This is a genomic window from Chryseomicrobium imtechense (assembly GCF_041475995.1).
Taxonomy (GTDB): domain Bacteria; phylum Bacillota; class Bacilli; order Bacillales_A; family Planococcaceae; genus Chryseomicrobium; species Chryseomicrobium aureum.
Genome location: NZ_JBGOBM010000008.1, coordinates 1 through 57671 on the forward strand (window position 1 = coordinate 1; position 57671 = coordinate 57671).

Annotated in this window: 55 protein-coding genes and 1 pseudogene (1 of these 56 running past the window's edge); 5 read left to right on the top strand and 51 right to left on the bottom strand. The window is 43.4% G+C overall.

What is annotated here, in order from left to right; genetic code table 11:
• The 13 genes and pseudogenes from AB5N96_RS08930 to AB5N96_RS08990 all read right to left on the bottom strand — a co-directional run.
• Positions 1-899 (bottom strand): SH3 domain-containing protein (locus AB5N96_RS08930; RefSeq protein WP_499705308.1); only part of this gene is annotated, 899 nt, incomplete at its 3' end.
• A 131-nt stretch (positions 900-1030) separates the two neighbouring features.
• Positions 1031-2038, bottom strand: a complete 1008-nt coding sequence (locus AB5N96_RS08935; protein WP_499705309.1) for an LCP family protein — start codon at positions 2036-2038, stop codon at positions 1031-1033.
• Between the two features lie 16 nt (positions 2039-2054).
• Entirely contained in the window at positions 2055-3263 is a 1209-nt protein-coding gene (locus AB5N96_RS08940; RefSeq protein ID WP_499705310.1) for a glycosyltransferase family 4 protein, read from the bottom strand.
• Position 3264: 1 nt separating this feature from the next.
• Positions 3265-4128 carry a UTP--glucose-1-phosphate uridylyltransferase GalU gene (gene galU, locus AB5N96_RS08945; protein ID WP_499705311.1) on the bottom strand — a complete coding sequence of 288 codons (864 nt, stop codon included), beginning with the start codon at positions 4126-4128 and terminating at the stop codon, positions 3265-3267.
• Positions 4125-5207, bottom strand: a complete 1083-nt coding sequence (locus tag AB5N96_RS08950; protein WP_499705313.1) for a glycosyltransferase — start codon at positions 5205-5207, stop codon at positions 4125-4127. Before AB5N96_RS08950 ends, galU begins: the two co-directional genes overlap by 4 nt.
• Positions 5204-6316, bottom strand: a complete 1113-nt coding sequence (locus AB5N96_RS08955) for a glycosyltransferase (protein ID WP_499705314.1) — start codon at positions 6314-6316, stop codon at positions 5204-5206. Before AB5N96_RS08955 ends, AB5N96_RS08950 begins: the two co-directional genes overlap by 4 nt.
• An 82-nt stretch (positions 6317-6398) precedes the next feature.
• Positions 6399-7469, bottom strand: coding sequence for a non-hydrolyzing UDP-N-acetylglucosamine 2-epimerase (gene wecB, locus AB5N96_RS08960; RefSeq protein WP_499705316.1), 1071 nt, complete (start codon positions 7467-7469; stop codon positions 6399-6401).
• 15 nt (positions 7470-7484) lie between these two features.
• The gene (locus AB5N96_RS08965) at positions 7485-8225 is read right to left on the bottom strand and encodes an acyltransferase (protein ID WP_499705317.1); all 741 of its coding nucleotides are present in this window, start codon (positions 8223-8225) and stop codon (positions 7485-7487) included.
• Positions 8226-8239: 14 nt separating this feature from the next.
• Positions 8240-9556, bottom strand: a complete 1317-nt coding sequence (locus AB5N96_RS08970; RefSeq protein WP_499705318.1) for a nucleotide sugar dehydrogenase — start codon at positions 9554-9556, stop codon at positions 8240-8242.
• A gap of 14 nt (positions 9557-9570) precedes the next feature.
• Positions 9571-10581: a Gfo/Idh/MocA family protein gene (locus AB5N96_RS08975; protein ID WP_499705378.1), complete on the bottom strand. Its 1011-nt coding sequence runs from the start codon at positions 10579-10581 to the stop codon at positions 9571-9573.
• Positions 10582-11010: 429 nt separating this feature from the next.
• A pseudogene (locus AB5N96_RS08980) lies at positions 11011-11676 on the bottom strand (glycosyltransferase family 4 protein); the annotation flags it as partial.
• 138 nt (positions 11677-11814) lie between these two features.
• Complete coding sequence (locus AB5N96_RS08985; protein ID WP_499705319.1) at positions 11815-13206, bottom strand: S1C family serine protease; 1392 nt, start codon at positions 13204-13206, stop codon at positions 11815-11817.
• Positions 13207-13328: 122 nt separating this feature from the next.
• Positions 13329-14513, bottom strand: a complete 1185-nt coding sequence (locus tag AB5N96_RS08990) for an NlpC/P60 family protein (protein WP_499705320.1) — start codon at positions 14511-14513, stop codon at positions 13329-13331.
• 292 nt (positions 14514-14805) lie between these two features.
• On the opposite strand from AB5N96_RS08990, the gene AB5N96_RS08995 reads away from it, so the two are divergent.
• The gene (locus AB5N96_RS08995) at positions 14806-15363 is read left to right on the top strand and encodes a helix-turn-helix domain-containing protein (RefSeq protein WP_204589750.1); all 558 of its coding nucleotides are present in this window, start codon (positions 14806-14808) and stop codon (positions 15361-15363) included.
• 502 nt (positions 15364-15865) lie between these two features.
• Here the strand turns inward: AB5N96_RS08995 and AB5N96_RS09000 are convergent.
• The 16 genes from AB5N96_RS09000 to AB5N96_RS09075 all read right to left on the bottom strand — a co-directional run bounded on the left by AB5N96_RS09000 (position 15866) and on the right by AB5N96_RS09075 (position 32635).
• Positions 15866-16618, bottom strand: coding sequence for a 3D domain-containing protein (locus tag AB5N96_RS09000; protein ID WP_499705321.1), 753 nt, complete (start codon positions 16616-16618; stop codon positions 15866-15868).
• Between the two features lie 322 nt (positions 16619-16940).
• The gene (locus AB5N96_RS09005; RefSeq protein WP_499705322.1) at positions 16941-18062 is read right to left on the bottom strand and encodes an NADH-dependent flavin oxidoreductase; all 1122 of its coding nucleotides are present in this window, start codon (positions 18060-18062) and stop codon (positions 16941-16943) included.
• A gap of 309 nt (positions 18063-18371) precedes the next feature.
• The gene (gene argD / locus AB5N96_RS09010) at positions 18372-19493 is read right to left on the bottom strand and encodes an acetylornithine transaminase (RefSeq protein ID WP_499705323.1); all 1122 of its coding nucleotides are present in this window, start codon (positions 19491-19493) and stop codon (positions 18372-18374) included.
• On the bottom strand, positions 19486-20295 hold the full coding sequence (gene argB / locus AB5N96_RS09015) for an acetylglutamate kinase (protein ID WP_499705324.1): 810 nt from the start codon (positions 20293-20295) through the stop codon (positions 19486-19488). Before argB ends, argD begins: the two co-directional genes overlap by 8 nt.
• Entirely contained in the window at positions 20258-21487 is a 1230-nt protein-coding gene (gene argJ / locus AB5N96_RS09020; RefSeq protein ID WP_499705325.1) for a bifunctional glutamate N-acetyltransferase/amino-acid acetyltransferase ArgJ, read from the bottom strand. The genes argB and argJ overlap by 38 nt, the downstream gene beginning before the upstream one ends.
• 18 nt (positions 21488-21505) lie before the next feature.
• Positions 21506-22540, bottom strand: coding sequence for an N-acetyl-gamma-glutamyl-phosphate reductase (gene argC / locus AB5N96_RS09025; RefSeq protein WP_499705326.1), 1035 nt, complete (start codon positions 22538-22540; stop codon positions 21506-21508).
• Between the two features lie 638 nt (positions 22541-23178).
• A complete protein-coding gene (locus AB5N96_RS09030) occupies positions 23179-24132 on the bottom strand; it encodes an anti-sigma factor domain-containing protein (protein WP_499705327.1) in 954 nt (317 codons plus the stop codon).
• Positions 24129-24842: an RNA polymerase sigma-I factor gene (sigI, locus tag AB5N96_RS09035; protein ID WP_499705328.1), complete on the bottom strand. Its 714-nt coding sequence runs from the start codon at positions 24840-24842 to the stop codon at positions 24129-24131. Before sigI ends, AB5N96_RS09030 begins: the two co-directional genes overlap by 4 nt.
• Positions 24843-25354: 512 nt before the next feature.
• Positions 25355-26344 carry a hypothetical protein gene (locus tag AB5N96_RS09040; RefSeq protein ID WP_499705329.1) on the bottom strand — a complete coding sequence of 330 codons (990 nt, stop codon included), beginning with the start codon at positions 26342-26344 and terminating at the stop codon, positions 25355-25357.
• Between the two features lie 224 nt (positions 26345-26568).
• On the bottom strand, positions 26569-27489 hold the full coding sequence (locus AB5N96_RS09045; RefSeq protein WP_499705330.1) for a DMT family transporter: 921 nt from the start codon (positions 27487-27489) through the stop codon (positions 26569-26571).
• Positions 27490-27505: 16 nt separating this feature from the next.
• The gene (gene panF / locus AB5N96_RS09050; RefSeq protein WP_499705331.1) at positions 27506-28948 is read right to left on the bottom strand and encodes a sodium/pantothenate symporter; all 1443 of its coding nucleotides are present in this window, start codon (positions 28946-28948) and stop codon (positions 27506-27508) included.
• Positions 28945-29205, bottom strand: coding sequence for a YhdT family protein (locus AB5N96_RS09055; protein ID WP_204589762.1), 261 nt, complete (start codon positions 29203-29205; stop codon positions 28945-28947). The genes panF and AB5N96_RS09055 overlap by 4 nt, the downstream gene beginning before the upstream one ends.
• Before the next feature lie 191 nt (positions 29206-29396).
• A complete protein-coding gene (locus AB5N96_RS09060) occupies positions 29397-30737 on the bottom strand; it encodes an efflux RND transporter periplasmic adaptor subunit (RefSeq protein WP_499705332.1) in 1341 nt (446 codons plus the stop codon).
• The gene (locus AB5N96_RS09065; protein WP_499705333.1) at positions 30737-31414 is read right to left on the bottom strand and encodes a hypothetical protein; all 678 of its coding nucleotides are present in this window, start codon (positions 31412-31414) and stop codon (positions 30737-30739) included. The genes AB5N96_RS09060 and AB5N96_RS09065 overlap by 1 nt, the downstream gene beginning before the upstream one ends.
• Positions 31415-31718: 304 nt before the next feature.
• Complete coding sequence (locus AB5N96_RS09070) at positions 31719-32162, bottom strand: transcriptional regulator (RefSeq protein WP_499705334.1); 444 nt, start codon at positions 32160-32162, stop codon at positions 31719-31721.
• A 179-nt stretch (positions 32163-32341) separates the two neighbouring features.
• Positions 32342-32635, bottom strand: a complete 294-nt coding sequence (locus tag AB5N96_RS09075) for a hypothetical protein (RefSeq protein WP_499705335.1) — start codon at positions 32633-32635, stop codon at positions 32342-32344.
• Positions 32636-32786: 151 nt separating this feature from the next.
• Here AB5N96_RS09075 and AB5N96_RS09080 point away from each other — a divergent pair, with 151 nt between their 5' ends.
• From AB5N96_RS09080 to AB5N96_RS09090, 3 genes are all read left to right on the top strand, one after another.
• On the top strand, positions 32787-33194 hold the full coding sequence (locus tag AB5N96_RS09080; RefSeq protein WP_204589767.1) for a helix-turn-helix domain-containing protein: 408 nt from the start codon (positions 32787-32789) through the stop codon (positions 33192-33194).
• A gap of 97 nt (positions 33195-33291) precedes the next feature.
• Positions 33292-34860 carry a hypothetical protein gene (locus AB5N96_RS09085; protein WP_499705336.1) on the top strand — a complete coding sequence of 523 codons (1569 nt, stop codon included), beginning with the start codon at positions 33292-33294 and terminating at the stop codon, positions 34858-34860.
• Positions 34857-37523, top strand: coding sequence for a DEAD/DEAH box helicase (locus tag AB5N96_RS09090; RefSeq protein ID WP_499705337.1), 2667 nt, complete (start codon positions 34857-34859; stop codon positions 37521-37523). The genes AB5N96_RS09085 and AB5N96_RS09090 overlap by 4 nt, the downstream gene beginning before the upstream one ends.
• An 83-nt stretch (positions 37524-37606) precedes the next feature.
• Here AB5N96_RS09090 and AB5N96_RS09095 read toward each other — a convergent pair whose 3' ends face one another.
• Positions 37607-37999 carry a single-stranded DNA-binding protein gene (locus AB5N96_RS09095; RefSeq protein ID WP_204589769.1) on the bottom strand — a complete coding sequence of 131 codons (393 nt, stop codon included), beginning with the start codon at positions 37997-37999 and terminating at the stop codon, positions 37607-37609.
• Between the two features lie 228 nt (positions 38000-38227).
• On the opposite strand from AB5N96_RS09095, the gene AB5N96_RS09100 reads away from it, so the two are divergent.
• Positions 38228-38662 (top strand): YwpF family protein, encoded by a 435-nt coding sequence (locus AB5N96_RS09100; RefSeq protein ID WP_204589770.1) that lies wholly within the window; start codon positions 38228-38230, stop codon positions 38660-38662.
• A 470-nt stretch (positions 38663-39132) separates the two neighbouring features.
• On the opposite strand, the gene fabZ is transcribed toward AB5N96_RS09100, so the two are convergent.
• From fabZ to AB5N96_RS09205, 21 genes are all read right to left on the bottom strand, one after another.
• Positions 39133-39579: a 3-hydroxyacyl-ACP dehydratase FabZ gene (fabZ, locus tag AB5N96_RS09105; RefSeq protein WP_204589771.1), complete on the bottom strand. Its 447-nt coding sequence runs from the start codon at positions 39577-39579 to the stop codon at positions 39133-39135.
• A 13-nt stretch (positions 39580-39592) separates the two neighbouring features.
• Positions 39593-39889, bottom strand: coding sequence for a DNA-directed RNA polymerase subunit beta (locus tag AB5N96_RS09110; RefSeq protein ID WP_499705338.1), 297 nt, complete (start codon positions 39887-39889; stop codon positions 39593-39595).
• Positions 39890-39913: 24 nt separating this feature from the next.
• A complete protein-coding gene (locus AB5N96_RS09115; protein WP_204589773.1) occupies positions 39914-40906 on the bottom strand; it encodes a rod shape-determining protein in 993 nt (330 codons plus the stop codon).
• Positions 40907-41081: 175 nt separating this feature from the next.
• Positions 41082-42377 (bottom strand): UDP-N-acetylglucosamine 1-carboxyvinyltransferase, encoded by a 1296-nt coding sequence (murA, locus tag AB5N96_RS09120; protein WP_499705340.1) that lies wholly within the window; start codon positions 42375-42377, stop codon positions 41082-41084.
• 290 nt (positions 42378-42667) lie between these two features.
• Positions 42668-42904 carry a DUF1146 family protein gene (locus AB5N96_RS09125; RefSeq protein WP_204589775.1) on the bottom strand — a complete coding sequence of 79 codons (237 nt, stop codon included), beginning with the start codon at positions 42902-42904 and terminating at the stop codon, positions 42668-42670.
• 241 nt (positions 42905-43145) lie between these two features.
• Positions 43146-44120 carry a nuclease-related domain-containing protein gene (locus AB5N96_RS09130; protein ID WP_499705341.1) on the bottom strand — a complete coding sequence of 325 codons (975 nt, stop codon included), beginning with the start codon at positions 44118-44120 and terminating at the stop codon, positions 43146-43148.
• 606 nt (positions 44121-44726) lie between these two features.
• Complete coding sequence (locus tag AB5N96_RS09135) at positions 44727-45131, bottom strand: F0F1 ATP synthase subunit epsilon (protein ID WP_204589777.1); 405 nt, start codon at positions 45129-45131, stop codon at positions 44727-44729.
• 24 nt (positions 45132-45155) lie between these two features.
• Entirely contained in the window at positions 45156-46571 is a 1416-nt protein-coding gene (gene atpD, locus AB5N96_RS09140; protein WP_204589778.1) for a F0F1 ATP synthase subunit beta, read from the bottom strand.
• A 22-nt stretch (positions 46572-46593) separates the two neighbouring features.
• Positions 46594-47451, bottom strand: coding sequence for an ATP synthase F1 subunit gamma (gene atpG / locus AB5N96_RS09145; protein ID WP_204589779.1), 858 nt, complete (start codon positions 47449-47451; stop codon positions 46594-46596).
• A gap of 35 nt (positions 47452-47486) precedes the next feature.
• Positions 47487-48995, bottom strand: a complete 1509-nt coding sequence (gene atpA / locus AB5N96_RS09150; RefSeq protein WP_204589780.1) for a F0F1 ATP synthase subunit alpha — start codon at positions 48993-48995, stop codon at positions 47487-47489.
• A 28-nt stretch (positions 48996-49023) separates the two neighbouring features.
• Positions 49024-49560 (bottom strand): F0F1 ATP synthase subunit delta, encoded by a 537-nt coding sequence (locus tag AB5N96_RS09155; RefSeq protein ID WP_204589781.1) that lies wholly within the window; start codon positions 49558-49560, stop codon positions 49024-49026.
• Entirely contained in the window at positions 49557-50078 is a 522-nt protein-coding gene (gene atpF / locus AB5N96_RS09160; RefSeq protein ID WP_204589782.1) for a F0F1 ATP synthase subunit B, read from the bottom strand. The genes AB5N96_RS09155 and atpF overlap by 4 nt, the downstream gene beginning before the upstream one ends.
• 135 nt (positions 50079-50213) lie before the next feature.
• A complete protein-coding gene (atpE, locus tag AB5N96_RS09165) occupies positions 50214-50438 on the bottom strand; it encodes a F0F1 ATP synthase subunit C (RefSeq protein WP_204589783.1) in 225 nt (74 codons plus the stop codon).
• 64 nt (positions 50439-50502) lie between these two features.
• The gene (gene atpB, locus AB5N96_RS09170) at positions 50503-51213 is read right to left on the bottom strand and encodes a F0F1 ATP synthase subunit A (protein WP_204589784.1); all 711 of its coding nucleotides are present in this window, start codon (positions 51211-51213) and stop codon (positions 50503-50505) included.
• Positions 51214-51220: 7 nt separating this feature from the next.
• Positions 51221-51613 (bottom strand): ATP synthase subunit I, encoded by a 393-nt coding sequence (locus AB5N96_RS09175; protein WP_204589785.1) that lies wholly within the window; start codon positions 51611-51613, stop codon positions 51221-51223.
• A gap of 491 nt (positions 51614-52104) precedes the next feature.
• Positions 52105-52734, bottom strand: a complete 630-nt coding sequence (upp, locus tag AB5N96_RS09180; RefSeq protein WP_100353390.1) for a uracil phosphoribosyltransferase — start codon at positions 52732-52734, stop codon at positions 52105-52107.
• A 59-nt stretch (positions 52735-52793) separates the two neighbouring features.
• Entirely contained in the window at positions 52794-54995 is a 2202-nt protein-coding gene (locus AB5N96_RS09185) for a bifunctional diguanylate cyclase/phosphodiesterase (RefSeq protein ID WP_499705342.1), read from the bottom strand.
• Positions 54996-55102: 107 nt separating this feature from the next.
• Positions 55103-56338, bottom strand: coding sequence for a serine hydroxymethyltransferase (glyA, locus tag AB5N96_RS09190; protein ID WP_499705343.1), 1236 nt, complete (start codon positions 56336-56338; stop codon positions 55103-55105).
• A 13-nt stretch (positions 56339-56351) separates the two neighbouring features.
• Positions 56352-56900, bottom strand: coding sequence for a TIGR01440 family protein (locus AB5N96_RS09195; protein ID WP_499705344.1), 549 nt, complete (start codon positions 56898-56900; stop codon positions 56352-56354).
• A gap of 28 nt (positions 56901-56928) precedes the next feature.
• Positions 56929-57372 (bottom strand): ribose 5-phosphate isomerase B, encoded by a 444-nt coding sequence (gene rpiB / locus AB5N96_RS09200; protein WP_204589790.1) that lies wholly within the window; start codon positions 57370-57372, stop codon positions 56929-56931.
• 46 nt (positions 57373-57418) lie between these two features.
• Positions 57419-57671: the 3' portion of a low molecular weight protein arginine phosphatase gene (locus AB5N96_RS09205; RefSeq protein WP_499705345.1), read on the bottom strand. The gene runs 194 nt beyond the window's last position; 253 of the gene's 447 nt are visible here — the last part of the coding sequence; the start codon falls outside the window, past its right edge; its stop codon occupies positions 57419-57421.

The window sequence follows — 57671 nt, forward strand, 5'->3', positions numbered from 1 at the left end:
ACCCAACCGAATTTTCCAGGGGAATACTCAATCCTGTGCCAAACTTGGCTCGCGGCGTTTGTAAATGTCTGCACGATCGAATAGGTCGTTCCAACAGATACGTTTCCTACTACTCGGTAACTGCTTGTCGCGCCTGAATGAATAGTTCCCGTTTGCTCTGCCTTTTTTAGTAAGGATGGTTTTTCGAATACTTTGTTCTCTACCCAACCGAATTTTCCAGGGGAATACTCAATCCTGTGCCAAACTTGGCTCGCGGCGTTTGTAAATGTCTGCACGATTGAATAGGTCGTTCCAACAGATACGTTTCCTACTACTCGGTAACTGCTTGTCGCGCCTGAATGAATAGTTCCCGTTTGCTCTGCCTTTTTTAGTAAGGATGGTTTTTCGAATACTTTGTTCTCTACCCAACCGAATTTTCCTGTAGAATATTCCACTCTAAACCATGTTTCATTAGAGGAATTAATGAAGGTGCTATGTATAGTGTAAGATTTACCACTCTGAATCGTACCTACTACTGAATAATTTGTCGTTGCACCTGAGTGCACATTTCCGCTTGCTTCCGCTCGTTTCGAGTCTAATAGCTGTGACAGAACTAACATATCAGATCGAACCCATCCACTGGATGAGCCGAACTTTATTGAAAGCCAGACTTCTTTTGAAGCATTTTCAAACACATTTACTATAGTTACAGTTGAACTAGCAGGAATTTTAGTTACTACTGCATAATTTACAGTAGCACCACGGCGCAAATTCACTGTAGAATTGATAGTCTTTTGGTTCGAATTTATGTACTGTGAATAGTCTATCGTGTTTGCCTGGACCGGTAAACTATTCTGGGGAATCCCCATCACCGTGGCCAAAAATAACAATGTGAAACATAAAATAAGTACTTTTCTCATAAGCCCTCCTTCTATATACCTCTATTCTAATAGACAAATTCCTTTCGAAACAATCCGACAAATGTAATAAAGATTAAAATATTATGAAAAAAATTAAAAAAAGACACCTAAATTGCTTAGGTATCTCCAAGTTATTCACTTGATGTGTTAATGTCATTTGAGTTCGAAGCATATGGAGAAATGTTAAGTTCTCTCTTCAAAGTTTGCTGCACTTGATTTACGGATTCATCCGTTAATCCATAATAATAGATTCCTGCTTGGGTATTATCATACCCCTCTAATGCAATTTGGTTGATTTCGACTGTACCTAATTCTCTATACACTTTCATGAACTGTAAATATTGGTTAGAAGGAATGTTTGTCCGAACAGCACCTTTTATATCTTGCAGGATATTATCAAACTTAGGAATACTTGAAATTTTAGTAGCCTCATTCAGAATTTCTTTAATAACTTCTTGTTGTCTTTCGTTTCTTCCTAAATCTCCGCGAGGATCAGATTTACGCATCCGCACATAGGCGAGCGCCTCGTTACCATTGACAGACATTTCCCCTTCCTCAAAAGTAAAGCCTTTTAAACTTCCACTTAATTGAGTTTTAAAAGTAAAAGGAACGTCTATCTCAATTCCCCCAAGACTGTCTACTATATCTTGGAAGCCTTGAAAATTAGTAGTTACATAATAATCTATAGGAATTTCAAATAGTTCTTCCACAGTTTCAATAGTATAACGTATTCCCCCATTGGCATACGCGTGGTTAATTTTATCATAGTAATCTAGTTCTGGAATGTATACATACGAATCTCGTGGAATACTAACCATAGTGATAGTTTCTTTTTCAGGATTGACAGTTGCAACTAAGACCACGTCAGATCGACCATACTTTCCGCCATCTTCATCGTCAATCCCAGCAATTAAAATTGAAAATGGTTCATTATCGGTTTGAATTTTATTTAACTTATCATCTAGAGTCTCTTCAGTATCCCGCTCTAACGGTTGGTAGATTTCCGACGTGACATTTTTAGTTTGATAAACAAGGTAAGAAGCATAGCTGGTAGCACCAGCAAATAACATGACTACGACTAATAATAAAACTCGTTTCCAAGGCCGTTTCTTTTTTCTATTTAATCGAGTAGGCTGCATGATATCCTCCCCTCCCTTACTTGTTTTTCAAATTAGTAAGTAAACTGTCAACAATCGTCTTCCAGCTAAATTCTCTTTCGACTAAATTTCTTCCATTTCGCGAAAGCTGCTCAAATTCTTCTTCGTTCATTTCAATGGCACGAGTCATTTGTTCTGCTATTGACTGCTCATTTTCCGGTTCTGCAACTAGACCACAATGATTACGCGTCAAAATTTCTGCGCTTTCACCTTTCCCACAATATAATACAGGAGTTCCTGTAGCTAAGGCAGGAAAAATCTTAGAGGGGCGCGCTCCTTCAAAAAGTGCCAAATTTCGCAATGGGACGATACTTACATGCGATTCGTGGAACAAAGCAGGCATTTCACTGAGAGGCAAGTGGCCTAAAAATGTGACATCTTGTACGTCAAGTCGATTCACTTCTTCTTTCAACTTCTGTTCTTCAGGTCCAGCACCCGCAATCACAAATCGTGCTTCAGGATGCATTTTCTTGACTAGAGCAAAAGCTCGGATTACCACATCAATACCTTGTGCATATCCTAAGTTACCTGCATACACGAAGGTAAATGGCTTTGTCTTATTCTTTGATTGATAAGAAAAGAAATCTGTGTTCACACCATTTGGTAATACAAATACTTTCTCGGCTGGTTGTGAATGCTGAATGACATACTCTTGAATTCCATCGGTTGCTGCCGCAACTTTCCATGAACTGTTATATAAAAACGACTCAAGTTTTTCAGTTAATTTGATTGCAAACTTATTTTTGATTAAGCCCAATTTCACGGCTGACTCTGGCCAAACATCTGCAACATTGAAGATAAACTTGGCACCAGTTAACTTAGCTGCTAACCAGCCCGTGATCCCCAAGAAAATTGGCGGGGAATTCACAATAATGTAATCTACTTTACCCGCTTTTAGTAGTCCGTAAAACGAGCTAAATGTAAATGAGAAATACGAGATTAGTCGTTTCCAAAATACACCCTTTTGTGATGGATAAATCCATGTGCGATGAACCGGAATTCCATCTAATTTTTCAAAGTGATACTTCATTCCTTTGTATTCATCCGGAATAATCCCATGGGGGTGATGCGGGAATGCCGTCACTACTTGAATTTCATGCCCTTGATTCAACAACTCTTTACTAACTTCATACACCCGAATCTGTGGAGCTCCTGTTTCAGGAGGAAAGTGCTGACACAGATAGATGATTTTTAGAGGTTTTGACATTCTATTCTTCCAACTTTTCTTTCAAATATTTTTTCAGTGGCTCGCGCAATTCTTCACGTTTCATTGCAAAGTCAAACGTAGCTTGTAAGAACCCAAATTTATCTCCAACGTCATACCGGGTGCCTTCCAAAGCACAAGCATAGATTGATTGATCGAATCGTAGGGATTCAATCGCATCTGTCAATTGAATCTCACCTTTAGCATCCGGCTTAACATTCTCTAGTTTGTCAAAAATCTCAGGTGTTAAAATATAACGTCCAACAATTGCTAAGTTTGAAGGAGCTACATCAACTGCCGGTTTTTCTACAACACCCTTAATTGGATATAAAGAAGTGGAACTTTTTTCAATTTCTACGATTCCATATTTGTCTACATCATTATGAGGAACTTCTTTGACACCTAAAATTGATGATTGAACATCATTATAATGATTTACCATTTGTTTTAGTGCAGGTTCTTCATTATCAATGATGTCGTCCGGCAATAATACCGCAAATGGTTCGTTCCCAATGAATTTTTTCGTACATAATATTGCATGCCCCAAACCAAGTGGTTCTTTTTGGCGCACATAATGAATATCTACAAGGTTTGAGATTTGTTCTACAGTATTTAATAGTTCATGTTTATTAGTTTTTTCTAATAAAAGCTCTAATTCAACTGAACGGTCAAAGTGATCTTCCATAGCTTTTTTGTTACGGCCAGTAACAATAATAATGTCTTCGATACCTGAATTAATTGCTTCTTCTATAATGTATTGGAGGTTTGGTTTATCAACAATCGGTAACATCTCTTTCGGCACAGCTTTAGTAGCCGGTAAAAAGCGTGTTCCAAACCCTGCCGCAGGGATGACTGCTTTTTTAATCATTTTAACTCTCCTCTCATATACTCTATATAGAGACTTTCCATGTAGTTTGCATTTTTGATCCAATCGTAGTGCTTTGCTACATGTTCCACACCTTGGCGACTCATGGTTCCTCTCAATTCGGATGAAGTGGCGAGACGTATTAAAGCCTCTGCAAGTTGGTCTGGACTTTCTTTGTCAATTACAATTCCCGTCTCACCTGCTACAACTACTTCTGGCAATCCCCCTACATTAGAGACTACAACCGGGACACCGCAAGCCATCGCTTCAACAGCTGCCACGCCAAAACTTTCACTATTTTCAGTGGACGGGACTGCAAAGATGTCCATACTTTGAATTGTCAGTGGCACTTGATCATGTGGTATTTTCCCCATGAATGTAACAGCATCTGCAATTCCTAAAGAGCTTGCTAATTCTTCATATTCTTTTCTCTGTGGTCCGTCTCCAGCAATCACCAATTCACTCTCTGGAAAACGAGTGTGTAAACTGGCAAATCCTTTTACAAGGTCTGCTATGCCGTACTTATCGCTAAGAGCTTTAACTGTGCCCACTCGTAACTGTTCAGATTTTTCTTGTTGCATCAATGCGGGCCTAAATTTTGTCGTGTCGACTCCAAATGGTGTGACCCATATTTTCTTGTTCGTATAAAGATTTGTTTCTTTTGCCATGATGTGACTAGTCGACATCACAACATTCGCACGTGCTAACGTAAATTCAATAATTTTCCGGTTGATACCTGATGATTTGGGGAAATCGAAAATATCTTTCCCCCAAACAGATACAAAAAATGGTTTGTACCCTGTCAGGGCACCTACGAACCCATAGCTAGAGATGAAGTGTGCATGGAAAATATCGGGTTTCCAAGACTGCAGTATGCGTCTAAGGGCTGATACAGTCAATAAATAACCTAGCTTTCCACCTTTTGTTTCTGGCAAGGTTATCGTGTCAACCTCCTGTGCATTCTCTTTCGAAAAGTGATTGGCAAACGTAATGACCTTCACTTCATGTCCTTGGTTCTTAAAATAGACTGCCCATTTATGTGTGTGTATTGATTTACTTGGTCCAAATAATGCTACTTTCATGAATTGCCTCCTACTAAGGTAGTGACTACCTTGTGTACGCGCGCATCCCACGAGTGGTTTTGTAAAAAGTCACTCTGGATTTTCAGTTTAATGGCCGCAGAAGATTGGATCATCTCTCGAATTCCTTGCTTCATTCCTTCTTTGTCATCTTGTACTATGACACCATAGCCACCTTGTTCAATAATTTCTCTTTGTGCATCACAGTCACTAGCTACAACTGGAATTCCACTAGATAAATACTCAACAAGTTTTACAGGTACTGAAAAATCATTGTAGACTGTTTTCTTTCTAGGGATAAATGCCATGTCCATCTCAGCATAGACTTGCTCTAGCTCAGATGCGTTTTTATGATAAAATGTCGCGTAATTCTCGTGAAAGACATCTGGCCTTTTTGCTTTTGCTCTTTCAAACTCGTCTTCACGACAAGCGATGTGCAACTCGAACTGCGTACCTTCTTGCTTTAGTTCTTTGACTGCTTCTAATAGAGTTTCAACACCATAGTCCTCACTGTTTATTCCTCCCACATAGATGCCTTGTGGGTGGGAAATCTGCGTTTTTCTTTCCGGCAATTCGACTCGTCTCCCACCAGGAGGCAATGGAACATGATTCTTAGCAATACTGACATAGCGAGACATTGCTTGGCTTGGAAGAAAAACTGTGGAAACATACTTCTGATAAAACTTTTCTTCTAAACGATAGATTGTCTGTAAAGCTACTTTCTTAAGACCCTTTACCGGGTAGAGATCATCAAACTTCCAATAGACATCTCTGTAAAAAACACCAATTGGAATATTTCTACGCTTCAACTCTTTAAAGACGCTTTTGTCGATAAAAGGTTTCGTCGGAATATGAGAGGGGTCTGTCAACCAAAGGGGAATAGTCTGATTTTCTGAATAACAAAACTCAATGTCCTCCAAGCCATCCTCTTTCACTACTTTTTCCCACTGGGCCATTCTCTCGCTAGAAGTCCCAGAAATTATGAGCATTTTTTTATTTGCAGACTGTGCGTATCGTTCAAAAGCTTGTAACATTTCAAGTGGTCGTAATTGAGAACCACTTTGAGGGTTTGTCGCTAATTGGAAAGGATAATAAACTAAAAAACTGCTCATTGGGACCTCCGATTTAAAAATATTCGTAAAACAACTTCACTCGACCTACAATCTAGGTCGAGTGAGGTCAAGTAAGATGAAATTAGTTCTTCAGACTGTGAGATTCAATCAAATCTTTCAGCTTGCCAGCCATGTCTCCGTCACCAAACAGTGGTTTATACGAAGGCGCAACATCTTTCTTCACTGCAGCTACAATTTTGTCTGTGTCAACACCTGTTAATTGATTTGCATCTTCTACAAGAGTTTCCACCCATTCTGTCTCATCACGAACTGTGATACATGGAACGTGTGCAAAATAAGCTTCTTTTTGTACTCCACCAGAATCTGTAATGATTTTTTTCGCGGATGTCTCTAAGGCAAGCATATCTAAATAGCCTACTGGATCAACAACTCGAAGTCCTGGAATTGAAGAGAAGTCGACTCCATAATTCATCAATCGTTGTTTCGTACGTGGGTGAATCGGCCACACTTTTGTTCCTTCAATTTGTTTGAAAGCTTCTAAGATAGACTCCATACGAGAAAGATCATCCGTATTTTCAGCACGGTGAATCGTGATCAAATAGTAGTCTTTTTTTGTTAACTGTAAATCTGCAAGAATTGTAGATTTTTCATTTGCTATCTCTTGATTGTAAAGCACTGCATCATACATGACATCTCCAAGATTATATACATTTCGGGTTACAGATTCTTTTTCTAGGTTGTTGACCGCCGTATCTGTTGGACAAATCAAAAGTTCAGAAACGTGGTCAGTTAGAACACGGTTGATTTCTTCTGGCATCTTCTTATTGAAACTACGTAAGCCAGCTTCAATGTGAATAAGCGGAATATGCAATTTAGACGCGGCTAACGCACCAGCCAGTGTTGAGTTCGTATCACCATAGACTAATACATAATCCGGTTTTTCTTCTAAGAGAATTTGTTCGATTTCTTTTAACATGTCACCAGTCATCGCTCCGTGGTTCGGGCTAGAGACCGTTAATCGATAATCGGGTTTTGGAATATTCAATTCTTCAAAGAAAATATCAGACATGTTCGTGTCGTAGTGTTGACCGGTGTGAATGATTTTTTCCTCCACTGTCTCACGAATTTTACGTGACACGGGTGCAGCTTTAATAAATTGTGGTCTTGCTCCAATCACTGTAATAATCTTCATCAGATATCTCCTCTTTTATTGATTAGAAAGCAACTCGTTCTCTGGTACATCTTTCACAATTTTGGCAGGAATTCCTTTGATCAGCTTTGATGCTTCAGTATCTTTTGTTACCAAAGCTCCCGCAGCAACAAACGTTTCTTCTGCTATTGTGATACCTGGAAGAATAATTGAGGCTCCACCAACGCGTGCTCCACGTTTTATGGTTGCTCCCTTTATTTTATCGAATCGCTCTTCTGTGCGTCCCATATAGTTGTCGTTTGTTGTAGTGACACATGGTGCAATGAATACTCGATCTTCAAGTGTTGTATAAGCAGTCAAGTAAGAGTTGGATTGAATTTTTGATCGCTCCCCAATTTTAACGTGGTTCTCTACAGTAACATTGCGTCCAATAATGACTAAGTCACCAATCTCTACATTCTCACGAATCGTCGCTAAATCTGCTACTAAACACTGCTTACCTAGCGTAGCACCTTGATAGAGCACTACGTTTGCTCCAATAGCAGTCTCATTACCGATTTCTAGTGCAGGTAGGGATCCTGACAGTTTCATCGTACTTGTTTTAGCTACTTTTGGATGTTTCCCTACAACCGCTCCGTCGTCAATCGTAACGCCATCATGTATAATCGTACCTGCTAAAATTGAAACACGATTACCGATTGTGACGTTGTTGCCGATAACTACATTTTTTTCTACTACAGAGAAGTGACCTACTGTAGTATTTTCACCGATTTTTGCACTATCATGAATGAAGTTCATTGCACTTTGACCTCCTACAACTTGATGTAACGATTTGGCTTGTCGATTCCTTTAAATGCATTGCGCGTATCGAAGATAACTTTCGCACGTTGTGCAATCAATTCATAATCAAAATCGCTATGGTCTGTAGCTAAAATCACTAAATCCGCATTATCAAGAATTTCTTCTGTTAATGGTTCCGTCTCAAACTGTTCTTTGTTCACTTTGAATGCAGAAACATGTGGATCTACTGATGTAATAGAAGCGCCGTGATGTTTTAAAAGTTCCACTAATTTTAAGGATGGAGATTCTCGCATATCATCAATGTCTTTCTTATATGCAATCCCTAATAGAACAACATTTGCGCCACGAAGAGCGACTCCATCTTCGTTCAAAATTTGCATCGCACGAGTAATTACGTAGTCTGGCATCGCATTATTGATTTCACCAGCAAGCTCAATTAGACGTGTATGGTAGTTGTATTCGCGTGCTTTCCATGTTAAATAGAATGGGTCAATCGGAATACAGTGTCCACCTAAACCTGGGCCAGGGTAGAATGCCATGAATCCATAAGGCTTAGTTTTCGCTGCATCAATTACTTCCCATACATCGATTCCCATTTTTTCACACAAAACAGCCATTTCATTTGCTAATGCAATGTTGATGTGGCGGAATGTGTTTTCAAAAATCTTCTCCATCTCTGCTACTGCAGGGCTTGAAACTTTATGAACTTCTCCCTCTAATACAGAGCTATATAGTAGTGCTGCTACTTCCGTACATTTTTCAGTGATTCCACCTACTACTTTCGGTGTGTTCTTCGTGTTGAAGCTTTTATTACCTGGATCGATACGTTCTGGTGAATAAGCTACAAAAATGTCTTCTCCAACTACGAACCCTTTGCTTTCTAACTCTTTGCAAATGATTTCTTCAGTCGTACCAGGATATGTAGTTGATTCAAGAACAACTAACGTCCCTTTTTTCGCATAGTTTGCAATTTCTCGTGCTGAACTTTCTACATAAGAAGTATCAGGTTGTTGATAAATATCTAAAGGGGTAGGAACACAGATTGCTACTGCATCTACATTCGCAAGTTCTGAGAAATCAGCTGATGCTTTGAATTTTCCAGAAGCCACGATTACTTTTAAATCTTCATCTACTACATCTCCGATATAATTTACGCCTTTATTTACTAATTCGACTTTACTTTGTTGTACGTCAAATCCAATTACCGTGTATCCAGCTTTTGCTTTTTCAACAGAGAGGGGTAATCCTACATATCCGAGTCCCACCACTCCAATTACTGCTGTATGGTTTGTTAATTTATCATGCAATTGTTGATAATAGTTCGTCATTTTCTACACTCCACTTAAAAATAGATTTTCGTTCCTTTTTCAGATGAATCAATGATTGCTTCAATTAATTTGACAGGATTATACCCATCTACTCCCACGACCTCAGGCTCTGTGTTTGTTTGAATAGCGTGAGTCATGGATTTAATAATCGCCACATGTCCACGCTCTCCCCATGGGTCTTGTTCAATTTTTTGCTTGAGAGCCTCTCGTTCAGCTTCCGTAACAAATGATGCATCCCACGTATCAATATAAAGTGCGTTCGCCCCTGAAACTTTGAAGCTACCGTTTTCAGTGAAAACTGCTAAGGACTCTTCTAAATTTTTGGGATAAATTGTTGTGGCTGCTTCAATTACCGCAACAGCACCAGACTTAAACTCAACTAGTGCAGTCGCTACGTCTTCCGATTCAATTTTTCGGAAACGAGTTGTCACCATACCTTGTACTGCTTTCACTGGCCCCATCATCCAAAGCAACAAATCAAGGCTATGAATAGCTTGATTCATTAAAACGCCGCCATCAAATGCTTTTGTGCCTCTCCAAGGGGCTTGATCATAGTACTCTTGATTACGATTCCAACGTACTGTTACGTTAGCATGGCTCACACGTCCGGCCTCTGGATGTTCTAGTACCTTTTTTAATTCTTTGATCGCTGGACGGTAGCGGTTTGGATGGACAACAGTCAATTTTACGCCTGCTTGTGAAGTAGCGTCCATGATCGCTTTTGCATCCTCTGAAGTAAGAGCCATTGGTTTTTCAAGCACAACATGGCGTTTATTGTTGATAACTTGCAAAGCCAGTTTTGCGTGCAACCCTGAAGGAACACAGATATTCACAGCATGAATTTCTGGCATTTCATCTAACATTGTCTGCAAATCTGTAAATGTTGCAACCCCTAGTGGCGCCTCTTGTAAACGGCCTTCATTTGTATCGCAGATTGCGATAAGTTTTGCATTTGGTGTTTCTTCAATTGCTTGAATGTGTTTGTCAGCAATAAATCCCATGCCAACGATTGCATAATTAATCACGTCACTATTCCTCCTACTATCTTTCCCACCAGTTTTCCTATTAAAACCGATAACATATCGGCCAATTAATATAAAAGGTCTAAATTCAGTTTCGATAAGCTTTAAACGCTCTGCAAGAATCTGTAAGAATAACAGCATGGCAATCAAGGCGATAATCCACCATCGAATTTGAATTGTTTCAAAACTAATAGCCAGTAATCCAAATAAAATACTAATGCCATAAATACTCAAAACACTCCGCTTATGTGAAAGCCCCGTCTGCAAAAGACGGTGATGCAAGTGTGCTTTGTCTGGCAAATATACAGGGGTGCCTTTAACTCTCCGTCGAATGATTGCAAACAATGTATCAAAGACTGGAACGCCCAAAATAAGTATAGGAACAATCAAACTAAAGAGGGCAACACTTTTGTATAGTCCTAGGACTGACAACACAGCGATCCCATAACCAAAAAACATGGATCCTGTGTCTCCTAAAAATATCTTAGCTGGATTAAAGTTGTAAACTAAAAACCCTAAGCCTGCACTCATCAACAGAATAGAAAACGTTAAAATAAGCTCTGTCCCTGCCGCGAATGCCATATAGGCAAACGTAGCAAAAATGATAATTGAGACACCTGTTGCCAAACCGTCTAAGCCATCGATTAGATTAATGGCATTGATAATACCAATCATCCATATAAATGTGAAGGCAACACCAAAGATACCAAGCTCAAATTTCCCTACACCCGGCACACTAAGTATCTCAATACTGAGACCACTACCAATTACGGCTACAACAGCCAGCATCTGACCGCCAAGTTTATATAACGCCTTAATTTGATAGCGATCATCTATCAAACCCGTTATAAGTATAATAACTGCCCCAACTAGAATCCCTGTCACTTTAGCATCTACGATATCTGACAACAAGAAGCCAATTCCGACTGCAACAAATACAGCTAGACCACCTATTCGTGGCATCGGTTTTGAATGGACTTTTCTAGCTTCCGGCTGATCGATGAACCCGAATTTAAAAGCTATCTTTATTACTATTGGTGTAAGTAGTAATGCAGATGCTATGGTCACTGCAGAAAGCAGCCATAGATTTGTTATCATAATTTCACCACTACAATCTTTTGTCTATGCAAGTATACTACAGTTGAAGAATATCGACTGTTACACTTTAGTTACGAATTCAAACTACATTAGGCTCAACTTTACTATTTTATAGTGATACAACATAAATTACAAATTCTATCTGATAATTTTTGAGAAATTACCCTCTACCGGAATTACTAAACTATCTTCTTTAAATTGAAATTTTAGCTCTATCTTATACGAAGTTGTTATAGTTTCATTGTTTTCATTAACGAATGTTCCCACAATTTCACGTTGAGTTTTGTATGAAATTGAATCAACTTTTGTGAGCGTTTGGTCATGACCTTCATTTCTCACAATTCTTGTTTGCGTATTAATTTCTGAAATCAACTGGTTATAGAATTCGTTATCCTTACCAATTAAACTCTCTATCCCACTATAATCTTCTGTAGTTAAATAGTTTTCTAATTCCCACAATAGTTCTTCAACAAATGTAGTAATTAAATTTACTCTTAATTCCTCTTTACTCTTCTCATTTTGAGTTGCCTCGTACTCAGAAATCCAGTTGTTCACGATTGGCAGTAAGGTGCTAGAAGGAATACTAAAACCTATTTTCTTCGACTCAATCGCAACCATTGAATTTATACCAATTATTTTTTTGTTCTTAACTGAAATCAAGGGACCTCCGCTTGAGCCCAAGCCTAGCTCAGCATCTATTTCATAAAGACGATTATAAGTGTAGTTAGTTACAATATTAATTCCAGTTTGCGTAACTCTTCCTATTGTAATAGTATTCTCCTTGCCACTAGGTGAACCAACTGTGAATATCTCTTCTCCTTTTTCAACCTCTGTATTCAAAAGTCCTAACGGCTCTCTCCCAACTAGTTCTTTAACAAAAATAAGCGCTAAATCTTCAGACACGGACTTTCCAACTAACACTCCATCATATTGCACTCCTTGAGAGTCTTTTACAGTGATATAGAGACTTTCAGCCACAACGTGAGCATTCGTAATAACAAACCCTATATTATTTATTAATGTTCCACTACCTTGCTGTTTATCAGTATATAGTGTAAATGTACTCCTCTTTGCCTTTTCAATTAATGAAACATCAATTGATGTAGTAGCATTTTTTACCGGAGGCACTTTGCTAACATTTGGTTTCGGTTTTGTTTCTATTACAGTATTTGGCGCAGTTGGCTTAGGTTCTAATTCAGTTTTTTCGCCCGAGAAGTTTGGCTTTTGCTTTTGAGTAGATCCACTAAAAGAGTCGCTATTCATACCTTGACTGTCTAAAATTACAACTTGGCCAACATCGTTATTTGTAGGAGATTCATTTACGGAAGGACTTTCCTCAGTATCACCAGTCGCAACCTCGTTTAACCAAGTGCTTGCTTCTATAGACACAAGTAGTTTGCTATAACTAATCTCCGAATTTCTTTTCAACTCAAATTGTACCGGTTGGACTTCTTCCGAGTCAGGAGAAAATATATATAGAGCAACTCCAGAGATGATAACAATTAATGAAAATATTAAAATTTTTCTCATACTGGTACCTCCTGACTTATATCTGATAAACGATATTACTATTAATAATACTCTTATATGGGCTTTATTCACAACATAAAAAAAGCCCAGTTAGAATTACTATCTAACTGAAGCCTTTAAAATTATTTAATTGAGCGGTAACTGTGGATATGTTTACTCCAATAAGGATTTGATTTCAAATCAATTATTTCCGCTTTTCTTCCGCCAGAATGTACCATTTTATTGTTTCCAATATAAATTCCAACGTGAGAGATTCCAGCTTTATAGGTATTTGCAAAGAAAACTAAATCACCTGGTTGTGGATTTGTAGTTGGTGTAGACTCTGCATATTGTGTGCCTGTAGAACGTGTGATTGATTTACCAGCTTGCTTATATACGTATTGAGTGAATCCACTGCAATCAAACCCCGCAGTAGTTGTTCCACCAAAACGATATGGAGTACCTAATAGAGATAATCCAACATCAACAATTTTTGAACCGTTTGCAGCAGGCGCTGAAGCTTGTTGTGTTGTAACCTGGCTTACCAATGAACTTAGAAGCCACGCGTGATGAGAACCATATTTTACACGGTACCATGTTTCACCGTTAATAGTAATCTGATCTGTCGCAGTTACTGTCGCTCCTGCAGGTACTTTGGTAACAACCGCATAAGCAGTTGTAGCTCCACGACGAAGGTTTGTATTATGCAGTGTCTTGAATGTACCAGACATGGCAGTCATTTTATTTGAAACGCTAGTTTGAGCTGCGGGTGCTGTATATGTGGACAACTTACTTGCTTCTATCCATCCGCTACGACCATTGGCAATAACGCGCTTCCATTCAACTCCGTTGATAGTGATTTTGTATTCAGAAGTAACTACAGTTCCTGAAGCTACCGTTGCGACTGAGGCATATGATGTTGTTGCTCCTCTACGAATCGGTGAAGTTGTATTGAATTTATATTTTGCCACATGATTTTGAAGCGCTGTCGAATTAGATGTTTGAGCAACTTCTACTTTTGATAAATTAGAAGTTTGTGTCCAGGAATGATGCCCGTTGAAACGAACTTTTGTCCAATGAACATTATTAAGTGTGATTTGATCTGTTGCTGTTAGTGTAGCGCCTACTGGAGCATTTACGATAACTGCAGCACCAGTTGTTGCACTGCGTCGTAGTGGCGCTTGAGTACTAACTTTATATGTACCTTGTAATGGTGAAACTTGATTTGTGTAGACAATAGTTGTACTTGCTTCTGCAATGTTTTCCGTGACAAGAGGTGAGAACATCAAAAATGACGCGGCGGCAATTGTTACAATTGTTTTTTTCAAAATTTTAAGTCCCCCATGTGTTAATTACGATTTGTTTGAATTTTATATACGTTTAAACTACAAGCTCAATATTAGCAGATACAGTACGTTTTTATAGTTACAGTTATATTACAGTTTCGTTACAAAGAACGAATTTATGTTTAGTTCTATGAAAATTGGTTTGTTGTAAGAGATTGAAATAAATATTAGAGATACTCTTATATTTGTAACTATTTATTAAATTTGAATATTGTATATTTTTCGACTTTATAAGACAATAGGTGTACAACGTTTAATTCGAGAGGTGAAGTAATTGGAATTTCCGAAGGTCGAAATTGGTCGTCGCATTCGTATGTTGCGCAGAGAAGTAGGAATTACATCAGAAGAACTTGCGAAACGCGCTGGTGTTAGCCAGAGCATGGTGTCGCAAATTGAGCGAGGTCTCGTATCCCCTTCCCTTGAAACTTTGTGGAATCTTGCGAACAGTTTAAACGTGCAGATTTTCGCCTTTTTCGATCAAACGGATGGCGAACGTGTCAATGTGTATCGCCGCGACGACGAATTGGTCGTGAAGCGAATCCGTCCGAACAGCGAGTATCACCTGTTGTCTCCAAGCATCGGAAAAGATATCGGTTTCTTTAAATTGGTGGTCGATCCCGGCGAAGAAGTCGAAGATCAAGTGATTCAACATAAGGGTGAGGAGTGTGGCTACATACTAGAAGGTACATTGATTGTGGAAGTGGGTCCGGATCGGTATACATTAACCGAAGGCGATGCGATTTTCTTTGATAGTGAGCTGCCGCACCGGTTTTTCAACCCTGGTGAGAAGCCAGCTGTCGCGGTGTGGGCGATGACGGCGAATTGGCGTTGATTTTAGATGTGGAGAACGCCGATTTGGTCGGACATTGAATCTGGGTTAGCGGACATTGCCGATTTGGTCGGACACTGAATCCCGATTGGCGGACACTGAACTACCTATTGGCGGACATTGAATCTAGGTTAGCGGACATCGCCGATTTGGTCGGACATTGAATCCCCGATTGGCGGACACTGAACTACCTATTGGCGGACATTGAATCTAGGTTAGCGGACATTCGCTAAAGATTTGTCTAATAAAATAGTGAGATGGCCGAGACTGGAAGTGGTTCCCAAAAGGTACCTGGTACCCAAACAATTCCAACACAATTTATATTTATCAAAAATATAACGCAGTAATGCGGCTTCCAGATGCATAGTTGGTGAATAGTCATGAATGTCAGAATAGTGTTTGGGACAGGTACTTAAAAAGAAAAGAACTTTCTAGCAAGATCTTCAACACTTAAACGCACTTAAAAATCCCGTAAGCTCCTGGTGAGCCTACGGGATTTATTTGTTTACTTTAAGATTTTGATAGTAACTGTTTTACGGCCCCAGTTTAAAGCTTGTTGTTGGTTCGGGATGAATACATCAATCTTGTTTCCTTTGATAGCGCCGCCAGTATCCCCAGCAATCGCTTCTCCATATCCTTCTACCCAAACACGTGAGCCTAGTGGGATGACACGTGGATCCACTGCAATTACTTTAAGATGCGGATTTGCACGCAAGTTGATTCCTGTTGCTGTAATTCCAGAGCATCCTGTGCAATATGCTGTGTATGCCGTTGCTTCCACTTGGAAAGTTTTCACAGCTTCTGGTGAAGTCTGTGCAGGTGGTGTCGGGTTACTAGCAGGTGTTGTGTAGCTTCCACCTTGAACAGCAAGTTTTTGATTCGGGAAGATCAGGTCAGATGATAGACCATTCCACCCTTTCAAATCTGCTACAGAAACGCCATGGTTTACAGCGATGCGATAAAGTGTGTCACCTGACTTCACTGTATACGATGAAGATTCTGTTTTTGTTGGCTGAGCGGGTGCAGATGGTGCTGCCGCTGCGCCTTCCACTGAAAGTTTTTGATTCGGGAAGATGAGGTCAGACGAAAGTCCGTTCCAGCTCTTTAAGTCCTGTACTGTTACATTGTATTTTTGAGAAATAGACCACAGTGTGTCTCCGCTTTTGATTGTGTATGTGTCTTCTGATGCTGATGCAGATGTCGCAGCTCCAAATAGTAAGCCGGCGAAAGCGGTTAGTGCAACGATTTGTTTTTTCATAGTATGAATTTCCTCCTTTTCACTAACGAGTACAATCGTACCACCTAGATGTGTCAGGAGAATAACAGCCATGTTGCAATAAACTTTCAATTTACCGATAGTTTGATGAGTAATTGGTCATGGCTTTAACAAATATTACACTAGTATTACAGAATAAGAGAGTATTTGGTAGTATTTAATGTTTTGTAATAGTTTTATAGGGTAAATTGTTCTTTTTGGCATTGGTAGGATAAAGATTCCGGAGGTGACAGGCACCAAATGGGTACTACTTCCAAATGGTGACAGGCACCAAATAAATACTGGGCTCGCTCCTAAAATGCTGTTATTTAGAGGATGTTTGTTTCACCGGGAACCAACCAGTGACGTTCAAGATTTTTTCCCAAAGTTGATCGGGAATGTCGAGCGCATCTTGGTTGGTCGGGTCGATTTCTGTTAGTAGCAACTCTTCTTTTCCTTCGACAAGTTTCGGATACCACTCGGGATCTGTGACAATCGGACGTCCAATTGCGAAAAGTTCTGCATAGCCAGAAGCAGCGGCCTGGTCAATTTGTTGCTTCGTATTCAGTGAACCAACACCTACAAGAGGCGTGCGCCCGTTAATCATTTCCGCAAAACGCGCAATTCGTGAGGTGCCTTCTTCGTTTGTGTAGGAAGTGTCAAAGAATTGACCGAGAGAAATGTGTAGATAATCAAGGTTTTGGTCAGCAAGCTGATCAATCAAATTCAGCTTTTCTTCTATTGTAAAGCCCGGGTCTGTATTCTCTTCCGGAGAGAAGCGGTACCCAACAATGAAGTTTTCTGGAGCCCGTTCGTTTACAACTCGTTTTACTTCCTGCGTGACAGCCAGTGGGAATGCACTACGGTCTTGCCCCCATTTGTCGTCTCGGCGGTTTGAGTGTGGCGAGAAAAACTGGTGAATCAAGTATGTGTTGGCGCCGTGGATCTCGACTCCGTCGAATCCAGCTTCGATTGCACGACGTGTCGCTGCCCCAAATGCGCGGATTGTTTCTTCTACTTCGTCTGAAGTCAGCGCGCGCGGTGTTTCTGCACCTTCCCGAGGGTAGGCAACGGCACTCGCTGATACTGGAGTTCCTCCATTTAATACGCGACCGTTTGATTGACGGCCGGCGTGGAAGATTTGAAGAATCGCAGTACTGCCGTTGTCTTTTATAGCAGCTGCTAGTCGCTTTAGGCTCGGCAGGCGATCGTCAGATTCTACACCGATTGAGTAAATAAATCCTGCTCCTTGAGGTTGAACATAAGCACAGGCTGTGATCACGGCACCAATTCCGCTAGCTGCGCGGCGTGCGTAGTAGGCGATTTCTTGGTCCGAGACGTCACCGTTCGTTTCCGATGAATACGTGGTCATCGGGGCCATCATAATACGATTTTTTAGTGTTGCTCCATTCGGTAAAGTCAGAGGTTGTTGCCAAAGTGCTGTCATGTTTGTCTCTCCTTCGTGATGTTGTTTTGTTTAGCGTACTGAAGTGGCAAGGAGAGTTCAAGTGATGTGACTCGAAAGATTCGGGTGGCGAATGATTTTTTTTGGAAGCAAAGCCCATTTGGTGCCTGTCACCTTTTGGAAGTCGTTCCCAAAAGGTGACAGGCACCAAATGGAATCTACTGGAAAATGGTGACAGGCACCAAAAAAGGAACCAAGAAAAAAGCATCAAAAAACTCTTCCGAGGGGGAAGAGTCAAGAGAGTATAGTGGATAGCGATTCACAGAGCGCCTTAATCCATAGGAGAGCTGATTAGCCGAGCAAGATAGCGGCTGCTTGTTCGAGTTCTTCGTACGAGACGTTGAGTGGTGGCAGCAAGCGGATGACGGTCGCGCCAGCTGGGACGACAAGTAGGCCTTTTGCTTGCATGTCGGCTGCGAACGCTGCGCTGTCTTCGACGACGAGTCCCATGAGGAGACCCATACCACGGACTTCGTATTTCGCAGAAAGCTTGTCTTTTAAGTAGGCCGCTTTTTCAGCCACTTCTTTCAAGAAAGCGGGTTCAAATACAGTGGAAACGACGGTTTGGGAGACCGCAACACCAAGTGCGTTCCCGCCGTAAGTTGTGCCGTGCGAGCCTGGCGAAAGTGAAACACCGACTTCAGCAGTTCCTAGTATGCCACCAATCGGGAAGCCTCCGCCGAGACCTTTGGCAAGTGAGATAATGTCAGGTTTCAACACCGTTTGCTCGTATGCATAGCGTGTGCCTGTGCGGCCGATTCCTGTTTGGACCTCGTCAACAATCAGTAAGATGCCATGCGTGTCGCACAGCTCTTGGATCGTCGCTGCGAATTCCGGAGTTGTCGGGTTGACGCCTCCTTCCCCTTGTACGATTTCTAACATGATTGCTGCAGTTTCTTCATTAACAGCACCACGTAAGGCTTCCGCATCATTGAACGGGACATGCGTGAATTTTGATACGAGTGGACCAAAGCCATTTTGGACTTTGTCTTGGCCCGTTGCAGACATGGCGCCGAATGTGCGGCCGTGGAAAGAATTTGTGAATGTCACGATATGATGCTTTCCGGTGTGACGGCGTGCGAGTTTGATGGCGGCTTCGTTCGCTTCCGCTCCACTGTTGCAGAAAAAGGCGTGGTCAAAATGAGTGCCAGACGTCAACAAGGCAGCGAGTCGTTCCTGTCCACTGCTTTCAAATAAATTCGAGACGTGCCATAGTTTTTCGGATTGCTCTTTTAGTGTCGCATTGACCTGCGGATTGGCATGGCCCAGAGCGAGCACTGCGATTCCAGCGATGAAATCGAGATATTCCTTACCATCTGCATCCCAAACTTTCGTCCCCTGCCCTTTGACGAGTTCAATCGGGCGGCGTGCATAGTTTTGGAACAAGCGGCTTTTTGTAAGTGATTCAGGCATTCGTGTGAACCTCCTTGGTGAGTCGAGTAATCAGTGGGTTGGTCGCCTGGACAGTCGTGCCGACAAGTGTATCATCGGTGATTTGGACCGCCTTGACTCCTGCTTCGAGGCAGTCGAGCGCGGCCTGTACTTTCGGTATCATCCCTCCGTAAATAATACCATTCGCGACCCACTTCCGAATATCCTGCTCACTCGCAGCAGACACGGTGACTCCGTCTTTTTTGATGCCCGGTGTATCGGTCACCAATAGCAGGGATTCTGCCTGGACACCGGATGCGATACCCGCCGCTAGTGTATCCGCGTTGATATTGAGCGGATCTCCTGTTGCGGAAGTTCCGATGCATGCGACGACTGGAATAATGCCGCCTTTTAGAAAGAGTTTGAATTTTAACGCGTTGACGTCTGTTACCACGCCTACTTCCCCGTATATTTCCTGCTCTAAATAATCACTTGTAAACACACCATCAAACCCACTAAGACCAGCTGCTGAAATACCCGAAGCATTGATCTTTCCGACGAGTCCCGAGTTTACTTCCCCGATCAGAATATTGCGGATCGTCGCAATCATCTCAGGTGTCGTGACACGGATGCCGTCGATTGTTTCCGATACAACGCCTTGATGCGCAAGTGCTTCATTGATGTTGGGACCCCCGCCGTGAACGACGATGATGTTCTGCCCTGCAGCTACTCGACGTTTCAAACTTTTAATAAAGGCTTCGGAAAGGTTCGCGAGCGTGCTGCCTCCGATTTTGATGACGTGGCAATTAGGAACGATAGCTTGCGTTGATTTGGACATAGTCATACGTCAAGTCACACCCCCATGCGCGGCCTTCGCCTGGTCCGTGGTGAAGGTCCACTGAAATTGAAATCTCGTGTTGCTTCAAATAGTTCATTGCTTGGTCTTCGGAAAATTTCACTGGTTCGCTGTCTTCCACGACTAAAATATCCCCCAGTTTGATAGTAATCGTTTCTGGATTGATCTCCATTCCGCTATAACCGACCGCTGCAATGATGCGCCCCCAGTTCGCGTCGCATCCGAAAACTGCAGTTTTCACGAGTGGCGAACCGACAACTGTTTTTGCGATTTTACGTGCTTGTTCATCGGAAACGGCACCTGTAACATTCACTTCGATTAACTTCGTCGCGCCTTCCCCGTCTTTTGCAATCAGTTTTGCAAGGTCTTGAGAGACCATTTCGAGCGCCGATACGAATGTGCCCCATTCCGGATGATCCGGTGTGAGTGCATTGTTTTCCGCAAGTCCGTTGGCAAGGACGAGCACCATGTCGTTTGTTGATGTGTCCCCGTCTACCGTAATCGAGTTGAACGTTTTTTCTGTCACTTGCGAAAGAGCAGCTTGCAAGTGCTCGGAGTCGATGTTCGCGTCTGTCGTTATGAAGCCAAGCATGGTCGCCATGTTCGGCTCAATCATGCCAGATCCTTTTGCGACGCCTGCGATGACGATTTCTTTCCCATCAATCGTCGTTGCGTACGATGTGTTTTTCATTACCGTATCGGTTGTCATGATGGCTTGTGCGAAATCGAGTGCGCCCGTCAACTCATCGTTTGGTTGAAGTTTTGCCGTACCATGGATGATCGGTGCCATCGGAAGTGGCTCGCCGATTACGCCAGTTGACGCGACACCAATCAGTTCTGGTGCTATGTTGAACTGGTCAGATGCGAGTTGCTGCATGGCGAGCGCGTCGAGATACCCTTGTTTTCCTGTACATGCATTGGCGTTTCCGGAATTGACGAAGATGGCTTGCATCTTTTTTGTGTTGTAAACAACATCTTTTGTGACTTTCAGTGGAGCTGCTTGAATCGCGTTTGTTGTGAAGACGCCTGCTACTGAAGCCGGTACTTCGCTGATGACGACGGCGAGGTCCTTTTTCTTATGCTTGATGCCACAGTGTATGCCGGTCGCGGTGAAACCTTTCGGTGAGACGAGTGATTTTCGTTCGATTTTTTTGAGTGTTTGTGTGATAGTCAATTCCATAAGAGTCGCTCCTTTTCGCTAGATCATGAGAGGGACGAGGGTCAGCCCCGCCTTTTCATCGAGTCCGCACATGAGATTCATATTTTGAACGGCTTGTCCGGCCGCACCTTTCATCAAGTTATCGATCACCCCGACGATGGTTGCCCGGTTGGTCCGAGGGTCGATGGTGACTTGGATGTCACAGAAGTTCGAACCGTACACTTGTTTCGTGCTGAATACGGGTTTGTCAGCTAGCACACGGACGAACGATTCCTTGTCGTAGGCAGTTTTCAAGGCTTCTTGAATTTGTTCGTTTGTTGTACCTGACGTTAGCGGTGCATAACTCGTTGCCATGATGCCACGCGTCATCGGGACGAGGTGTGTATTGAACGAGAGCGTCGGTGTTTTACCCGTCAGCGCGGTGAGAGTCTGCTCGATTTCTGGGATATGTTGGTGGCTATTGATTTTGTAGATTGAGAAATTCTCGTTCAGCTCACTATAATGCGTGAGTTGCGATGGTTTGTTTCCTGCACCAGAAACGCCACTTTTTGCATCTGTATAAAGATGTGCCGGGTCGATCAGGCCTTCTTTAATAAGCGGAAGCAAGCTGAGTAGTGTTGCCGTCGGATAACACCCCGGGTTTGCGATGAGCTCGGCTGTTTGGATCTGTTGCCGGTTCCATTCTGGTAAACCATAGACCGCTTTTTGAACCGCCTGTTGGGGAGCTGCCGGTTTTTGATACCACGTTTCGTAAGTTGTGGGGTCTTGGATCCGGAAATCACCGGAGAGGTCAATCAGTTTTGGCCCCTTCCCGAGCAGATCTGGGAGAATGGTCGATGCGACGCCTGCTGGGGTGCCTGTAAAGACAACATCTAGCTTTGCGAGGGTATCTATCGAGATGGCCTGCAAAGGTTGTTCGATTATATTCATTAAATGCGTATATTTATGCGAAATGTGTATATTTTCTTCTGATGAGGAAAACACGTGGATTTCGTGGACGTTCGGGTGGTTTGTCAGAATCCGGATGAGTTCTAGTCCGCCATACCCTGTAGCACCAATTATGCCGATTTTCATAGTGGTTTCAACTCCGATTCCAAAACAAGTTATTTTTTAGTATACGACTGCATAATTATAAAGTCAAATGTATTTTTAGATGTGGAGCCGACTGTTCAGAAATTGTGCGGAATGACAGCGTGGACCGTGAAGCGCTCTTTGCTTCATGGGCCGCGATGGCATTTTGCGGGATTTCTAGGAGGCGTAGCTCGATTCCATTTAGATGTGGAGAACGCCGCTACTTTTAGTAGTCAATCTCTGGCGTTACGGCAGTGAGTTCCAGGGGGAGCATAGCGGAGCCTCCTCTTGGCATACGAGAAGCTTGCACTTCTCGCCTCCACTGTAATTAGATGTGGAGCCGACTGTTCAGAAATTGTGCAAGATGACAGCGGAGCCCGTGAAGCGCTCTTTGCTTCATGGGATGCGATGGCTTCTTGCGGGATTTCTAGGAGGTGCAACTCGATTCCATTTAGATTAATAGAACGTCACCCCAGGAACTCACTACCTCCTCTTGTCGATTGAATTTAAGAGCAGTATCACTCAAAAACATTGAATGGTGACAAAAGATTGGTGACAGGCACCAAATGGGAACTGCTGGTAAATGGTGACAGGCACCATATAAAAAAGACCCACACCTTTAGAGTGCAGATCTCGATAGTTTAGTTGTTCCCATTGTCATTGCCTTTACCGTTTCCATTGGAATTCGAGTTTCCGTTAGAGTTCGAGTTTCCATTATTCTCAGAATTTCCGTTGGAGTTGGATTTTCCGTTTTCACCCGAATTCCCTTTAGACTGTCCCGGAGCTTTCTCGGACTTTCCAGGGGCATCTTCTGATTTACCGGGTGCACTTTCGGACTTTCCGGGCGTGTCTTCAGACTTGCCTGGATTATCACTCGATTTCCCAGGGGCTTCGTTAGACTTCCCAGGATTGTCACCTGATTTACCAGGGGCTTCTCCTGACTTACCTGGTGGCTCCTGGCCGTTTGCTGGAGTCTGTCCAGATTTGCCTGGTGCCGTTCCAGCTTGCCCCGGCGCTTCTGAGGTTTCTTCAGATGCAGGTTCTTCCACTTCAACTGCTTCTTCAATTGGCGCTTCTACCTCTTGCTCTACGGGTTCTGATTGATTGGCTTGTTGTACTGCAAATTCAGCTTGTTCAATCGCATCGGCTAGTTTTGTACGAATCAGTTGATCACGTGTCGCATCCGCTGAAAACTCTGTACCTTCTAATGTCTCAGCAAGTTCTACAAGCACTTCTTCAAGTTTGCGATTTTTCAAGGCGTCCGGTTGATCATAGCCTTCCACATAAACAACCGTCCCTTCATCATCTATGCCGATTTCGATACGCTCTCCATTTTCAAGGTCTACGAAGGCATATGCTTCGGGCATATCCGTTAAGGTCGCGCCAAAGATCAGGAACACTGTGGCTGCTACCGCTAACACTGGTGCAAGGAAGGTCGAGTTTGCTCGGAAGTAGGAAAGTTTGTATTCTGTGAAATACGCGTATTCACCAATATCAACTTCTTGATCTGGAATGCCTTTCATGAAGTCGCCTTCATCGGACAAAAAGATGCAGTAGTCTTTATTGATTTCCATCACGATTCCGTAGTGTTTCATTCTCTTCTTCCTCCTTTCACCATTGTTTTTAGAGCGGGATAATCTCCTGTCAGTAAAATGACGAGGGCAATCAAGTATTTTCGGTGACGTTCAAGTGTTTTTCGTGAGATGTCTACAAGGTCTTCGATTTGTTTCAGTGGCAATGTGTGTTTCGCTTCTAGATGTTCGACGAATTGCGGAGTGTCGGCAATAATGTGAGCAACTTCTATAATGGTCTTCCGGGAATCTTCATGTTTTGGCGCCAGTTTTGTCAGTTCATCAAATGTAAGATGAAATGGGAACAGCGCGAGTTGATACGCACTAATTTCTTCTTTTCGTTGCATGCGCAACTGATAGTCTGCAAATGTACTAACCGCTATATCGGCCATTTCAACATCCGCCGCTTCTCCCGTCAGGTGCTGCGTATGGCGTTGTTCTTTTCGGATATGGTCAATAATCCGGCGTTTAATAATCAAATGCGCAAATGTTGTAAGCTTGGCAGATGACTCCGGATTGTAGTTTTCGACGGCTTCATGGAAGGCTTGATACGCGATGCTGTATTCTTCATCGTGTTCGTCTATTGCTCGCTTGCATATAAAGGAAGCTGTTTTTTTAATGTAAGGGGTGTGGGCAATGAGAAGGTCGTGCAGCGCCTCCTCATCCCCTGCCTTTGCACGCATCACGAGGTGCAGCTCGTGATTGTCGTTTTTCGAAAACAAAGAGAATCGCACTACTACCCCTCCGTTCTTTCCTATACTCATTTCTTTAATAGTACCATAGAAAAAAGCGAGGAAAAGAACTGTTCTGTTTCAGGTTTAAAGTTGAGTAGAATGCACGATACCGTTGATTTGGTTGGTGTTCTACGTAGTATTATTCGCATGGGAAAGTTGATTTATGGGGGTCTTTTTTAAGTCGAAAGTAGAATTAAGCGAAAGTGATCTGTTCAAGAAAGGTCTTTGAGACTTAGGCTCTGGCTAGTTCGGGGGAAAAGTCTCTTTAGTCGGACATTGAAATCGGGTTTGCGGACATTGAATGGTCCTTTCGCGGACACTGAATCGAGTTCCGCGGACATTGCCAGTTGGGAGTGGTGACAGGCACCAAATGGGAGTGGTGACAGGCACCAAATGGGAGTGGTGACAGGCACCAAATGGGAGTGGTGACAGGCACTAAATGGAAACCTCTGGTAATTGGTGACAGGTACCGATTAAAAAAAGGAACGCAAAAGGCGTCCCTTTCAAAATTGTTATTTTTTGCCATTACCTTTTTCTTTAGCAGCAGCTTTCTTTTCTTCTGCATTAGCTTGCGCTTCGTCTGCTTTAGCTTGGGCTTTTTCTACTTTTTCTTCTGCTTTTGCTTTCGCTTCGTCTGCTTTAGCTTGCGCTTTTTCTACTTTCTCGTCTGCTTTTGATTTTGCTTCGTCTGCTTTAGCCTGCGCTTTTTCTACTTTCTTTTCGGCTTTGCCTTGAGCAGCAGCTTTCTTTTCTTCTGCTTTAGCTTTGTTTTCTTCAGCTTTTACTTTTCCTGCTACTGCAGCTGCAGGAATTTGTTTCTCTGAAGGCTCTTCTGCGACTTCTTCTTCAATTGTAGGCTCTTCAACTACTGGTTCCTCGACGACTGGTTCTTCCTCTACGGGTTCCTCGATGACTGGCTCTTCAACTGGAGCTTTCTCGTTAAGTGCATCTAGTTGAGATTGGAATTTGTCGATGTTCGCTTGAATTGCAGTACGTGCTTGATCGCTTCCAACTTGCTCATAGACTTTTGTCATGATGGCAATCTTGAAAGCAAGTTGTTCTTTTTTCATTTCAAGCTCTGTGTTTTCGTCAGTCGGTTCTTCGCCCTCAACAGGCTCTGCGCCTTCAATTGGCGTTTCTTCGTCGACTGGCTCTTCCACATCTTCACCAGCTTCAAGTTCAGCAATCTTAGATTCGAAGCGTTCCACAGCTTGTGTTAAGAGTGCTGTGATTTCTTCGTCGTCAATTTGTACAATCAGTTCATTTAGTTTAGCAATGCGTTCTTCAAACACTACTTTTAGTTCTTCGTTTGAAGGCGCTGTCTCTTCGTATAAGTTATCATTCTCAACGTCTGTCGAGTCCACAACTGGAGCTGTCGTTTCCTCTATGTCGTTTAAAGAAACAGATTTGTACTCATCTGCCCAAGCATATGTTGCGCCTGTTACTGTCATTGTGGCAATCATCGCTGCCGCTGTCATACGTTTCCATTTGCGTGTCTTCATAATCCAATCACCTCATAGGAAAAATTTTTACCGCCGAAACGGTTTACGCAATCCTATTCGTGAAGAAGTATTCGATTTTTGGGGGTATAGCTGAATTTTCAGGTAATTAGACCTACCTTGCCTGGAAATGGATGTAATCCCCAAGTGGTGACAGGCACCATTTGGGAACTGCTCCCATTTGGTGCCTGTCACCCCAAAAGATCACCTCAAAAAAACCACTCCCGCTAACTACTGGGAGTGGTTGATCTCGCTTTATGTTTTTTATACAGGTCTTCCGCCGCACCGGAACCGAGCATGACACCCGCCACGATTAGGAAGAAGCCGACGAAATGCCGGAGCGTGAGGATTTCTCCAAGGAAGAGACTGGAAAGAATCATCGCAAATAATGGGTTCAAATTCATGAAGATAGCCGATTGGGTAGCTCCTGCTTGCCCGATCGCATAGTTGTAGATCATATGCCCTAGTGCTGTCGAAATCAAACCAGACGCTAAAAATATGACCCAGAAAATTGGTGGCGCGTCGAGAAATTCGACCATTCCACCCGGCTCTAAAATCAAACTTGTCACAATCAAGCCAATCGATCCAACACCCATCATATAGGCCGTCATCACACGCGGGTCCAGTGTCCGCGCAGCTTTAACTACTACCATATAGCTTAGTACCTGCGACAAAATCGAAATGAATATGTAGAAGTCTCCGATATTTGTATCAAATCCTGTGGATCCGACCAACACCGCAATGGTGACTCCGGAAATTCCAAGTATCAGGCCTAACCACTGGAGACGTGACGGGAAGTATTTCAAGAAAATCGCTGCAGCAATCGCCGTCAGGATCGGTCCCGTTCCAAGTATCAAACCACCGGAAGTGGCAGACGTTTCTGCAAGTCCAAGGTTGAGAAATAAATGGTGGAGCAATACATTGGAAAAAGCACCGACCAAGATATATTTCCATTCCCGCTTTGTCGGTTTCCGCAAGATATTTAATACCTTCAAAATTAGAAAGACAGCAAGACTTGCCATCAAGATACGGATTCCTGTCACGGTAACAGGAGGCACGTAGGTTCCAATGAATTTCAGCATCGGAACATTGGCGCCCCAAGTAAACATAACGCCGACAAGCATCCAGTAGATTTTCACGCGACTCATGACGCGCCTCCTCTCTTTAGAAACGATACACTTGTCGTTTTATGAGTAAACTGAACACGATGTACGCAACAAATGACACTACGACTGGAACGACCACTGTATGGATGCCGAAAAGATTTCCGTTTTCCACATTGTAAAAATGCAAGGCGATGTAGCCAAAGATTCCTGTTAGCATAGAAGCAATCGCGCCATATTTATTGCCGTATTTCCAGTAGAGTCCGAGCACAATCGGCCAGATGAATGCAGCTTCTAATCCTCCGAACGCGAACAAGTTCAAGAAGATTAAAAGTTCTGGTGGATTCACTGCTAGAACGAAGACGATCGAGCCTAAAGCAGCTGTCACACCAAAACTAAGACGCTTCACTGTTTTCATCGATGCATTCGGCTGAATGTACCCGAGATACACATCTTTTACGACAGACGAACTGACAAGTAATAACAAAGAATCGACTGTCGACATGATGGCCGCTAAAGGCGCAGCTAATACAATTCCTGCAAGCCATGGGGGTAATACCTCCAGTGCAACCATTGGTATCACTGTATCCGGCACTTCGATTCCCGGCATAACAGCACGTGCGAAGACACCAATCAAATGCATGTTCAACATGATAAACCCTGTCACAATTGTTCCGATGACAAGTGCCCGCTGCATGCCCCGAGATGTTTTGTACGACATCGCTCGAACAGCAATTTGTGGAAGTCCTACGACTCCGACACCCACTAAAATCCAAAATGACGAGACGTAGGCCGCTGACAAGTTCCCGTCATTTCCATATGGTGTCACGAGATTCGGGTTTTCCGACAACAAGTCTTGCATGATAGTTGGAATCCCGCCCCCTGCGATGATAACGGCAATGAGTAATATGGATGTACCAATGATCATGATTGTTCCCTGCACGGCATCCGTCAGGGCGACCGCCCGAAATCCTCCAGTCGTCACATAAACCAGGACAGCAACCACAAAAATAAAGAGTGCAGACGTGTAACTCAGTCCCGTCAACGTTTCAATGAGACGCGCACCACCGACCCATTGTGCCGTCATTGCCGAAAATAAAAAGATGACGATAGCAAATGCTGACAAGATGGCAACGAACGGACTGTTATAGCGCGCTTTCAAGAAATCAATCAGTGTCACGGCTTTATAGCGACGAGCGATGATCGCAAACTTTTTCCCGAGAATCAGAAGTACGAAATACCCCGTCACGACCTGGGTCATCGCAAGCAACACCCAGCCAAACCCCATAGTGTAAGCCGTACCGGGACCTCCTAAGAAACTTGAAGCACTCCCATACGTGGCCACCATGGTCATCGCAAGAACAAATCCTCCGAGCTCGCGACCGCCTAAAAAGTAATCATTTAAGAAATTTCCGGAACTTCCCTTTTGTTTACTCGCAAACCAACCTGTCGCAAAGATCGCAATCAAGAAGAACACTAGCGGGACAATCACTTGCCAGTTCATTCTCGCTCCTCCTCTTCTTCAAACGACACTTCGGTGAGGAAGAATCTCGCAATCACAACAATCGTCAGGGCAATCAAAACAAATCCGACGATGCTGCTGTAAAAGAACCAATCCGGAAATCCTAGAATATACGTGTATTCTTCAACCGGCCGACTCCCAAGTCCGTAAGCGAAGCCAAACCACCAAAGAAAGTGAGCAATTGCAAGGCCTACACCGATTTTCGCTTCCCGGTGAGCGATTTTAAAACGAGCGTCCATGCCAACCCTTCTTTCGCTTTTCTAAATTTTGTATGTATGTGTGAAAGTATACTCTTTTTACTTAAGATGTGGAAGGTGTTCGAGAAGAATTTAAGGTGACAGGGACCAAATGGGAGCTACTTCCATTTGGTGCCTGTCACCCCCTAAAGAATCAAAAAACACCCCTTAAGATTCAAGGGGTGTTCAAGACATTAGTTTTCAGCGTTCTCAGCGTCTACTTCTTCCTCTACATCTTCTTCAGTGTTAGGTACATAAGGCTTTTGAATAAGGAAAGCCATGTAATCTTTCCACCCTAGAGCTTTTACAGTTGCCCAGCTCGGAAGTTCGAGTGGTTGCGGGAAGAACGTACGTGCATTGTTACGTCGAAACGTATCATCTAGCACGATTTGACCGTTCACTAGTCCATCGTCCACAATAACAGATTGCGTCTCGGGCATATCAAATGCAATAGTGACCGGGATTCGCCCAATCTTACCTTCTGCTGAGATGGAATAGATTTCTGCGTATTCTTTGTTTCGCGTAATCGTCCAATCATCTCTTAGACGCATCGCCCCCGTCGCTTGATCAATTGTGATGATCGTGTTGACGTTCGCTCCAAATGGAAGGCCTTCTAAAGGTTCTGCAGGCGTTACCTGGATTTCATAAAGTGGCAGATCAGGATGTTGCTCAAACTGCCCGTGAATTTCTTTCCAGCGATTGTCGGTCACTGGCATCGTTCCTTTTCCAGCGACTTGTGCTGCATAAGATTTCGCGAGATGGGTAGAATAGGCTTGTACCGGTTGGGCGGCCTCGATTTCATGCCAGTGTTTTTCTTCAACGAATGTGACCAACGTCTGCTCGGATGGCACGATGTGGAACACAAGTTGTGTTTCAAACTCTTCTATTTGTTCAACAAATCCATCAATCGGACTCACAAATTCTAAGTTTTCTGCGGTTGAGGAAAGCTGTGCTTGTACAATTGATAGCTCCCGTTCAACTTCAGCAATTTTTTGTTCAATTTCGGCAATCGCACTATCGTATGTAGCGTCCTCTGTGATTTCTACATCGACTTCTAAATTGACAGTGACATCAACCACGTCATCTTGACTGTTTCCAGAAGAAGTAGCCCGTCCGTTGCTCGATGTAGTAGAGTTGGAACGACTCTTCGCCGTTCTCAGGCTGGACAAAACTGCTTCGAGGTCCCGAATTTCCGTTTGATACGCACCGACCATCGCATCCCATTCGGCACGAAGCGTGTCTCGTTCTGATGTATCAAGGATGGCTAACGTGTCACCAAGCGCAACTGCTGCTCCTGGTTCAACGATGACGGTTTCGAGAACGTCACGTTCAAGTGTCACTTTTAAAGTGGTAACCGGCACTGTGACCGCTTCTTTTTCAATCTCGCGTTTGAACTCTCCTTCAGCTACTCGGATATGCTCATCGATGTAATAGTTGCGTGCGATGATACTATCTTCTTTGAAAACCAAAATGGCGTTCGCAGCTAGAAAAGCTGTAATCGCAACTGCAAGACCCACTGTGTAAAACCGGCGCATTAGAAACCACCTCCTAATACCCATGACTCTAGAGGCAATACGCTAATCAAAGCGACAACAGCTGCAAATACTGTCGTCAACGCTAACAAAATCGAAAGAAGTACAGGTGTGGAAAGAGTTGTAAAACGGCGTAAAAATTGTAGTTGAATGGCAATCACAACTCCTGTGAATAAGGAGAATTGATTGAAGAAATAATGAAAGTAACTATGATCTAAAAATTGGGCCGCAACGGGACCAAACGATAAGAATGAAAGATGCGTTGTATAGCCTAGCATTACAAAGACTAAAAGTAAAACCAGTTTTTCAATCAACAAGGTTGCTACTACGTATAACTGCATGACAGCTGCAATCCGTAATGGAATTTTGGTGATGAGGTGAAGGAGCCAGCTGACTCCAAAGAAATGGAAACCAAAATAGAGTGCAGCAAACAAAATGATTCCGAGTAAGGAAATCCACCTTGCAGCAGCGTATGTATCGGTAAAGCCTATCACATAAAGTGAAGTGAGAGCAGTAGTGGTCATTCCCCAACTGTTCATAACGATATATAAGAGTATGGTGCACGCAAGCACTACACTTACGCATTTTTTAAATCCACGAATCGTTTCAGTTTCAGCAAGGTTATTGAGTAATGTTCCCCTGGTGAAAAAATAGCGCCAAAAATGAAATTCTAAAAACATGATAGACCTCCTCATCCATAAGGATAATTCTAGCATATATTGGATAGAGGGATGAACGGAAACACTAACAAATAAAGAAATATTTTGAGTGTAACTTTTATATAGGAAAGACGACTACTTCAATAACAGAAAGGGGCGGATTACAATGCGGCAGTTGTTTGATTTGTCGTTTAGCTGGGGGGATGTTGTATTTGGTCTGATTGGATCAACTATCTCTGTGCTAGTTTTACAATTTTTCTTCTAAAACAGTAAAAGCATCTATCAAACGGCGGTTCGTGTGATAGATGCTTTTTATTGAGTTGAGTTATACATACGTACCTCCATCATGCTTAGTGGCTAATAATTGATAGAATAGATCAACATTACGTTGTGTCAGTGCGTTGTCCATCAATCGTTCAAAATTTTGAAGCTCCAACTCTTGGATGAGCTCGTTCACTTCTTCGTTACTTTCTTGCTCAGCGACCGGTTCAACTAGAACTTTGAGATGGTCGTGAACGTCTGAAACAAGTAACAGTTGATACAGTGGCAGTCGAATAAAGCGGTTGCCTTTTTGGAATACAAAGACTTCGGACAAGTTTTCAACTTGCAGTGTGTCTTTATTCAGGACAATCTCTTTGCCTTCGACAGGAATGAAGCTAAACACTTCATCATCTTTACGTAGTGAAAAGTATTGATACGCAAATACCAGGCGAATCTTATTGTCTTTTATTTCTGTGTGGAACGGTTTCATCATCTCGACATTTAGCATGTTCTCCCCCCTCCTTTTATTGTTAGAATATTCTGTTTGTATTAGTGTATCATATTCCCGAAAAATTGTGCATGAAAACATCTTTGTTCACAAAAAAGTAATAAAGAGCCTAGTAGCGTTGTCTAGACTCTTTTCAAGTACTTCTATTTCACAGTACGGTTTTATTTTGGACCTCTGCTTTATTGTTTACTTCTCACTTTAGAGGGTCTCATCATTGGACGCTCCGAGAAGTACCCGATTCCGGAATCATGGATCATCATAACACATTTCAATGGAAGTTCTCTTAGCTCTGTTTTTGTTAACTCCTTTTCAGTTAAAACTTCAATTTCATTTCCACAGGAAGTTGCTTTTACTTCTACATTTTTTAGATATTCGATTGTTTCCTCAGGTTCACATTTGGTGATTTCTAAATAGACATTTTTTCGTTGAAGATTCAGATTGCATAAATGAAATGTTGTTTTATACCGTGGCATTGTCTTCACTCTTTCATTAGTTATTTTATACTATATTTTGGTTATAAACTATCTCAATTGGGATTTTATGCTTTTTACCATTTCGGTAAAAAATCACTTTATCGTATACATCATCGGTATTCTTGCCATATTGGTAAGAGGAGTGAGACGCATGAAATTTCATGAAAAACTAAAGGCTTATCGGGATGAGCAATTGGATATCTCTCAAGAAGAGGCCGCAAAGCTTTTAAAGATTTCAAATGCTACACTCTCGCGCTATGAATCATCCGCGCGTCAACCTAGCTTAGAGATGATAAATTTAATTCGCTCAGTATATCGCTTGTCCGATGAACAATTTTTGAATCTGTTGACGGATGATCAAAACAATCGTAAAACTACAGAAGCTTTTGTAGAACAGGCTAAAGAATCACAAGACCGCTATTATGCACAGTTCCAACCCTTCGTTTCGGAATTGATGGCGAATGCAGACTTTAGGAATCTACTACTTCATTTACGTGAACTATCGAAAGAAGAGCGCGAGCAACAATTAAAAGAGTTCACTGATCAACTGAAAGGATGACCAAACATGGATGCGAAATTCGCAATCCATGTTTTTTCTTTGTCCAAAAGACGTTATAATGGAAGGATAGTCTTTTAGAAATGAGTGGTGAACCCCTGTGAAAGGGATGACAGTTCAGCGTCTTTTGACGTTTTATGAAGAACCTATAGAACAGTTTATGAAGCAGCTCGGTAAGTACTTGATGGCGGGTGTCGCACAAGATGAGTCGCTCGTCCGGAGTGCACAATCTTTTGTTCGGAATGGTGCCGTTCAACTTGTTGATTATAAGCCGGTCCAGCACGAAGCCGATTTTGTGGTTCGCGATGTTCAGGATGCGTACGTCCATATCTCGTTCTATGAAGAATCATCATGTTCGTGCAGTGGACGAAAAATGTGTCGCCATCAGGCTGCTGTGTTGTTTTATTTTTATCAACATATGAATTCGTTAAGCGAATGGGTGAAAACATGGCGCTCCCATGCCGACCACCAGTCGATTGCAGCGATTCAAAAAGACCGCACGCCACTCGCTTGGGAACAGTATGCTAGTACATTACTCAATCAACTTGTCATGCAAGAACATGCATCGAGCTTTTTCCTCATGGAGTTTGCGCTCGGCGATTACAAACGGCAAATGCAGCGCATTCGTCCGCTTGAACGGGAATGGCATGTACTGTTTGATACGAGTGTCACCTTGATGACCCTTGTAAAGTTGTGGCCGACATTTAACAGTTTAAGTCGTGAGAATGAACGCGGTCGCGTACGGTATTATCTAGACGAAACGATTCAAGAATTGAAACACCAATTCAAGCAATTGCAGCAACAACCGCGTTTCTTTGCAGCGGATCCGTTTTATGAGCGCATCGAACGCTACGTGCGCCACTTATTAACAGATGCGGAAGGCTATTTCTCACAGCGCAGTGCTCTCTACTCACATTATTGGTCAGAACTTGGGACATCCAAGCACGCACGAGAGAAGGAACTGGCTTTCTTAGAAGCGCATTCCGAAACAAAAGATGGCAACTCGCTGCTTCAAGTCCGTCAATTGTTTTATTTCCAACTTGGTCAGACGGATCGTTTACTGAAATCGATGACAAAGATTCCTACAGATGAAGTCGCAAACTATTTGTCGCTTATTCAGTTTTCTCTTGAGGAACACCAAATCGAGATGGCCACACAAATGTTTGAACGGCTGCTTCCGGCTATTGAGGAGTATCTAGATACCGATACGCGCGCTTCCCGACTTGTGTATACACTTCGTTATATCGAACGACAGCTCGACTTGTCCGAAGAAAGTCAGGCTAAGTTTTATCGCATGCTCATTCCATTTACGCTCGAACCGTTTTCGAATTGGTTGATTGATCAAGAGCGCTATAATGATTGGGCCGATCTGCATCTTTACTGCCAAAGCGGAATCACGTATGCAGAAACATGTGGATTAGAAATTGTAAAAGACGAGGCTCCGTTTGTCCTTCTTCCTCTCTATCACATGAATGTGATGCGGGAAATTAATGAGAAGAAGCGCGACAGCTATAAACAAGCTGTGCGTTATATGAAGAAGATGAAACAGCTAGCAAAGGCTGCTAACGAGACCGTCTACTGGAATCACTACGTTCAAGAGATCCGCGAAAAATTCCGTCGCTTGCGGGCATTCCAGCAAGAAATGGAGAAAGGAAATCTGTCACTGTGAAACTATTTTCAGTTCCAATTACTGTAGAGAAACTAGATGGTGGGTTTGCGGTTTCAAGTCCAGGTAGTACGGACCGCTTGAAGACGATTCTTTTCGGAAAGCACCGCGATAGTTTTTTTGGACTTCCTATAGAAGACAAAAAGGGCAAATTTTTATTGTCGAGCTTAGATGCAATCGACTTATTGCCAAACCCATCGGATATCTATGAATTTTATGGCCATGACCCGGAATCGACGAAACACTTTGACGCGATTCAAGAAGCGGCTTCGATTTACCATAATAAAAACCTTTGGGATCACGTACGTTTTGACGTCAACAGCCTGTTCGTCACAGCTAGTGAAGACACGGCCGTTACAACCATCGTGGAGACCGCGATTTTGCAAAAAGCACGCCAAGCCGCGTTTTCTTACGATGACTTAGTCAGCTTACAAGAGTATTTCAAGTCTGGCGGTTGGCCGATCGATAAAGTGCAGCAACATCCGGAAATTCACGTAGCCCTGCGTTTGATGGAGCCAGATGATATGACGGATGAGTGGATTTTGGAGACAGTCGTTCGGGGTGTGCGCAGTTCAAGTTACTGGACGCCTGCTGTGAAAAAGCGCTTCCTTCCGATTGAAGAAGCACTACCACCGAAGTGGGTTCATTTAACAGACGTCATCACAACATTCCAACGTGGTGTCATTCCGTTCGTGTCAGTGCTTGATGAAGAGTTGGAGAGCTTTTTCCACGTTGCCCTCGATGATTTACAGGTAAGAGACTTTTTGCGCCACGATTTAGCGAAACTTCAAGCGTTTGGCTATGACGTCGTGTTGCCAGCTTGGTTAAAGGAAATCAAAGAGTCGAAGATGCAGGTCCGTGCTTCTGCCAGTGCAGGTCGCTACAAGTCTGCTGCTGGCCTTGAACAAATCATTCAATTTAACTGGAACTTCTCATTAGGTGGTCAAGATATTAGCGAAGAACAGTTCCGCCAAATGGTAGAAGAAAATCGTTCGTTTATTCGTTCAGGTGACCAGTGGTTCCAAATCGATGCGCAGTGGATCCAAGAGATTCGCAAGCTGCTCGACCGTTCAGAAGAAGAGGAATGGACCGTGCGTGACTTGTTGTTCCAAGAGCTTCCGGATGAATTGACAGTGCCTGCAGAGGATGACGATTCAGATGACCCGCTCATCCAGTTCCAGCTCCATCAGTCCCTCGAGAGCTACTTGACACAGCTACAAGAGAAGAAGGCCTTCCCAGAAATTCAGCCATCTCCTCGTCTATTGACCGAGCTACGTCCGTATCAACAGCTTGGGTTGAACTGGCTCGGGTTTATGCGCAAAGAGTCGTTCGGGGCGATTTTAGCCGATGACATGGGTCTTGGGAAGACGGTTCAGTTGATTGCCTACTTATTGCATGTGCATGAACAGCAGCCGGACACACCGTCTCTCATTATCTGTCCGACGTCCGTTCTTGGGAACTGGCAAAAAGAGCTTCAAAAATTCGCACCTTCTCTTCGTGTCGCGACACATTACGGCTCCAATCGTGGTGAAATCACGACGGATGCAGATGTAGTGTTAACGACGTATGGGATTGCCACACAAGATGCCGAACCGCTTCAGCGTGTCGCTTGGAGTTCGGTAACTTTAGATGAAGCGCAAAACATAAAAAATATGCAAACAAAGCAGTCACGGGCAATCCGTAAGCTGCGTGGTGTGCACCATATCGCATTGACAGGTACTCCTGTTGAGAACCGATTATCTGAGCTATGGGCGATTTTTGACTTTATTCATAAAGGCTATCTCGGTTCATTTAAGTCGTTCCAAGAAACGTATATGGCGCCGATTGAACGAGATGAAGATGAACAAGCCAAGCACCGCTTGCGTACGAAGATTCAGCCGTTCTTGTTGCGCCGCACAAAGCGGGATCCTGACTTACAACTGAATTTGCCTGAGAAGCTTGAGCAGAAAGAATACTGCGCATTGACGACCGAGCAAGCTGCACTATACGAATCTTTGATTCAAGAATCAGTGAGCCAACTCGGCAATCTCAGCGGTTTCCAGAGGAAAGGTCTAGTTCTTAAAATGCTGAGCAAGCTGAAGCAGTTGTGTAACCACCCTGCGCTCTATTTGAAAGAACCGTTTGATGAAGCGGAGACGATGCTTCAGCGATCTGCGAAACTTGCAGGAATCGTATCGCTCGCAGGTGAAATCGCTGCGCGTGGAGAACAATGTCTGATTTTCACACAGTATATCGGCATGGGCCATCTATTGCAGCACTGCTTCAGTGAACTGTATGACATCGACAGTCCATTCTTAACAGGCAGCATGGCAAAAGGACAGCGCGACGATTTAGTTGCCTCTTTCCAGGCGGGTGAGTTTCCGATATTCTTATTATCGCTCAAGGCTGGCGGAACAGGTCTAAATCTAACAGCTGCGACTCACGTCATTCATGCGGATCGCTGGTGGAATCCGGCGGTCGAGAATCAAGCAACGGACCGTGCTTACCGTATCGGTCAGCAACAGTTCGTGCATGTGCATAAGTTTTTGACAATCGGAACAATTGAAGAGAAGATCGATACCTTACTCGAACAGAAGCAGTCGTTGTCAGACGAACTGATACATTCGAGCCAATGGATCACGGAACTTAGTGATGATGAACTGACAGATCTTTTGACACTTTCCTGATGAATTCAGCCTCTTTGTTATCCCCATACCAAAGAGGCTGGTTTTTTTGAGAGAAACCTACACATGGCGATGTGTTAGTGTTTTTAGACTGGAGTCGTATTTGGTTTAAAATCAGCAGGAATTTCAAAACGTTCTTCGTTCATTTCCACACGATCCGCAGGTTGTTCTTCCTTGCGTTTTGTTGCCAAGAATCGTATTTCTTCTACAATGACTTCGGTGACATAGATGCGCGTCCCTTCCTTGTCGTAGGAACGGCTATGTATCCGCCCTGTCACGCCAACGAGTGATCCTTTTCCACAATACTTGACGGTCAGATCCGCCAGTTTGCCGAAGATCGTACAGTTGATGAAGTCCGCTTCATCTTTTTTGTAGCCGTTTGGTACAGCAATCGCAAAGCTTGTCAGCCCCCTTCCATCTTGAAGTGTTCGAAGGGCTGGGTCTCTGGTCAGCCGACCGATTAGTGCAACCTTGTTCACAGTTCTCACCTCCCTTCTCGCACAGCATACTTCAGGGTGTTGAGTGCTGGCAAATGGACAAAATGGAGTTTTCATAGCCGTTTTTAGCCATTTTCGTCATTTTTCGCTGTGAAAATTTCATTTTCAGAGGAGTTTCGATGTGAAAACTTTAATTTGATCGTTTCTTAAATTTTTTTTGCGCTATGCTATACTTGTGAAAATGCAGTGATTTGGAGGCCAAACTTAGTTATGAAAACATTTAAAGTGATCGAGACATCTATTTTGAGTCAACACGAATCAAAACTTGTTCCAATCGAAGATGGTATTATCATCAATCAGGAAAACTCTTCTCGCTCTTGGGCGATCGAGTTGTTTACGACGAAAGATTTGAAACCGTATTTTGATGATTTAGTGGCTACACAAGAAATCGTAGAAGCCCGCGTTGTGATCTCATACCCTGAGAATGAACCCGCTCCGTTTGAGGTGATGGCCTACTCCGTCAAACAGGTCGGCGATTCGATTTCTGTATTGTTCCGCGGCACGTTGAAGCAAGCGCGCCGAAAGTACGCAGAAGGATTGCTTGCTGAGTTGATTGAAGATGGTTTTGAAGGCGATGCGCTTCTTGAGCGGTTTGAGAAGGCGATGAAAGAGCGGCCAGTTTTGAAAGAGGATGAGGACGCTTAAGATGTGGAGTCGACTGGTTAGAAATTGTGCGCTCTAAGACGTTGAGTTCCACTACGGGGCTGCTTTCCGTGGGCGCTGCGTGAGCTTCCTCGTCGCAGGCTCCTGCGGGATCTCACGGCAGACTGGAATCCCACTGGAGTCAACCCCTCCCTTCCACTAAGTGCCCAGCACAATTTACCAATAGTTCCCAAAAGGTACCTGGACCCCATACAATTTCAACACAATTTATAATTATCCATTTTCTAACACAGGAATGCGTGGTGGCATTGCATACTTAATGAATAGTCATGAATGTCAGAATAGTGTTTGGGACAGGTACCTATAAAAAAGGATGAAAAACCTCCTTTCGCAAAAGACTCATCACAGCAAAGTGACTGCTGTTAGTCTGTTACAGAAAGAAGGCATTATTCGGGAGTCGCACTCATTACCAAATCCTAATGGGTAGTATGAAAGCGACTACACCGCACATATTAGTTTGTAGAGTCTTCAACTTTTGGTCCGATTGCAAACAAGATATCTGCTTCGCATGCAATTTCTCCATCTACTGTCGCGATGGCATGACCTTTTCCAAGAGAACCGCGCAGACGCGTTAGTTCTACTTCTAAGCGAAGTTGGTCACCTGGTTTGACTTGGCGCTTAAAGCGACAGTTGTCGATGCCTGTGAAGAAAGCGAGACGACCTTTGTACTCTGGCATTTGTAGGACAGCGGTTGCGCCTACTTGTGCTAGAGCTTCCACGATGAGGACACCTGGCATGACAGGATACCCTGGGAAGTGACCATTGAAGTAGTCTTCATTAATGGATACATTTTTTAAGCCGACTGCACGTTTTCCTTCTTCCATCTCTAAAATCCGATCGACTAGTAAAAATGGATAACGGTGTGGCAAAATCGCTTGAATTTGTTCTGTCGTCAACATACAAAATTCCCCCTTATTCAGTCGTACCATTCATAATATCAATAATGTGTTGATAGGTTTCCCACTTTAAAGCGTCTGTTGGGTCGCCGCCACCAATAACGGCATAGCCCACTGTAAGTCCAGCAACGATTGCACCTGCAATAAAGAGAAGGACAAGGATGACGCGTAACCAAATCGGGAACATACGAATTTGGACCCAACGCGTTGGCTTTTGCGGCTTCTGCTCTGTCGTCTTCTGTTGTTCCTCATTAGTAGTTTCACGAGCAGCTTTCGCTTGCTTACGTGTCACCACTTTTTTTTCTTCTTCCATTCCATGTGCTCCTTTACATGGCCTTTAGCGTCGTGATGATTTGCTGATTCCGTCTAGAATCATACCCGTTCCAATGGCTACACAATCCATTGGATGCTCCGCTAAGAAGACCGGTACTTTAAGTTCATCTGTCAGCAAGTGATCCATCCCGTGAAGAAGTGCGCCTCCACCTGTGATGATCACACCGCGATCGATGATGTCTGCTGAAAGTTCAGGTGGTGTCTTTTCCAATACATTTTTACATGCTTGGACGATGACAGCGACCGACTCATGCAGCGCTTTTTCAATTTCTTCTGAAGCGATGGTAATCGTACGTGGTAAGCCTGTCACCATGTCGCGTCCACGAATCTCCATTGTTTCGTTTCGGCCTCCTGGATAGACTGTGCCGATTTCCATCTTTATAGTCTCTGCTGTTCGTTCTCCGATCAACAGTTTGTATTCACGCTTGATGTACTGCGAAATGTCATGGTCAAATACATCGCCTGCCACTTTGATGGACTCAGAAGTCACGATGTCCCCCATTGAGAGGACAGCAACGTCTGTCGTGCCTCCACCAATGTCGACAACCATGTTACCACTTGGTTGGTAGATGTCCATTCCCGCACCAATTGCAGCTACTTTTGGTTCTTCTTCGAGGTAGACTTTTTTCCCGCCAGATTTTTCCGCTGCTTCGCGGATTGCTTTTTGCTCAACACTTGTAATATTGGTTGGACAGCAAATCAGGATACGAGGCTTCGTGAACATACCTTTTACGTTCAGTTTATTGATGAAATGCTTCAGCATTTTTTCCGTTACATCAAAGTCAGCAATGACACCGTCTTTTAAAGGACGAATTGCCACAATATTTTCAGGAGTACGTCCTAGCATTTTACGCGCTTCTTCGCCTACAGCGATTACTTGGCGCGTTTGTCGGTTCAGCGCAACTACGGATGGTTCGTTTAAAACTATCCCTTTTCCTTTTACATGGATCAGCACGTTGGCTGTACCCAAATCTATGCCTATATCTTTTGAAAACATTCTCGTCGGGGTCTCCCTTCCCAGCCTATCTCTCTTAGGTATCTCAACTTTTAATTTTATCACACTATTTGTCGAAACGTATAATTTTTTTGAGGATTGCGTCTTTTAAAAGCATAAAAAAACAGCCCCTCTATGCAGAGAAGCTGTTTGAAATTATATAGGATAGTATATGGAATTAGACCGGTTGTACTTCGCGTTCTACTGTCTCTGTACCAACTCGTTCAACGTCTGCCCCTAATGCTGCTAGTTTCTTGTCAAAATTCACATATCCACGATCTAAGTGTTTCAATTCTGTAACACGAGTTACACCATTTGCTACAAGTCCAGCTAGAATAAGTGCTGCAGCTGCACGTAAATCTGTAGCGGCTACTTCTGCACCTTGTAAGTCTGATGGATTCTCCATTATTACTGAACGTCCTTCGATCTTCAAGTTTCCGTTCATGCGTCGGAATTCTTCGACGTGCATGAAGCGATTCTCAAATACCGTTTCCGTGATAATGCCTGTGCCATGAGCCGTCATCATTAGTGCCATCATTTGTGATTGCACGTCTGTTGGGAATCCTGGGTGTGGCATTGTCTTGATATCTACTGATTTCAGTTCGCCTTCTGCTTTAATACGCAGACCCGCTTCAGTCTCAGTGATTTTAACGCCCATTTCCTGCATCTTCGAGATAAGTGCTGTCATATGTTCTGGAACAGCGTTTTCGATTGTTACATCGCCACGTGTGATAGCAGCTGCTACCATGAACGTTCCAGCTTCGATGCGGTCAGGAATGATTGTGTGTTCTGCACCTGTTAGTTCAGCGACACCTTCAATTTTGATTACGTCTGTACCAGCACCTTTGACTTTACCACCCATGTTGTTGATAAAGTTTGCTAAGTCGACGATTTCTGGCTCTTTTGCTGCGTTCTCGATAACAGTTGTACCTTCAGCAAGTGCTGCAGCTGTCATGATGTTTTCTGTTGCACCAACGCTTGGGAAATCGAGATAGATTTTCGCCCCTTGAAGGCGTCCTTTCGTGCGGGCTTCTACAAAACCTTGACCGAATGAGATAGTCGCTCCCATTGCTTCGAAACCTTTTAAGTGTTGATCGATTGGACGACTTCCGATTGCACAGCCGCCTGGAAGTGCTACACGAGCAAATCCATTACGCGCTAAGATTGGCCCCATGACAAGGATGGATGCACGCATTTTGCGAACATACTCGAATTGCGCTTCGCTTTCGAGTGGTGCTGTCGAATCAATGATTACTTGATTCATTTCGGGTTTGTAGTCGATTGTTGTGTTGAGGCTGCGAAGAACCTCGTTAATTGTATTTACATCTGCAAGAGATGGTACTTCGTTGATGATGTTCTTTCCTTTTGAAGCGAGAAGTGCTGCAGCAAGTACTGGTAACACTGCATTTTTAGCTCCTTCTACTCTTACGTTTCCTGTTAAAGCGCGCCCGCCTTTTACGATAATTTTATCCAATTTGGTTACCTCCAAAGAATTGACATGGCCTTCATATATACATTCACATACGGAATTTGTTGAAATTAGGGTATTAAAACACAATTTACATCATACAATGAAATGCGAAGTCTGACAAGTAACTTAATCCCCTAATTTCACAAGTCTAGTTGCAACTATAGTATGTGTTTTCTCTCTCTAATGTTCAGCTAACTTTTAGATACCCTGGTACATTCTACTTAAACATGATACGACAGATTATTTCCCGGGAAATAGAAAATTTTCGAACGCCGTCGAACTATGGACATATCCTAGAATAAGTATTGGAGCTGGGACGACCAGTTCATGAGTTGTAAGAAGAAGTTTCCGGCCGTTGTACCGATAACTAAGCTAAGCAAAATCATCATCACTTGGACTTGAAATACATGGCCTTTTTTAAACACAACATCTAGTCGAACACTTTGCAGTCCATAGAAAGCAATGGCTATGAAAAAGAGATGGACACTGATGGCAATTATTGATTCAATCGCTAGATCTGTTGCTAACACAAGCTCTCTCTCCTTTCACATACTTCTCATTATACCTATAGTTTATGAGAATTTGGTGAGAGCCTTTGAAGAAGTTGTGAAACTTTTCAAAAACGAGTTAACTAGTAGGTGATTCGCAGTCTTTTGTCGTTTTATGGGGGTTGGGTTTGGGGTTTTTAGAAAGGGTTGAAATAATTGAGGTTGGGTTTAGAGGAACGTGGGGAGCCGTTCCATTAGGTTGGTTCAAAATGCGCTTAGTTATTTATTTGGGCAAAGAATAATAAGTCGATTTTCCACTGCCAGATTTGGTGCAGTTTAGTTTGGTGAGGGCTCGTAAAATTGTATCTCTGCATCCGTAGCCTATAAACTCTTGTATTTCTTTCCGTTTCAATTGAGATCCAACTATTCGAAACATACTTATAATTGTGTCGTTGAGTATAGATAGGTCCACCTTCTGACAAACAGTGCAACTAAACACTCGTTCATTCTTCATAGTTTGCAGCTGCTGTTCACACTCTAAACAAAATATACCTTTTATTAATTTATTTGGATCAAATGAGTAGCGGTTACATAAGGGTAATTCTTTGAAGTTCTTGTTCAAAGCATTAAATGAACGAACAACTTTCTGGAATTGCTCTCTGTCGCAAAGTTCTGGTAGGTCATTAAGCTTTTCAATATAGAAATCAACTTGGTTTTTATACAAGACTTTTGTGGATTGAGGAAAGGAAGCGATTTTAGCATTCGGATGGCTAAATACAATGGCGGAGTATATTGGTAATCTACTTTCTATGTTAGTTAATATATTTTTTATCGCTCTCTTATTCCTGGTTAATTGATGAATCGGACAGGCTAATTTTTCTTGCACACCTTCAAATGTTCGAATGATGTGAGCAGGATTCTCTTGAAACTCGATCTCACCTTTAATATTTTTGATTTCTAAATGGAGGATGTATCGATTTGTGATTACTAAAGTATCGAACTGAAAGTAGTTGCCGAATTTAGATTGGGTGTGGAAGTCAGGGATAATGGAGTGGAGTTTTGGGAAAGGAATGTTTTCGAGAATACGATCTATTTTAAGTTCTCCGTCGTGCCCAGCTTTGGCAGTTGCATATAATTTAGTGAAATATGCTTTCTCATTCACATTACTTTCGGGAATTCTAAGGGACAGTTGCTTTAGAGCGAGGAGCTGGTCACGTCTATCTCGTATAATTGGTTTGGTTTTAATGTAAGTCGTCATGAATTTTCTCCTTTTTTGTTTAGTTTAGCTGAAGTGACTTCATTTGAAAAGAATCTACTGAATTAAGTTCTAGTTTAGAATTGTTTACTAGCTTTCGGGTTGATATTAGTCTATTTTGGTCGCTCACAGTGACTGTACTGGCTCTTTCGTCGCTAGAATTGCGATTTGCGTCGCTGGATCTTCAGATTCGTCGCTAGACTCGGAACTTTCGTCGCTCGCAGTGACTGTACTGGCTCTTTCGTCGCTAGAATTGCGATTTACGTCGCTGGATCTTCAGGAATCGTCGCTAGATTCGGAACTTTCGTCGCTCACAGTGAAATTAAATGTCCCAAAGCCCTTCCAAACAAAAGCCCTTCCAAACAAAAGCCCTTCCACACTCCAATCCCTTATGCCCCAAAGACCTTCCTAGCAAAAGCCCTTCAACACTCCAAGCCCTTATGTCCTTAAGCCCTTACTAGAAAAGCCCTTCAACACTCCAAGCCCTTATGTCCTCAAGCCCTTACTAGAAAAGCCCTTAAACACTCCAAGCCCTTATGTCCTTAAGCCCTTGAAAAAATCCCCAACAAAAAACCGCACCCCCAAAACTGGGAGTGCGGCGAGTGGATCTTACATATTACCCTCTTTAACGTTGATACGATTCATGGCACGCTGTAACGCAAGTTCCGCACGCTTGAAATCGACGTTATCTTGTTTAGACTGCACGCGTTCTTCCGCACGACGAAGTGCTTCTTTAGCACGAGCAGCGTCAATAGATTCAGCAAGCTCTGCAGAAGGTGTCAAAACTGATACCTGCTGTGGGCGAACTTCAACGAAGCCGCCGCTGATAGCAACGTACTCGACTTTGCCATCACGCTTGAGCTTCACTGCACCAATTTCAAGAGGTGCGACCATTGGAATATGCCCTGGCAAAATCCCAACTTCACCTGTGACCGTTTTGGCGATCACCATATCTACTTGACCATCGTATACTGGGCCGTCTGGAGTGACAATATTGACTGTTAATGTCGGCATTTGCTTTCCTCCTGGTCCCGTGTATTAGGCTTCTACACCCATAGCTTTAGCTTTTTCGATTACTTCTTCAATGCGTCCAACTAGACGGAATGCATCTTCTGGAAGGTGGTCGTATTTGCCTTCAAGGATTTGTTTGAACCCTTGAACTGTTTCTTTAACTGGTACGTAAGAACCTTGTTGCCCTGTGAACTGCTCCGCTACGTGGAAGTTCTGAGACAGGTAGAACTGGATACGACGTGCACGGTTAACTGTTTGCTTGTCGTCATCTGATAACTCGTCCATACCTAGGATGGCGATGATATCTTGAAGCTCACGGTAACGCTGTAAAGTAGACTGAACTTGACGAGCTACTGTGTAGTGCTCTTCTCCAACGATTTCCGGAGAAAGTGCACGTGAAGTAGAAGCAAGTGGATCTACCGCAGGGTAAATACCCATTTCAGAAAGTTTACGCTCAAGGTTAGTAGTTGCATCTAAGTGAGCGAAAGTTGTTGCTGGAGCTGGATCCGTGTAGTCATCGGCTGGTACATAGATCGCTTGGATCGATGTTACAGAACCTGTTGACGTAGACGTGATACGCTCTTGCAGTTGACCCATTTCCGTTGCAAGTGTTGGCTGGTAACCAACGGCAGATGGCATACGACCTAGAAGTGCCGATACCTCAGAACCTGCTTGCGTGAAGCGGAAGATGTTGTCGATGAAGAGAAGTACGTCTGCACCCTGCTCATCACGGAAATACTCAGCCATTGTCAAACCAGATAGAGCTACGCGCATACGTGCTCCAGGTGGCTCGTTCATTTGACCGAATACCATTGCTGTTTGTTTGATTACGCCAGAATCGCTCATCTCGTGGAATAAGTCGTTTCCTTCACGTGTACGCTCACCAACGCCTGCGAATACAGAGATACCCGCGTGCTCTTGTGCGATGTTGTTGATTAGTTCTTGGATAAGAACCGTTTTCCCTACTCCGGCACCACCGAAGAGACCGATTTTACCACCTTTGATATATGGTGCTAAAAGATCTACTACTTTGATTCCAGTTTCAAGGATTTCAACTTCTGTTGAAAGGTTTTCGAAAGTTGGTGCTAGACGGTGGATTGGATCACGACGTTCTGAAGTCGGGATTTCTTCTCCTAAGTCAATAACTTCTCCTAATACGTTGAATACGCGACCAAGTGTTGCGTTTCCAACTGGAACAGAGATAGCTGCACCCAAGTCTGTTACTTCCTCGCCACGCTTCAAACCATCTGTTGAAGACATTGCGATTGTACGAACTGAATCGTCCCCTAAGTGTAACGCTACTTCTAGTGTTAGTGTAGAAGGCGCTTCATTTGGACGCTCGATCGCTACAGTTAATGCATTGTAGATTTCTGGTAGTTGGCCGTTGCTGAACTTTACGTCAACAACCGGTCCCATTACCTGTAGAACATGTCCTTTGTTCACTACTGTTCCCTCCTGTCTTACTCTATTCTAATGCTGCCGCTCCGCCAACGATCTCCGTAATTTCTTGCGTGATCGCAGCTTGACGCGCACGGTTATATACTAATGTCAAACTATTGATTAAATCGGATGCATTGTCTGTTGCACTCTTCATTGCTGTCATACGTGCAGCATGTTCACTTGCTTTTCCGTCGAGTAACGCACCGAAGATTAAGCTCTCAGCGTACTGCGGAAGCAATACTTCTAAGATCGCTTCAGGAGACGGCTCGAATTCATACGATGCTGTTCCTGCTTCTGGTGCGATATCCGTTAATGGCAGTACCTTCTTCTCAGTGACTTCCTGAGAAATGGCACTGACAAAGTGGTTGTAGTACATATAAAGTTCATCATACGTACCTTCTGTGAACATACCAACAGCTTTGCGTGCAATCTCTTTAATGTCTGCGAAAGACGGCTGATCCGGAAGGCCAACTTCCGACTCAATCACGTTCGCTCCGCGTTTTGCAAAGAAGTCACGACCCATACGTCCGATTGCAAAGATGACGTACTCATCAGCTGAAGCATGACGAGTGTTGATTGCCGTTGTTACCGCACGTAGAACGTTCGCATTGTAAGCACCTGCTAGACCACGGTCAGATGTAATGACGAGGTACGCAGTCTTTTTGACAGGACGAGACGTGAGCATTGGGTGACTTGCGTCAGCTGAACCGGATGCAATCGCTGCAACGACTTCTTGAATTTTCCCCATGTATGGAACGTATGCTTTTGCATTCGTCTCTGCACGGTTCAATTTCGAAGCCGAAACCATTTGCATGGCTCTTGTGATCTGACTAGTTTTCTTTGTAGACGTAATTCGATTTTTTACATCGCGTAATGATGCCACTGGTATTTCACCACCTTATCGTTTTTTATTCGAACTTATTCGCTTGCTGCAAATGTCTTTTTGAACTCGTTGATAGCGTTCACTAGATCTTCGTCTGCAGGAAGGTCTTTAGTTGTACGAATGTGATCTAAAACGTTTGTGTGGTTTGAATCTAACCAGCTAAGAAGTTCGTTTTCGAAACGACGAACATCATTTAATGCTACATCGTCAAGAAGTCCACGTGTTAGAGCGTAAAGAATGATAACTTGCTTCTCAACTTTGATCGGTGAGTTCAAGTCTTGCTTCAATACTTCAACAGTACGTTGACCACGGTTAAGTTTTGCTTGAGTAGATGCATCTAGATCTGAACCGAACTGAGCGAATGCTTCTAGTTCACGGAAAGCCGCTAAGTCAAGACGTAGTGTACCTGCTACTTTTTTCATTGCTTTGATCTGGGCAGAACCACCAACACGTGATACAGAAAGACCTGCGTTGATTGCTGGACGTACACCAGAGAAGAATAAATCAGACTGTAAGAAGATCTGACCATCTGTGATTGAGATTACATTTGTTGGAATGTAAGCTGAGATATCCCCTGCTTGTGTTTCAACGAACGGTAATGCAGTGATTGAACCTGCACCAAGTGTTTCATTCAACTTTGCAGCGCGCTCAAGTAGACGGCTGTGCAAGTAGAATACATCCCCTGGATATGCTTCACGACCTGGAGGACGTTTTAATAGTAGTGAAAGCTCACGGTAAGCCGCAGCTTGTTTAGAAAGATCATCGTACACGACAAGAACGTGCTTGCCTTGGAACATGAATTCTTCTGCCATTGTTACACCTGCATAAGGAGCTAGGTATAGTAATGGAGATGGTTGAGAAGCCGAAGCTGTAACAACGATTGTGTAATCTAATGCGCCTTTTTTACGTAAAGTTTCTACTACGTTACGTACAGTAGATTCTTTTTGTCCAATAGCAACATAGATACAGATCATGTTTTGGTCTGCTTGGTTAAGGATCGTATCGATCGCAACAGATGTTTTACCTGTTTGACGGTCACCGATGATTAACTCACGCTGTCCACGACCGATTGGCACTAGTGCATCGATCGCTTTGATACCTGTTTGAAGTGGCTCGTGAACCGATTTACGCGCCATAACACCTTGTGCTGGGCTTTCGATTGGACGAGTTGTTGTTGTTTCGATAGGACCTTGCCCATCAAGTGGCATACCAAGTGGGTTTACTACACGCCCGATAAGCGCTTCTCCTACTGGTACTTCCATAATACGGCCTGTACGACGTACTTCATCGCCTTCTTTGATGTCTGTGTATGGTCCAAGGATAACGATACCTACGTTGTTTTCCTCAAGGTTTTGCGCCATACCAAGTACACCTGTTGAGAACTCAAGAAGCTCTCCAGCCATGACGTTGTCGAGACCATGAGCACGAGCGATACCGTCACCGACTTGGATAACTGTACCCACATCGCTTACTTTCATTTCAGATTCGTAGTTTTGAATCTGCTGCTTAATCAAGACACTGATTTCTTCAGCTTTGATGCTCATGTATGTCACCTCTCATATTTCTATAGTATTAACCGATCAAGTTACGCTTCAAGCGAGTAAGTTTAGAACTTAATGTGTTGTCGTAAATGCGGTTTCCGATTTGAATGCGTAGGCCACCAATTAAGGATGGGTCTACTACGTTATGAATATTTAAAGAACCTTTGCCTACTTCTTGTGCGAATGCAGAAGAGATGTGTGCACGTTCTTCGTCTGTTAAAGCGCGTGTTGAGTAAACCGTTGCTTCCGCAATTCCTTGTGCTTCGTTTGATAGAGCACTGAATTCTTCCACAATGGCTGGAAGTTCGTGCAGGCGTTTCTTTTCAACAAGAAGCTGAAGTGTGTTCACAACTGCTGGGCTTGCTGAGCCGAATACTGTACGAATTAATTCTTTCTTTTTATCTAAAGAAAGTTTTGGGGAATCGAACAAGGCTTGCACGTCTGCGTCTTGTTTCCAAGCTGCTTTGATTTCCGTTAAGTCCTCACGTGTTGTAACCAATGTATCGTTTTCTCGTGCCAGTTCGAATAAAGCGATGGCGTAACGCTTTGCTACTGCAGATTTGCTCACTTCGCTTCGCCTGCCTTCGCAATCGTAGCCTCGATTAATGCACGATTATCTTCTTCCGTAACTTCTTTCTCAAGCACTTTCGATGCAGCAAGTACTGACAAGGAAACAACTTCCTCACGTACAGCAGCAATCGCGCGTGCTTTTTCAGTTTCAATCTCACGTACAGCAGACTCTTTCAAGCGTGCTGCTTCTTCACGTGCAGTTGTCATAATCTCTTCACGAGAAACGTCGCCTTGTTTCTTCGCGTTTTCAACGATTGCCAATGCTTCCGTGCGTGCTTGTTTTAGTAATTCACGTTGCTCGTCAAGTAGTTTTTGTGATTCGATACGGCTGTTTTCAGCTGCTTCGATCTCGCTCGCTACTAACTGCTCACGCTCGTTCATGATTCCCATTAATGGACCCCATGCGAATTTCTTCAACAGTACCATTAGTAATGTAAAGAAGAATAAAGTCGCTAAGATATCCCATGTATTTAAGCCCGTGGCGCCAGCCCCGAGTACCAGGTAATCAAAAGACACGATTGTTTCACTCCTTTCAAACGCTATTCCGTCGTTTTCTTGCTTCTATTGAGTAAACAAAAACTTTGTTGTTTTCTGTGGTTGTTTTGCTTAAAGGAAGTGGCGGATATGCTCCGCCACTTAAGTTTTAATCAATTATTGGTTCAATGCGATGAACGCGATAACTGCTGCGATGATTGGAAGTGCCTCAACTAATGCAACCCCGATGAACATAACTGTTTGAAGTGCGCCACGTGCTTCTGGTTGGCGAGCGATACCTTCAACTGTTTTTGAAACGATAAGACCGTTACCGATACCTGCACCAAGTGCTCCTAATCCGATTGCGATAGCTGCTGCTAATAAACCTACTGAACCTGTCATTGTGTAGTTTCCTCCTAAAGTTTGGTTGGTTTTAAGTTTATACTGAAGTCCCCTTCAGTTTATATTAATGGTCGTCTGCCACTTTATGTGCCATATACACCATCGTTAACATAACAAAGATAAATGATTGGATACCCCCGATGAAGATCGAGAATCCGATCCAGGCCATACCTGGAATGATGGCTCCGATGAAGCCAAATGCGCTTGCAGTTGCGAGTCCGGCGATAAGTCCGAGTAGTACCTCACCTGCGTAGATGTTTCCGTAAAGACGTAGACCAAGTGTCAACGTGTTTGCGAATTCCTCAATAACTTTTAGTGGTGCCATGAATGGCAACGGTTTTGCAAAGTCACTGATGTACCCTTTGAACCCTTTTGCTTTCACGCCGTAATAGTTAGTTAATGCGATAATCATTACAGCAAGCGTCATCGTTACAACTGGGTCAGCTGTTGGTGATTTCCACCACAAGTATTTGTCATAAACGATGGCAAATGGAAGTCCGAGGATATTCGACACAAAGATAAACATAAGAAGCGTGATTCCAAGTACATGGAAGCTTCCGCCTGTTTTCCAGTCCATGTTGCTTTTGATGATGCCTTTTACGAAGTCCATAATCCACTCCATAAAGTTTTGCATCCCTGTTGGTTTGAGTTTCAAGTTACGTGTCGAAATGACAGCTATCAAGAACACGATAAGCGTCGTGATGGCAAGCATCATCAATGTCGACCAGTTTCCTGTCATACCGAGAAACTCATATTCTGGAGCTAAATGATCCACTAGTAGTTCACCTCTCTTTCGCATCTTCATTTTGTTTGCGTATCGCAAATACTAGCTGTTCTATGACCAGTAGAACATACGGTATCATTAGACCAATTACCGTACTGATCAAATGGAAATATTCAGGTAGCGATAGGGCAATCGCCACTGCCGCAATTCCTGAAGCAAAGCGTAATCCAGTACCGAGACTGACGCGCTTTTTTCCTTGATCAAAAGCACGGTCAAACTTCAGCATTCGACGCTGTAGGATCCAGAAGTTATAGAGTCCAAAGGCTGCCCCGAGACCGATGCCCGCAAATATGGTCGAATACGGCGTGAACGCTGCACCGAGCACACAGGCTGCGAGCAAAAAGAGTATGTACTTTTTCTGCCGCTGGTAAATGTGAAATAAATTGAGCATTGGAATTCTCCTGAATTTAGATTCGAATGGAAGCGAGATTTTTCGCTGGTTCTGGGGTGCTTCTCAAATGAAGACGCTAGCTTGCAGAAAGTGGAATAGACAGTCGGATTTCAGTATGAAACCCCTATCATTAATATCCTTTGTAAGCATACAATAGCACCTATTTCATGTCAATTGCATCCTGTGAAAAACATCACAAGACACCTCTGTTCGACAAATTACGGACATAATTCTTTTGTTATGTTTGGAAGGGGGTGTTTTTCGAACAAAAAATCCAACAGTGCCTAGGCGCTGTTGGAGAAAATAGAGCTTTCAATTGTTATATACGAAAGTTTTACGAGACGCAAACCAAGTTGAGTGGAATGCAGGGGCTGACTCCAGTGGGATCCAAGTCGGAACGTGAGACCCCACAACGAGACGAAGTCGAAGTGAGGAGGCTCACGCCGCGCCCTCGGAAAGCAGCCCCGGAATGGAGCTCAACGTTTAAAAACTTACTTCGTACCAAATAAACGGTCACCCGCATCGCCAAGACCTGGCACGATGTAGCCGTGATCGTTTAGCTTTTCGTCAAGCGCTGCGATATAAACGTCGACGTCTGGGTGTGCTTGTTGCAATAATTCGACGCCTTCTGGTGCTGCAATTAAGCACATGAATTTGATGCTTGTTGCTCCGCGCTTTTTCAGTGAGTTGATGGCTTCGATTGCTGAACCGCCTGTAGCAAGCATTGGATCAACGACGATAAAGTCGCGCTCTTCCACGTCTGCTGGCAATTTCACATAGTATTCGACCGGTTGCAACGTTTGTGGGTCACGGTAAAGGCCGATGTGTCCAACTTTTGCTGCCGGAATCAATTTTAAGATACCGTCTACCATTCCGATTCCTGCACGTAGGATTGGCACGATACCCATCTTCTTCCCTGCAAGGACCTTTGATTTTGTGACGGTTACAGGTGTCTCCACTTCCGTTTCGACTAGTGGCATGTCGCGTGTGATTTCAAAGGCCATCAATGTTGCGACCTCATCGACTAACTCGCGAAATTCTTTTGTTCCTGTTTCGACGCTGCGGATATACGTTAATTTATGTTGAATCAGTGGGTGATCAAATACGAAAACTTTTGACATCCTGTTCACTCCTCTTCATTTCATTCTGACCTATTATAGCAAAAAAAAGAGAAGACTTTCTAGGTCTCCTCAGTTTTGATTATTTCGTCTATTTGCGCGAGAGGTAATGGCTTATAGAAATAGTACCCTTGTCCGATAGAACAACTCATTCCACGCAGTAAAATCATTTGTTCATAGGTCTCAATGCCCTCTGCAACGGCTCGAATATCGAGTTTGTCAGCGAGATCGATAATTGTTTGGACCACCGCTCGTGTTCCACTCGTATGAATTTGTGAGATGAAGCTCCGGTCTAATTTAATTTCAGAGATCGGAAGTTCATGCAAATAACTGAGTGATGAATAGCCAATTCCAAAGTCATCGATGGAGCAACGAATCCCCTCTTTTGCGAGATTTTTCAAAATCGTCTTTGCCTGCTCCAAGTCTTCAAGACGAATACTTTCTGTCAGCTCCAGCACAATGCATTCTGATGGGAGGTCGTAGTCTTTTAACAATCGAAGTAAACTTTCTAAAAAGCCAGATTGATAAAAGTGGTTCGGCGAGATGTTCACTGCCACTGGGTAAAGGTATTTGTGTTTAGATTGGCGGTCACTTTGCCAGGATAAAACTTTATTTAAAATAATCATCTCGAGTTGGTCAATTTTACCCGCGCTCTCGGTCGCTTCGATGAAGTCGACTGGAGAAACGATGCCAAGACGACTCGAGTTCCAACGCGCAAGTGCTTCAAAACTGATGATCCGACCGCTCTCCATATCGACTTTCGGTTGCAAATGGACATCAAATTCCTGCTCCCGCAAGCCAATTTCAATGGCACTTTGCAATTCCATATTGCGCTTGATGGCCTCATCCATCTCGACGGAATAATAACAAACTTGCTCCCCATTGCGTTTTTTCGCTTCCGACAAAGCAAGGTCCGCTTGGCGAATGAGCTGCGTCACTTCATCACCTTTTTGATACGGTACGACACCAATATGAAGAGGGAGAAAAATTTCCATTTGATCGATTTTGATTGGGAAATGACCAGCTCGTAGGAGCAGTTCTAGAATATCTCGGAAATCTTCCCGCCTTGTATTCCCTGCCAAAATAAGCGTTGTGCTCGTAAAGCGTGCCATCACATAGTTGTAGTCTTCCAAGATTCCGTCTAATCGACGACCTAATTCTTTCAACACTAGGGATGCGATTTCTCGTCCAAACATATCGACAATTTCCGGATGGTTTGTCGGTGTAACGATTGCGACAAATCCATTTTCTGAGTCCTCATCCAAATCTTTGACCTCTGTATAAAAATAGTTCATATTGGCAAGGCCTGTTTCCTGGTCTTGATACGCCAAATGCAGAATTTTTTCTTGATCCGCTGCATTGCGGAATGCGAGTAGAACGAGCGGCACGATTTTTTGAATAAACGCCATTTCGAGTTTCGTAGGGCTAATACTTTCGCGGAAATAAACACCGAACGTCCCTATCGTTTGCCGCTGGTGATTGACAATCGGGAAACTCCAACACGCTTTAAACCCATAAAGATTCGGACCTTCCCCGATATACGGAATCCAATTTGGGGAGTTCTCAACATCCTCTGTGATGACAACTTGCTGATGGTAAGCTGCTGCTCCACACGTCCCAGAATTCGGCCCAATCTCTAGACCCTCTATTACTTTTGAATACTCTTTCGGTAAAGACTTGGTGGCAAGTCCATAGAGATGGCCATCGCGCACGTGCATGATGCTACACATCGAACCTTCTGTGAAAAACTGCTCTACTTTATAACAAATTTCTTGAAGAAGTGAACTGATGGCATAGCCTTTTTCAATTCCTTCATAGATCTCTGCTTGCATTTCAATGATAGACTCTTGTTGTTTTTGGACAGTAATATCGGATTGAAGAGCCACTTCGAACACGGAATTACCAGCACTGTCATAAAACGTTTGGCCGATGACATCAAACCAAATAGGTGTGCCGTCCTTACAATAGTGTAAAACTTCACGTCTAGAAGATCCCATTTCATTAAAATCCCAGCTGATCAAACGCTCCGTCTCGTGAAAATGAGAACTGCTATGTTGACTTCCATAAAGAAAAGAGACACTCTTTCCATAGACATCCGATGGTTGAAATCCTGTCTTTTCAGAAAAGGCTTCATTGACATAAATGATAGGTTTTCCTGGAAGGTTAGGGTCCCGCACGATATAACTTGTATCAAATTGACTACCTATCTTTTTAATCCAGTGCAAGAGTTCTGTTCGCACCGCGTTATCAATCTGTTGGCTCATACCCGCCCCCCTCTACTGAATAGTCACGAATGACTTTCTTTAGTTTACGGAAAATTGCGAAAAAAAGCCACCTCATTTTTTTGGAGGTGGCTCGTAGTTCTCAAATATTAAGCATAAAGTGGAAACTTGTCCGTCAACGCTTTCACTCGATCTTTCGCAGTCGCGAGGGCCGCTTCGTCTTCATGATTTTTCAGAAGATCTGCGATAATTTTACCGATTTCTTTCATCTCATCTTCTTTGAATCCACGCGATGTGACAGCTGGCGTTCCAATTCGAATACCAGAAGTGACGAACGGGCTTTCTTGGTCGAATGGAATTGTATTCTTGTTAACTGTGATGCCGACTTCATCAAGGACATGCTCGGCTACTTTCCCAGTCAATCCTAAACCTTTTACATCGATCAAAAATACATGGTTGTCTGTTCCGCCAGATACGATACGCACTCCCTCTTCTGACAGAGTAGCGGCTAACGCTTGTGCGTTGTCGATTACTTGTTGTTGATACGTTTTGAAATCGTCTTGAAGTGCTTCACCAAATGCGACAGCTTTCGCTGCAATCACATGCATAAGTGGTCCACCTTGAATACCTGGGAAGATTGTCTTGTCGATTTTCTTTGCCCACTCTTCAGTAGTCAAAATCAATCCACCACGTGGTCCACGAAGTGTTTTATGTGTAGTCGATGTGACAAAGTGCGAATGTGGTATTGGATTTGGATGCAAACCAGCAGCGACAAGTCCTGCGATGTGCGCCATATCGACCATTAAATATGCACCGACTTCATCTGCGATTTCACGGAACTTCGCGAAGTCAATTGTGCGTGAGTATGCACTTGCTCCTGCTACGATCATTTTCGGCTTATGCTCAAGCGCTTTTTGACGAACATCTTCATAATCGATCAGTTCGGTTTCTTTGTTGACACCGTACTCAACGAAGTTGTACTGAATTCCACTGAAGTTAACAGGTGAACCGTGTGTTAAATGCCCACCGTGTGAAAGGTTCATTCCAAGGATTGTGTCCCCTTGCTCAAGTGCTGTCATGTAGACCGCCATGTTCGCTTGTGAACCAGAGTGTGGCTGGACGTTGGCGTGTTCTGCACCGAATAGTTCTTTTAAACGGTCACGTGCGATGTTTTCAACGACATCGACGTGCTCACATCCACCGTAATAGCGTTTCGCAGGATAGCCTTCTGCATATTTATTTGTCAGTACAGAGCCTTGCGCTTCCATAACAGCTTGTGTGACAAAGTTTTCAGAGGCGATCAGTTCGATATTGGCCTGCTGACGCTTTTTTTCGTTTTCCATTGCTTCGAATACGGCTTGGTCTTGCGCTTGAATGTTTTTCACTATGATGTTCCTCCTAGTTTCCATAAAATGCACGTCGTCCACCAATGAGCTTTGGACGTGTGGTAGCCGTGGTGACGATGGCATCACCAATCATCTTCACGGATGTTCGAACAGGTACAGCGACTTCTTTCAAATGCATCCCAATCAATGTTTGACCAATATCAATGCCTGCATGCGCGCGAATGTTCTCTACGACGACTGGGTCATGGAACTGTTCATAGGCATAGGCAGACATGGGACCGCCTGCAGATGGGACCGGTATAACCGATACTTCTTCGAGCTGAAACTTGTCAGCCGTTTCGCGACACATGGTGAGTGCGCGGTTTATATGTTCACAGCCTTGAAACGCAAGATAAACACCTTTTCGTCTTGCGAATTCCTCGAGGGGCTCAAAAAGTGCCTCTGCAACTTCCGTGGCCCCCGCTGTTCCAATTTTCTTCCCGATAACTTCTGAGGTGGAGCAGCCGACGACAAAGAGTGTAGCCGGTTTGATGTCCATGAGTTGTTCGAATTCGTTCAGCAGCTGTTCAAGTTGTGCTTTCCACTGGCTTGTTGCTTCCATTCCAAACGCCTCCCTCATAGGAATTGATTTAGTTGTTGTCTTCGATTTGTGCAATTTTGTTGATACGTGTTTCGTGACGGCCGCCTTCGAATTCGTTCTCGAGCCAAGTCGATACGATTTCGCGAGCAAGACCTGCCCCAATGACACGCTCACCCATTGCAAGGATGTTTGAGTTGTTGTGGCATTTTGTCATTTTAGCAGAAAATACGTCGTGGACGAGCGCACAACGAATACCTTTGTATTTGTTAGCGGCAATCGACATTCCGATTCCAGTTCCACAAATCAAAATTCCTGAATCAAACTCGCCTCCTGCAACGCCTTCACATACTGGCTTTGCATAGTCTGGGTAGTCCACAGAGTCTTTTGTTTGGGGACCGAAGTCTGTGACTTGATGGCCTAGTTCTTCTAGAAGCGAGACAATTTCTTTTCGTAAGTTGTTTCCGCCATGGTCGGATGAAATGGCAATGTTCACGTGCATTCCCTCATTTCTGTATCATTCGTTCAAGTCCATCATATCATTAATTTTTGTCGTTGTGGAGATGCAGTCGGTGAAGTGCTTTTTGTTGCAATTGTTCAAGTTGATACAGTGTAAACTGATAATCTTGCAAGTTCCCTCCAAACGGATCTGCAATTTCAAATGCGTTTTCTGGATCTGCAAATTCCGAATAGGTGAAGACCTTATCGCGATTTTCCGGAAACGCATGGAGAAGCGCATGCTTGTGACTCGTTGTCATCGTCAACACGACATCCGCCCAATCCAGTAGGTCTGCT

What these genes read in the sequence shown, in the direction of transcription:
- AB5N96_RS08935 (WP_499705309.1), bottom strand. Translation starts at nt 2,038, where the DNA reads ATGCAGCCTACTCGATTAAATAGAAAAAAGAAACGGCCTTGGAAACGA.
- AB5N96_RS08940 (WP_499705310.1), bottom strand. Translation starts at nt 3,263, where the DNA reads ATGTCAAAACCTCTAAAAATCATCTATCTGTGTCAGCACTTTCCTCCT.
- galU (WP_499705311.1), bottom strand. Translation starts at nt 4,128, where the DNA reads ATGATTAAAAAAGCAGTCATCCCTGCGGCAGGGTTTGGAACACGCTTT.
- AB5N96_RS08950 (WP_499705313.1), bottom strand. Translation starts at nt 5,207, where the DNA reads ATGAAAGTAGCATTATTTGGACCAAGTAAATCAATACACACACATAAA.
- AB5N96_RS08955 (WP_499705314.1), bottom strand. Translation starts at nt 6,316, where the DNA reads ATGAGCAGTTTTTTAGTTTATTATCCTTTCCAATTAGCGACAAACCCT.
- wecB (WP_499705316.1), bottom strand. Translation starts at nt 7,469, where the DNA reads ATGAAGATTATTACAGTGATTGGAGCAAGACCACAATTTATTAAAGCT.
- AB5N96_RS08965 (WP_499705317.1), bottom strand. Translation starts at nt 8,225, where the DNA reads ATGAACTTCATTCATGATAGTGCAAAAATCGGTGAAAATACTACAGTA.
- AB5N96_RS08970 (WP_499705318.1), bottom strand. Translation starts at nt 9,556, where the DNA reads ATGACGAACTATTATCAACAATTGCATGATAAATTAACAAACCATACA.
- AB5N96_RS08985 (WP_499705319.1), bottom strand. Translation starts at nt 13,206, where the DNA reads ATGAGAAAAATTTTAATATTTTCATTAATTGTTATCATCTCTGGAGTT.
- AB5N96_RS09000 (WP_499705321.1), bottom strand. Translation starts at nt 16,618, where the DNA reads ATGAAAAAACAAATCGTTGCACTAACCGCTTTCGCCGGCTTACTATTT.
- AB5N96_RS09005 (WP_499705322.1), bottom strand. Translation starts at nt 18,062, where the DNA reads ATGACAGCACTTTGGCAACAACCTCTGACTTTACCGAATGGAGCAACA.
- argD (WP_499705323.1), bottom strand. Translation starts at nt 19,493, where the DNA reads ATGCCTGAATCACTTACAAAAAGCCGCTTGTTCCAAAACTATGCACGC.
- argB (WP_499705324.1), bottom strand. Translation starts at nt 20,295, where the DNA reads ATGACTATGTCCAAATCAACGCAAGCTATCGTTCCTAATTGCCACGTC.
- argJ (WP_499705325.1), bottom strand. Translation starts at nt 21,487, where the DNA reads ATGGAATTGACTATCACACAAACACTCAAAAAAATCGAACGAAAATCA.
- argC (WP_499705326.1), bottom strand. Translation starts at nt 22,540, where the DNA reads ATGAAAATCGGCATAATTGGTGCTACAGGGTATGGCGGACTAGAACTC.
- AB5N96_RS09030 (WP_499705327.1), bottom strand. Translation starts at nt 24,132, where the DNA reads ATGAAACACTACGGAATCGTGATGGAAATCAATAAAGACTACTGCATC.
- AB5N96_RS09040 (WP_499705329.1), bottom strand. Translation starts at nt 26,344, where the DNA reads ATGAAGACACGCAAATGGAAACGTATGACAGCGGCAGCGATGATTGCC.
- AB5N96_RS09045 (WP_499705330.1), bottom strand. Translation starts at nt 27,489, where the DNA reads ATGAGTCGCGTGAAAATCTACTGGATGCTTGTCGGCGTTATGTTTACT.
- panF (WP_499705331.1), bottom strand. Translation starts at nt 28,948, where the DNA reads ATGAACTGGCAAGTGATTGTCCCGCTAGTGTTCTTCTTGATTGCGATC.
- AB5N96_RS09055 (WP_204589762.1), bottom strand. Translation starts at nt 29,205, where the DNA reads ATGGACGCTCGTTTTAAAATCGCTCACCGGGAAGCGAAAATCGGTGTA.
- AB5N96_RS09060 (WP_499705332.1), bottom strand. Translation starts at nt 30,737, where the DNA reads ATGCGCCGGTTTTACACAGTGGGTCTTGCAGTTGCGATTACAGCTTTT.
- AB5N96_RS09065 (WP_499705333.1), bottom strand. Translation starts at nt 31,414, where the DNA reads ATGTTTTTAGAATTTCATTTTTGGCGCTATTTTTTCACCAGGGGAACA.
- AB5N96_RS09070 (WP_499705334.1), bottom strand. Translation starts at nt 32,162, where the DNA reads ATGCTAAATGTCGAGATGATGAAACCGTTCCACACAGAAATAAAAGAC.
- AB5N96_RS09075 (WP_499705335.1), bottom strand. Translation starts at nt 32,635, where the DNA reads ATGCCACGGTATAAAACAACATTTCATTTATGCAATCTGAATCTTCAA.
- AB5N96_RS09080 (WP_204589767.1), top strand. Translation starts at nt 32,787, where the DNA reads ATGAAATTTCATGAAAAACTAAAGGCTTATCGGGATGAGCAATTGGAT.
- AB5N96_RS09100 (WP_204589770.1), top strand. Translation starts at nt 38,228, where the DNA reads ATGAAAACATTTAAAGTGATCGAGACATCTATTTTGAGTCAACACGAA.
- fabZ (WP_204589771.1), bottom strand. Translation starts at nt 39,579, where the DNA reads ATGTTGACGACAGAACAAATTCAAGCGATTTTGCCACACCGTTATCCA.
- AB5N96_RS09110 (WP_499705338.1), bottom strand. Translation starts at nt 39,889, where the DNA reads ATGGAAGAAGAAAAAAAAGTGGTGACACGTAAGCAAGCGAAAGCTGCT.
- AB5N96_RS09115 (WP_204589773.1), bottom strand. Translation starts at nt 40,906, where the DNA reads ATGTTTTCAAAAGATATAGGCATAGATTTGGGTACAGCCAACGTGCTG.
- AB5N96_RS09130 (WP_499705341.1), bottom strand. Translation starts at nt 44,120, where the DNA reads ATGACGACTTACATTAAAACCAAACCAATTATACGAGATAGACGTGAC.
- AB5N96_RS09135 (WP_204589777.1), bottom strand. Translation starts at nt 45,131, where the DNA reads ATGCCGACATTAACAGTCAATATTGTCACTCCAGACGGCCCAGTATAC.
- atpA (WP_204589780.1), bottom strand. Translation starts at nt 48,995, where the DNA reads ATGAGCATCAAAGCTGAAGAAATCAGTGTCTTGATTAAGCAGCAGATT.
- atpE (WP_204589783.1), bottom strand. Translation starts at nt 50,438, where the DNA reads ATGACAGGTTCAGTAGGTTTATTAGCAGCAGCTATCGCAATCGGATTA.
- AB5N96_RS09175 (WP_204589785.1), bottom strand. Translation starts at nt 51,613, where the DNA reads ATGCTCAATTTATTTCACATTTACCAGCGGCAGAAAAAGTACATACTC.
- upp (WP_100353390.1), bottom strand. Translation starts at nt 52,734, where the DNA reads ATGTCAAAAGTTTTCGTATTTGATCACCCACTGATTCAACATAAATTA.
- AB5N96_RS09185 (WP_499705342.1), bottom strand. Translation starts at nt 54,995, where the DNA reads ATGAGCCAACAGATTGATAACGCGGTGCGAACAGAACTCTTGCACTGG.
- AB5N96_RS09195 (WP_499705344.1), bottom strand. Translation starts at nt 56,900, where the DNA reads ATGGAAGCAACAAGCCAGTGGAAAGCACAACTTGAACAGCTGCTGAAC.